The organism is Microbacterium testaceum, from assembly GCF_006539145.1.
Classification (GTDB): Bacteria; Actinomycetota; Actinomycetes; order Actinomycetales; family Microbacteriaceae; genus Microbacterium; species Microbacterium testaceum.
In genome coordinates this window covers 676,920-732,163 of record NZ_BJML01000001.1, presented here as the reverse complement: position 1 = coordinate 732,163, position 55,244 = coordinate 676,920, and the positions used below count along the sequence as shown (strand labels likewise).

Genomic DNA, 55,244 nt, shown 5'->3' with positions numbered 1-55,244 from the left:
AAGTGGGACCTCACGGCCCTCGAGGCGGCCCGCAACGTGCACACCCACCCGACGCTGTCGGAGGGTCTGCAGGAGGCCTTCCACGGCCTGACGGGACACATGATCAACCTCTGATCGCGTGACGTACAAAGGCCCGCCCGGTTCGACCGGGCGGGCCTTCGTCGTCTCCGCGGGCATGAACGCGAGAGGGCGCCTGCTCGACGTCTCGGTTGCGCGGGACAACCGTGTCGTCGGGCAGACGCCCCGGGTACGCGTGGCGCGAAGGGGTCAGTGTCCCAGAGCGCGCGCGAGCTTGGATCCGGATGCCGCGGGGCGGCCGCCCGCAGCGAACACCGCCGCATCGACCGCCGCGAAGAACGCCTCGCGGCCCTCGTCGTCGGTGGGAGCTGCAGGACCGAGCTCGACCTCCCATTCCCGCCACGCGGACTCCACACCGCGTCGCTCGTCGCGCGCGCGGACGCGATCGTCGACGAACTCGGCGACCTCGTTCCCGTCGGCGTCGAGCAGGGCGTAGGCCGTGCGGTGATTTCGCACGCGGGCGAGGGGCGTGAACGGCGGCGTCGCGACCGCGGCGACGGCATGCTGAATCGCTTCGGGCACCACCGGATCGGTGTCGGAATCGGTGGCGTCCTCGAGCGGCCACTGCGTCTCGCTGCGCCCGGCGCCTTCGACGGGACCCTTCACGTGCCATCCGGCGTCGGGGCCACCCGTGCGTCGGCGGACCGCGATCCCCGCCCGCGCCAGGTCGGCGTCGGCGGTGTCGAGGTAGCGTGCGTCCAGATCGCGTGGCTCGGGGCTGCCGACCCGCGTCACGCCCGGAAGGGCCGCCCAGTCGGGAAGGGGCGTCTCATCGTCGACGTCGTACTTCGACTCGATCTCGACGTTCGACGACCCGCTCGGGGCTCCGCTCAATCGTCGCGTCCGTCGGCGTCGGGGTTGATGTCTTCGGTCTCTTCCGCGTAGACGAAGACGGCCTCGGTGGGTCCATCGGACTCGCCCTCGTTCGCGAGGCCGCCGTCGCGTCGGTACACCAGCTGGCCCTCGCTGTAGGGCATGATCAGCGTGTCGTCGGACTCGTTCTCGAGAGGGAGCACCTGCCCGTCGAGCGGGCCTCCGGTCAGTCGTGCAATAGCCATGACGCCAGCGTAGACCGCGGCACCGACACCGCCCGGCGCCTTGACAGCGCTGACCTACAATCGCTGGAGTGACCTCGACCGACCTACCCGGCGACCGCCCTTTCGTGCTGCTGGCGACGCGCGCCGAGAACCAGCCGGCCGACGAGGAGTACGCCCTCTTCCTGCGGTTCACGGGTCTGCCGCCCGAGCGACTGCTCCGCGTGCGGCTCGAGCGTGATCCGATGCCCGAGTTCGACCTCGACGAGGTGTCGGGAATCCTGGTCGGTGGAAGCCCCTTCAACGCCTCCGATCCGATCGAGCGGAAATCCGCCGTTCAGCAGCGCGTCGAAGCCGAGATGGCCGCCCTCGTCGACGAGGTCGTCGCCCGAGACCTCCCCTTCCTGGGCGCCTGTTACGGGGTCGGCACCCTGGGGACGCACCTCGCCGCGCCCATCGACGGCACGTTTGCCGAGCCGATCAGCGTGGTCGATGTGTCGCTGACCCCGGCCGGCCGCGCCGATCCGCTCGCCGAAGGCCTCCCCGCGACCTTCCCCGCATTCGTCGGACACAAAGAGGCGATCCGCTCTCTTCCGCCCGCGGCGACCCTTCTCGCGTCGTCGCCGACGTGCCCCGTCCAGATGTTCCGGGTCAAGCAGAACGTCTACGCGACCCAGTTCCACCCCGAGCTCGACCTCGACGGCATCGTCACGCGCATCCATGCCTACGCCTCTTACGGCTACTTCGCGGCGGACGAACTCGGCCTGACGCTGGCCGCCGTTCGCCGAGCGCCCGTGACCTCTCCCTCGCGCATGCTGCGGACGTTCGTCGAGCGCTACGCCCGCTGAGGCGTCGTCGTCACCGGCGTTGCGGCGCAGTGACCCGCACGACCTCGACCGAGGCGGTGACGGCGGGATGCGCGAGTTGAAGGTACGGACCAAGCCCCAGGTCGACCAGATGCACGCGTCCCGATAGCTCCGGACCCCGTCCACGGACCAGGCCCGACTTGAGGGCACCGAACGTGACCGTGACGTCGGCGGCGAGCACGGCGGCATCCGCTGTCCCATCGTCGGGATCGAGACCGCTGGGCAGGTCGACCGCGACGACGAGCGGCTGCTTCTCGAGGCCGAGGACACACTCCACGAGGGCTCGCGCTCCCCCGCGCAGGCGCCGGTCCGCCAGACGACCGATGCCGAGGATGCCGTCGAGCACGAGCACGTACTCGGCCAGCTCACCGCGGACCTCCGATGCCGAACGCACGCGCGCTCCCGCGGCCACCGCGGCATCGAGCGCCGCTCGGTGCACGCGATCGCGCACGAGCACGACATCGACTCGCTCGGCGACGCCACAGAGGTCGGCCGCGGCGTACAGGGCGTCTCCTCCGTTGTCGCCCGCGCCCACGAGGACGAGAACTCTTCCGGGGCGCGCGGCGAGCTGCTGCGCGACGATGTCGGCCAGGGCCGTGGCGGCCCAGCGCATGAGCGGCAGGCCCTCCTCCAGCAGAGGCTTCTCAGCGGCACGGACGGCGTCGGCGCTGTACGCGGCGACGCGCTCCCCCGAGGCCAGCAGCCCGCTCGCGGACTCACTCATCGGGGGACCCCGCGCGAGCCTCGGCGCGGTCCTCGCGAGCGGCCGCGGCAGGGTCGTTCTTCGCGAGGTTCTCACGCTCCTTCGCCTCTGCGGCGCGGGCGGCGTCGAGCTCGCCGGTCGCAGCCCGCACCGCCTTCTCGGCCCGGCGGACGCGGAACTGGATCATGGTCGACGCGCCGTACTTCGCGCGGACGCGGTCGTGGTCCTCTTCGGTGGCGACGGTGATGTACGCGCCCGCGATGAGGATCACCTGGCTGGAGAGGTTCAGCCACAGCAGCAGAGCGATGAGCGAGGCGAACGTCGCGAGCAGCGGGTTGTTCCCCGCCCCGCCGACGAACAGCCCCGACAACTGCTGCAGGACGACCAGTCCCACACCGCCGAGAAGGGCACCCCGTAGGAGCGTGGGTCGGCGCGTCTTGACGCCCGAGAGGGCGGCGAAGGCCACGGCCACGGCGGCCGTGTCGAGAACCAGGACGACGACCGTCGAGACCAGCCAGGTCAATACCGCGGAGATCCAGGAGTCGGCGGAGATGCCCAGCAGCTCCCGCACGAACGTGAGCCCCGCGGTGGCGAGGAAGGTCACGACGGCCGCGCCGACGAGAGCGACGCCGATGCCGATCGCGACCGCGAGGTTGCGCACGATGACGAGGATGGGGAGCGTGTCGTCGGTGGCGACGCCGGCGATCTGCCGCAGCGCCGAGCGCAACGAGCCCACGGCACCGATCGCGGCGCCGAGCAGACCGATGGTTCCGATGACCCCCGCGACGGTGAACTCCGGCGGGGCTTTGATATCGCTGACCTGTAGCAGTCCGTCTTGCCCGACGAGGCCTGGAACGACGCTATTCACCGAACGTTCGAGAGCTTGAAGACCCTCCGGGTTGCCCGAGAGCCAGATCGCCGCGAACGAGAACCCGATGAGCACCGCAGCGAACAGGCTGAACAGGGTGCGATAGGTCACACTGTCGGCCAGCATGGGGCCGCGCGCCCCCGAATAGACGAGGAACGCGCGCACAAGACGGAGCCGCAGCGCCCACGCCGTGACACGACGGATGAGGTCAGCCATGTGGTCAGGGTATCGGCGCGAGGGGGCGAGCCCCTCGGGCTTGACCGCCGGGGTCGGGAGCGACAGGTCAGCTCGACGGTGTCGGCTCTCCGGGGCCGCTCAGCAGGCGCAGCCACGCGCCCAGCAACAGCCAGGGGCCGTAGGCGATCTGCACGCGCCGACCGCCGGCGAGCAGCACGCCCGCTGCGGCGACCCCGCCGAGAAGAAGAGCGATGAGCAGACCGGATGCCACGGCCTCGGGCCCGTACCATCCGAGCGGCGCGCCGACGAGGGCGGCGAGCTTGACGTCTCCGCCTCCGAACGCCCCGGGGCGGCCGAGGTGCAGCGCGAGGGCGACGGCGAATGTCGCTCCCGCACCCCCGACGACGCCGACCGCGCGCGGTGTGTCGCCCACGCGAAGGGCTTCGGCTGTCAGGAGCCCCGCGACCACGACGAGCGCCGACAGCACGACGGCATCGGGCAAGCGGTGGGTGCGCACGTCGACCACGACCAGTCCGACGCTGGCCACGGCGAACACGGCGGTGGCGAGCGCGACCAACACCGGCACCGCTCAGGCGTCGAGCACGAAGAGATCGACCCGCACGACCGACCCGGGGTCGATCGCCTCGGCGTCGCGCACCGCGCGTTTGAGAGGGAGGACGTAGACGCCCCCGGCCTGCGGGAAGATCGAGGTGCGGAAGGTCGTGCGGCCGATCGTGGCGTCGACCCGCACCCCGCCGAAGCCGCGGCGGTACGTCTGCGTCTCGCGGATCTCCGCGCTCGGCTCGGGTGGCAGCGCGACGAAGTACCAGTCGCTGTCGCTGCGTGCTGCCCAGCGGAAGACGTCTCCCTCGAACCGCACTCTCATCGCCGCTCCTCTTCTCTCGCGAGCTGGTCACGATACCGGCGAGGAACGACCGACGGAGGACGTCATCCCCTGGGGAGGAGCCTCGATGCTCCCGTGCCGCGCTCCAGCGAACGCCCGACGACGACATCCGCTCCGACGGCGACCACCGCCGCGCAGAGGTAGACGACGAGATCGCGCGCGTCGAACCCCGTCCCGAGCACCAGCGCGATGGGCCGGAACCCTTCCGCCAGTTCGACAGGAATCCCCGTGGCCTGGAACAGCTCGACGGCGACGCTCCACCCTCCGGCGGTCAGGCCGACGAAGAACGGCCGCAGCCGCGGGAGAACCACCACGACCCCGGCATAGATCGCGACCGTGTAGAGCGCGTCCCCCGCGATGTCGGTCGCGGCGCTCGAGGGCAGCACGAGGTGGACGACGAGCCCCGCGGCGACGACCGCGGCCAGGGCGAACAGGGCGATCACGCGGCGTCGGGTGGGCGGCATCCTGCCATCGTGACACCTTCCGCCGCGGCGTGAGACCCGCGTCAGCGGATGACCCCCGCGGCCCGCGCCGGGTCGGCGTACGCGCGAGCGAGAGAGTCGACGGTGTCGTGGGCGTTCAGCCCGCTGGGGTTGGGCAGCACCCAGGTGGGGACGTCCGCGATCGACTCCTCCTGTCGCCCCGCGGTCGCGCGGGGCCGCTGGAACCCCTGACGGTAGGCGGTCAGCCCGACGACCGCGACAGCCTGAGGACGCCACCCGGCGACCCGCTCGACGAGCGACGCCGCACCCGCGCGCAGCTCCTCCCGCGACAGCTCGTCGGCCCGCGCGGTCGCCCGCGCGACGAGGTTGGACACGCCCACCCCGGCGTCGAAGATCATGCGGCGGTCCTCGTCGCCGAGAGGCTTCGAGTACGCGGGCAGACGCGGAAGGATCCCCGCCCTCACCAGCGCCGGCCAGAAGCGATTGCCCGGACGCGCGAACGGGGTGCCGGTCGCCGCTGTCCACAGTCCCGGATTGATGCCGACGAAGAGCAGCCGCACGCCCGACTCCACGAGGTCGGGCCGCGTGGCATCCCGATACGACTCGAGCTCGGCGCGCGTATATCCCATGAGACCACTATGACCACTACCGCGTACGGGCCGGCCCGCTCTGCCAGGATCGGAGGAATGGATGCCGTTCCCGCCCTGACCGAGGTCCCTCCCGCGCAGTTCGTCATCGTCGGCGACAACGTGCGTCTCGCCACCTACTCGTGGGGCGACGTCGAGGCCGACCCCGTGCTCTGCGTCCACGGCTTCGGGTCCAGCACCCGCGACAACTGGGTGAACACCGGATGGGTGCGCGACCTGCTGCGCGCCGGATACCGCGTCATCGCGGTCGACCAGCGCGGCCACGGCGCGAGCGACAAGCCGTACGACGCCGCGTCGTACACGATGCCCACGCTGGTCTCCGACCTCGTCGCCGTGCTCGACACGTACCTGCTCGATCAGGTGCGCTATCTCGGATACTCCCTGGGCGGGCGGGTCGGCTGGCAGCTCGCCGTCGACGCGCCCGAACATGTCGAGCGCGCCGTGCTCGGCGGCATCCCGGACGGTCGTCCACTCGCCCGGTTGCGGGTCGACCAGGCTCGCGCTTTCCTCGACCACGGAGAACCGGTTCAGGATGCCACGACCCTGCGCTACGTCTCGCTCGCTGAACGCGTCCCGGGGAACGACCTGCGTGCGCTCGTCGCGATCGCCGAGGGGATGCGCCTGGGCGAGACCGACCCCGATCCCTCGTCGCCCCCGCAGCAGCCCGTGCTCATCGCTACGGGAACGGAAGACCCCATCCACGACCAGTCGAAGCACTTGGCGGGGCTTCTGCCCCGGGGCGAGTTCGCCGACATCCCCGGCCGCCACCACGTCAACGCTCCCGGCGCGCGGGCGTTCCGCGAGGCCGGCATGGACTTCCTGGGGCGCTGACTCACGCTACGGGCACTGTGCCTGTCACGCCGCCCGCCGACATCTCGCGCCGTGCATCGCGGCGGATCCCGCGCCGCGTGGTGAGTGTCCAAGACACCCGGGGCGTTTTCGAAGTCGTCCGGGTGTTTCGGACACTCGACGTGCTCGGGGCTCGCTCCACGCGGGAATGCCGAATCAGCCGCAGTCGTAGACGGTCGCGGGGGCGGACGCGTCGGTCGCGCAGTGCTGGGTCACCCAGGTGCGGATCTGCGACGACGCGGTGGTCGTGGCCGCGGCCGCCATGGACGTGCCGCCGCCGCGCTGATCGCCGCCGATGACGTACCGCACCTGACCGGAATCGACCATCGCGGTGAACGCCTGCAGGGTCGGCACGTCGTCCGTGCCGTTGAATCCACCGATCGGGAGGAACGACCCGCCGTTCGAAGCGATGATCAACTGCGCTGCGGACTGCGCCCCGAAGGTCGCGGCCAGGTACGTCGACCCCGCGCTGCGGGCCTGCAACCACGACAGGAGTGCGGCATTGTCCTCGCCGCCGCCCGCACCGAAGCCCGCCCCACCGGTCGGTGCCCCACCCGATCCCCCGCGCGTGTGCCCCGAGGTCGAGCCGCCGGGCGCTCCTCCCCGGCCGGATCCCTGCCCGAAGACCTGCCCTGGCGTTCCTGCGCCACCGGGCGCGGCACCCACTCCTTGACTACCGCGCCCGCCAGTCGGCATCCCCCCGGCGAACTCGCCTCCACCGAAACCCCGGCCGCCGAAACCCGAGCTCTCCGAGACCCCTCCCGCGACGGGGTTGATCGAGTTGGGGTGCGCGACGGTGACCGCCGACCAGACGGCCGGGGTCAGCAGCAGACCCACCATCAGTGCGACGGTCGCCACCGGGCGCCCGCGATGACGCGTCGACAGCAGCACGATCGCGATGACCGCCGCAAGCGCCTGGGCGATCGAGACGGGCACGCTGTACCCGCCGGTGGAGAAGCCGATGCCCAGAGCCGTCGCCCCCGCGGCGCCGACGATCGCCATCTGCGGCCAGACCTTCCCCGCGCGATGTGCCGCGGCGAGCGCGGCGCCGACCGCGAGAGCGAGCGGTACCGCGAGTGAGGCCGTGTAGAACTGGTGCATTCCCGCGACGGCCGAGAACATCGCGGCGAACGTCACGAGCCACACGGTCAGCAGCACCGTGAGCGGACGCGAGAAGCGCAGCACCCACAGCACGATGAGGCCGACGACGGCGGCCGGGATGAGCCACGCCACCTGGCCCGCGAGCTGGGCGTTGAACAGGCGCAGCACCCCGGGCTCCCCCGAGAACGGCGGAGTGAACGACTCGTAGGCTCCGCTGTCGGCGGTCGCCGAGAAACGGCCCAGCCCGTTGTAGCCGAACACCATCTCCCACGGGTTGTTCGCGATCGTGCTGCCGATGTACGGCCGGCTTCCGGCGGGGATGAGCGAGACGATCGCGACCCACCACAGCGAGGCCGCGAGGCTCACCAGCCCCGCGAGCGCGAGGTGGCCGATCCGTCGGCCCCAGGACTGCCGGGTGAAAAGGTACGCGGCGGCCAGTGCCGGCCAGACCGCCCAGGCCTCGAGTTCGTAGAACTGGAACGACAGGCCGATGAGGGCTCCCGCGGCGGTGAGCCACCCGAGGCTCCGCGCCTGGACGGCTCGCACCGCCGCCCAGGCCGTCAGCGACAGACCAAGCACGAAGAACGTCTCGGGCTGGTTCGAGCGCGCGACCGCCACCAGGATCGGCGTCACGGCGACCACCGCTCCGGCGATCAGCCCGGCACGTTCTCCCGCGACGCGTCGTGCGGTGACGGCGGTGACGAGGGCCGCGGCCACCGCCGCGAGGGCGTTCGGCAGGATCACCGCCCACGCCGAATACCCGAAGGCCCGCACGAACAGCGCGGGGATCCAGAACGACCCGGGGATCTTGTCGAGCGTCACGGTCCCGGCGGGGTCGACGGCTCCGAAGAAGAAGTTCGACCAGGATCGGCTCATCGACAGAGCGATCGATGCGTAGTACTCGCTCGGCGCCCCCGCCCATATCTGCCACCCCGTGAGGACGAGCGAGACGAGCCCGATGGCCAGGAGACCGACGGTCCACCGGCGGGGGCGGCGCAAGGTCGACGCCAGCGGGAGCGTCGGTGCGGGAAGGTGAGGAGAAGCAGCGGTCACCGGCGCATCGTAGGCAGCGCTTGCCTCACCGCAGCCCTGCGGAGGCTATGTGCGAGCGATGGATGAGGTTCCGCTCATTCCGCGGAGGCGACTCAGGATGCCGAGACGGTGAGCGTCGGAGCGGATGGCGCTCGCGTGGCCGCGGCCTGCAGACCCACCCGCACGGTCTGACCGGGCGCGAGCGCAGCCGCCCAGTCGCGACCGGTGCACGTCACCCGGCCCGCGGCGACGGAGCAGCTCATGCCCCACGCGTTCGACACCGCGGTGGTATCGGGGGCGTCGAACGACACGGACCACTTCTTGACCGGCCCGGTGGCCGTCACCGTGACCTCGGCGACGTATCCCTCGCCCCACGTGCTCTGCGGAACCCACGCGGCGGTGATGCCGGCGGGTGAACTCGCCCCCGGCTGTACGGTGGGCGTGGGCGACGCGCTGGGCGTGGCCGGTTTCGGCGTCGCCGTGGGCTTCGGCGTCGCCGTGGGCTTCGGGGTCGTCGACGCGGAAGCGCTGGGCTTCGGCGTCGGCTGGGGAGTCGCTGTCGGCGCGGGGTTCGGCTGCGGTGCCTGTGCCGCGGCCGGTGTCAGGATCGGCGCGAGAGCCGCGAGCTTCGCTCTCTGCGGCGTACGCCAGTCGTCGCCGACGAGCCCTCCGGTGTCGCCGCTGTTGGGGTTGAAAGACCAGTAGGCGTAGCTGATCTTCGTCTTCGCGAGATACCCCACGAGCGCGTCGAGCCAAGCGCGGTCGCTGGCCGTCTCGAGTTTCGTGCCGAACTCGCCGAGCAGCACGGGAGCGATGTTCTTGCGCACGAGGTAACCCCAGTTGGCATCCCACACCGCTTCGAGGTTGGCGGGATAGCCGGATGCCGAGAACCAGGGCTGCGTGTAGACGCTCGCGGGGTAGTCGTGCGGGGAGTAGACCACCCGGTTCTTCACCGCCAGGGTCACCGGTGCGGCACCCGCATCTTTCAGCCCGCCGCCCCACCACGTGCTCGACCCGTCGTTCTGGCGCTCGACACCCTCGACGATGATCAGCAGGTTCGGGTTCACCGCGAGCACGGCATTGCCGGCGCGGGTGGCCGCCGCGCGCCAGTCGCGTGCCGGGTCGCCGCAGTTCCAGCAGGCGGCGCCGTGGGGCTCGTTGTGCAGGTCGACGCCGATGACCGAGGGCTCGTTCTTGTAGCGGCCCGCCAGCATCTTCCAGTCGTCGATCCACCGCTGCTCGCTGTACTGCGCGGTGTACCAGAGCTCACTCTGCGCGGCGGAATCGGGGCGATGCCGGTCGAGGATCACCGAGAGGCCGTGGGCCTTGGCGCGGGCGACGACGGTGTCCATCAGCTGGAGCGGAGTGAGCGAGACCAATCCCGGGTTGACGGCCGCGTTGATCGAGTTCGACGCCTTCGCGGTGAGGCACTCGTTCGAGAAGGGCAGGCGGATCGCGTTGAATCCCATGCCCGCGATCGCGGCGAGACCGTCGTCGAGCGAGATCGACCACAGTCCGTGCGGAGCGCAGTTCGAGGTCTCCATCCCGAACCACGCGGCGGCCTTGATCGTGAACGGAGCACCGGCCGCCGTCACGATCGTCGACCCGTTGGTCGAGAGCCAGCCCGGTAGCGTCGACGCGGCCGATGCGGGAGAGGCGATCGCGCCCGCGGCGACCAGCGTCGCGCCCGCGACGAAGGCCGCCGCGCGGCGGAGGACGCGACGCGTGGACGACCAGTTCGTGCGCAGTGCGGACATGTGCACCCCCGCGGTCATCGTACTGGGACAACGAGCCCCCTCGAACCGACTCCGCGTGGACCGCGGTTTCCGCTCCATTACGCGGCTGTAAACGTCGGATCCAGCGCTGTAATGCGGATGATTCCGCTGATACCGTCGTCGATCATGAGCCCGCCGATCGAACGCAACACCGCCCTCGACGCCGTCTCGAAAGCCATCGTCGAGCAGCTGCAGGAGGACGGGCGCCGCTCCTACGCCGAGATCGGCAAGGCGGTGGGCTTGAGCGAGACCGCGACGCGCCAGCGCGTGCAGAAACTTCAGGATGCCGGCATACTGCAGATCGTCGCGGTCACCGATCCGATGCAGCTGGGCTTCGCGCGCCAGGCCATGATCGGCGTCCGCGTCTCTGGCGACACCCGGGTCGTGGCCACCGCGATGGCGGACCTTCCCGGAGTCACCTACGTCGTCTCGACCGCGGGTTCGTTCGATCTGCTCGTCGAGGTCGTGTGCGAGAGCGACGACGATCTCATCGATCTGCTCAACGACCGCATCCGAGCCCTGCCCGACGTCGTCTCGACCGAGACGTTCGTCTACCTCAAACTCCACCGTCAGCTCTACAACTGGGGGACGCGATGACCCTTCTCGGCACCGATCAGCAGTCCGATCTCCAGGCCAAGGCCCGGGATCACCTCTGGATGCACTTCGCCCGGCAGTCCGTCATGACGGACGGCCCCGGGGTGCCGATCATCGTCAAAGGCGAGGGACACCACATCTGGGATGCCGCGGGCAAGCGGTACATCGACGGTCTCGCCGGGCTCTTCGTCGTCAACGCGGGCCACGGCCGACGACGCATCGCTCAGGCCGCGGCGAAGCAGGCGGAGGAACTGGCGTTCTTCCCGCTGTGGTCGTACGCCCATCCGGCCGCGATCGAGCTCGCCGAGCGGATCGCCCATCTCGCCCCCGGTGATCTGAACCACGTGTTCTTCTCCACCGGCGGGGGCGAGGCCGTCGAGACGGCGTTCAAGCTCGCGAAGCAGTACTGGAAGACGCAGGGGAAGCCGACCAAGCACAAGGTCATCTCGCGCGCCATCGCGTACCACGGCACCACGCAGGGCGCCCTGGCCATCACGGGCCTTCCCGTCATGAAACACATGTTCGAGCCCGTGACGCCGGGGGGATTCCGCGTCCCGAACACGAACTTCTACCGCGCCGAGGAATCGGGGTTCGGGGGCGGCACCCCCGAAGAGTTCGGCGTGTGGGCCGCCGACCGCATCGAGCAGATGATCCAGTTCGAGGGGCCCGAGACCGTCGCGGCCGTCTTCCTCGAGCCGGTGCAGAACGCGGGCGGCTGCTTCCCCGCCCCGGCCGGCTACTTCCAACGAGTGCGCGAGATCTGCGACCGCTACGACGTCCTGCTCGTCTCCGACGAGGTCATCTGCGCCTTCGGCCGCCTCGGCCACTACTTCGGCGCCACGGCCTACGACTACCAACCCGACATGATCACGTTCGCCAAGGCCGTCACGAGCGGCTACTCGCCTCTGGGCGGCACGATCGTCAGCGACCGGGTGTACGAGCCCTTCGCTCACGGCGATGCGACCTTCCCGCACGGCTACACGTTCGGCGGACACCCCGTGTCGGCCGCGGTCGCGCTGGAGAACCTCGACGTCTTCGAGGAGGAGGGGCTGCTCGAGAACGTCCGCACGAACTCCCCCGTCTTCCGCTCGACGCTCGAGAAGCTGCTGGACCTGCCCATCGTCGGCGACGTGCGCGGCGACGGATACTTCTTCGGCATCGAACTCGTCAAAGACAAGGCGACGAAAGAGACCTTCGACGACGACGAATCCGAGCGCTTGCTGCGCGGCTTCCTCTCGAAGGCCCTGTATGACGCCGGACTCTACTGTCGCGCAGACGATCGGGGCGATCCCGTCATCCAGCTCGCCCCGCCCCTCACGATCGGCCCCGGCGAGTTCACCGAGATCGAACAGATCCTCCGTTCCGTCCTGACCGAGGCCTGGACCCGCCTCTGACCTCGGGATGCCGGCGCCACCCCTGTCGGCATCCCTCCCGCTCCACCGGCGGCGCCCGCCGCTCTCCCGGCACCACCCCCGCCGGTACTCCCGCTCCCACCCGCGAGCGGTGCTCTCGATGCTGTACCCGACACCATCTCCGGTCGCGACGACGTCGCGCCCCGCACCCTCCAGGAGGAGCCACGAACGAGAACCTCGCCGCCTCGGCGGCCCCGTCCCACTCGAGCGCCAAGCTCGCCCGCACGCTCGGGCTCTGGTCCATCGTCGGCCTGGGCCTGGGCTACATGACCCCGACCGTCGTGTTCGACACCTTCGGCCTCGTCGCCGAGAAGACGGACAACGTCGTCCCGGCCGCCTACGCGGTCGCGCTCGTCGTGCTGATCTTCACCGCCATCAGCTACGGGAAGATGGTCCGCGTCATCCCCAGCGCCGGTTCCGCCTACACGTACGCGCGCGAGTCCATCCACCCGGGCGTCGGCTTCGTCGTCGGGTGGACCGCGCTCATCGACTACATGCTGCTGCCGATGGTGAACGCGCTCATCCTGCGCAGCTACATGGAAGCCCTGTTCCCCGACGTCCCGGGCTGGCTCTGGGTCGTCGTCTTCACGGCGGGTGTGACGGGCATCATCTACCTGACGATGCGCGGAACCTCGAACGTCAACATGCTGCTGCTCGTGTTCTCGATCCTCGTGATGACGGTCTTCGTCGTCATGGTCGTCGTGCAGCTCGTCGGCGGCGCGGGAGCCGGCACGCCCGTGTCGATCGCCCCCTTCGCCCACAGCGACGTGCAGTTCGGCGCGGTGCTCGCGGGAGCCACCGTCGTATGCTTCTCGTTCATCGGATTCGACGCGGTGTCGATGTACTCCGAAGAGGCCAAGACCCCGAGAATCATGCCGCGCGCCATCGTGCTGACGCTCGTCGTCGGCGGTCTCATCTTCCTCATCGCCTCGTACGTGACGCAGCTGCGCTTCCCCGACTCGACCGCGTTCCCGCAGGAGGCGATCGAAGACAGCACGCTGCCCGAGATCGGCGTGCAGGTGGGCGGCCCCGTGCTGCAGGCGGTGCTCACCGCGGCCGGTTTCGCGGCGACGCTCGCCTCGTGGCTCGCCTCGCACGCATCGGTGTCGCGCATGCTCATGGTGATGGGGCGCAACAACGTGCTGCCGCGGAGAGTCTTCGGCTTCATCAACCCCAAGACGCACACCCCCACGTTCTCGATCGTCATCGTGGGGCTCGTGAGCCTGCTGGCGATCGAGTTCACGCTCGAGCAGATCGCGGCGTACATCAACTACGGCGCGCTCATCGCCTTCACGTTCGTGAACATCTCGGTGATCGCGTGGTTCGCCGTCCGCAAGGGCCTGCACAAGACCCCCGGCGACATCCTGCGCTACATCGTGATGCCCGGCATCGGCATGCTGCTCACCGGCCTGCTGTGGGTCAACCTCGACATGCACGCCCTCATCGGCGGGCTGATCTGGACCGCGCTCGGCGTCATCTACCTCGTGATCCTCACGCGCGGCTTCCGTCGACCGATCGCTTCGTTCGACGAGAACGAGCCGGTGACCGGGGTGAACAAGACCGTCCCCGGGCCTCATTCCGAGGTCTGATCGCCTCGGCCGCGGCATCCCTTCTGCAGGGGTGTCGCGGCCGCCCCGTGGACGGGCCGTGACGAACCGACGCACCCCAGTTCCTGCGCACCCCACCCTTCGGTCCCCCCTACTTGAGTGCTTCCCGCGTCACAGCAGACTGATACCTCGCGCATACGATCGCCCGCACCGGAAGGTCGATGCTGTGGACCGTGCCGTTCTCCGCCCCCCTCGCGCGCTGGTGGCGCGAACCCTGGTGGGCGCGGATCTCGCTGACGCTGATCGTCGCGGGCTTCGTCGTGCTGACCGGCTGGAATTTGGCTCGCGGCGGTGATTTCTCGTTCTACGAGGCCTCGGCCCGGTCGATGTCGCAGTCCTGGCATGCGCTCTTCTTCGGAGCGTTCGATCCGGATGCCACGGTCACCCTCGACAAGCTCAGCGGTTTCGCCGTGCCCCAGGCGCTCAGCATCCGGCTGTTCGGGATGTCGATCTCGGCCATCGCCCTCCCCCAGGTGATCGAAGGCGTCGTGACCATCGTCGCGTGCGCGGTGCTGGCACTGCGCTGGGGAGGACGCGGCGCCGGGCTGCTCGCCGCCGCCGCAGCGGCCTCGACGCCGATCTTCGTGTCGATGTTCGCCCACCCGATGGAGGACGGACTGCTCACGATGGCCCTCGCCGTCGCCCTCGTGTGGTGGCAGCGCGCGGTGCTCACCGCCAGATGGTGGCCCCTGGCGGTCTGTGCGGTGTTCATCGGCGTGGGCTTCCAGGCGAAGATGATGGCCGCGTGGTTCCTCCTTCCCGCCCTCGTCGCGGGCACGCTCGCCGCGACCCCCGGGTGGCGCCGCGGCCTCGTCCGCGCCGGAGTCGTCACGGGCGCAGCCGTCGTGGCATCCGTCGCCTGGATCACCGTTTTCGCCCTCGTGCCGGCCGATGCGCGCCCCTACGTCGACGGCTCGACGAACGACGACATCTTCGCGATGGTCTTCGGATACAACGGCCTCGACCGCCTCGCCCCGGGAGCGGTGCCGGGGTCGGTGGGCGCCTCGAGTTCGGCGGGCGGGCTGGGCGCGACCCTCGCCGCTCTGGGCCACGCGCTCACCACGCCGGCCCCCTCCGGCTCGGGGGGTTCGCCGACGCTCACCAAACTGGTGGAACTGCCGCTCGTCACACAGATCGGCTGGCTGTACCCGGCGGCTCTCGCGGGTATCGCCCTCGGTTTCTGGCGGTACCTGCCCAGACGCGGCCGCCCCGGCACGCCGGTGTCCGTCGCGCGTTTTCCTCTGGTGGTCGTCGCCGCGACGTGGTTCGCGACCGCAGCGGCGGTCCTCACGGTCACGCGCGTACCGCACACGGCCTACGTCGCATCGCTCGGCGTCCCGACTGTGCTGCTCGTCGCCATCGCGTGGCGGGAGGGTGCGCGCCTCCTGCGCTCGACGCGCCGACACCTCCGCCTCGTGCTGCCCGCCGTCGTGACCGTGCAGGCGGTGTGGTGGGTCGTCCTGATCGGCGGAGCGCGGCTTCCCGCGGTCCTCCTCGTGCCCGCGGTCGCGATCGGCGGGACCGGGCTGGTCGTCGGCGCACTCGCCGCGCTGCCGATGCGGGGGACGCTGTCTCACCTGCGACGGGTCGCCCCCGCCGCGCTCGCCGTGGCCCTGCTCTGCCTGCCCGTGGCGACCAGCCTGCAGGTGCTCGATGACGCGCGCGACGGCAGCGGCGGTGACGCGTACGTCGGTGTCACCGCGCGCGGCGGCCACCCCGATGAGACGTTCACGGTCTCGTCCCCCTCGATCTGGGGCGGAACCCCGCAGATGAGCCCGGCGGTCACGCAGATGGTGGCGGCGGCTCGTCAGCACGGCGGCGGAGAGAACGGCACGCCGCTCTTCGTCACCGACTCGTGGGCCCTGTCGTCGCAAGTGATCGACGCCACCGGGGCGAGCGTGTTGACCGACGGCGGTTACAGCGGACACGTGCCCGTGTTCACGACGGACGACCTCGAGCAGATGGTCCTCAGCGGCCACGCGCGACTGTTCGTCGTGGCATCCGGTGCTCCCGAAGGCGACCCGGTGAGACGCGTGGCGACCGGCCCCGGATGCCACGAGGTGAAGGAGTGGGACTTCAGCCAGTCGAAGGAGGGCGGCGAGGTCAACAAGGTCACCGGCGCCACCCTCTACGAGTGCGCGGGCGAGTGATCGACCCTCCACGGACCGCGCCACGGCGCGCGCCGTGCCGCCGGTAGACTTCAGCCAGTGAGCAGCACCCGAACCGAAGCCGCGTACCTGCGCTCGGTAACGGCGTTCAAGAACCCGACGCTCGACCTGCTGCACGGACGGTTCGCGCCGTTCGTCGTCGCGGTGCTGTCGATCGTCTTCACCCCCGACCGACCCGCCGTCGCGGTCGCCGACGCCCACGTCGAGGTGGCCGAGGCGATCGACGAGCTGCGCGCGGCGGGCATCGACACCGACGATGACCGGCGGATCCCCGCGGGTTCCGCTCGAGAGATCTGCCGCGGGTGGGTGCGCGTGGGGTGGCTCGGTCTGCAGATCGAAGACGACGTCGAGGTGTACCGGCTCTCGGCGCACGCGGTCGGCGCCCTCGAGATCGCCGGTCGCGCCGGCGGCGGGCGCGCGCGCGTCTCGCGCTCTCGCGTGCGGACCCTACTCGATGCCGTCGACCGGCTCGCGCGCGACGCCGAGAGCGACCCCGGTCGTCGCCGCGAGGCGCTGCTCGAAGAGAGAGCGGCCCTTGACGCCGAGATCGCCGCCCTCGACGAGGGCGTCGTCGAACCGCTCGACGACGATCATCTGCTCGAAGAGGCCGAGAACGTCATCCACCTCGCGCGAGAACTCCCCGCCGACTTCTCGCGCGTGGCCGAGTCGATCGCCGCGATGCAGCGCGACGTGGTCGCCGAGTTGCGTCGCGACGTGCGTCCCACCGGCGAGGTGCTGCGCGAGTACCTCGAGCGCGGGCGTCAGGTGATGCAGGCGACCCCCGAGGGTCGGGCGTTCCAGGGCGCGCTGCGCCTGATCGGCGACCCCGAGGACATCGACGACCTCACCGACCAGCTGCACGCCGTGCTCACCCAGCCGTTCTCGCGCCTGATGACCCCCGAGCAGCGCGGAGAGCTCGACGCGATCGCGCGCCGCGTCGAGGCCGGCGTGCAGGAGGTGCTCACCGCCCAGCGGCGGGCCTCGCACGTGATCACCGCGCAGGTGCGCACACACGACCCGATCCGCGACCGACACGTCGACGACCTGCTGCGCTCGGTCATGGCGGGGCTGCACCGCTGGAGCCAGACCCGCTCCCCCGGCCGCGTCGAGCCCGTGCGGACGCTCCCCCTCGCCGACATCGGGCACCTGCGTCGTTCCCTCAGCGACGTGCGTCCTCCCGGGGCGCCGGAGCCGTTGGCATCCGGGGACTCCGACGTCGAGTTCGTGAACGCCGACACGCGCGCGTGGGGCGGCCCGCACTACGCCGAGCTGGAGGCGTACGTGGCCACGCTTCCCGGTGGCTTCGACCTCGCGACGGCCTTCGCGGGAGCGGATGCCGAGACCCGGCGCCCGGTCGACCTCGTCGGTCTGCTCGAGATCGTCCACCGCGAGGGCCTGGTCGAGACCGACGACGTCTCGATCGTCGAGGCCGTGCGCCCCGACGGCACCACCCGGCGCTTCGCCTTCGGCGCGGTCACCGCTGCGCCCGCCCGCGTCTCGGACGCGGAACCCCCGACTGCCACAGAAACGGATGCCGATGACTGACATCGACCCGTCCGCCCCTGACACGGACACCCCCGCCTTCATCGCCCCGGTGGCGATGGAGAACGACCCCGACGCGCTGTTCGCCGGCGATCGCGGCATCCTCGACGCCGACGTGCGGCGCGTGCTCGTGCGCATTCTGCAGCGCCGCTTCCTCGTCGCAGAGAATTCCCCCGCCGAGTGGAAGCTGCTGCTCGAGCATCAGCAGATGATCGAGTCGCGCCTGAACGACCTGTTCGTGCGCCTCGTCGTCGACCACGCCCGCGGGGTCGCGTACAAGGAGCAGGTCCGCAGCGACGACGTCGACGTGCCGATCCTGCTGAAGGACGAGGCGTACTCGCGCGCCGAGACGCTGGTGCTGGTGTACCTGCGGACGGTGTTCCAGCGCGAGACGACCGCGGGCACGGCATCCGCCCGCGTCGACGTCGAAGAGGTGGAGCAGACCGTGCTCACCTACTTCAGCGAAACGGATGGCACGCGCGCGAGCCAGCAACGCGCCGTCCGCACCGCCATCGCCCGTCTCGATCGCGAGGGCATCATCGAGGAGGAGTCCGAGGGGCGCTACCGCATCGGGCCGCTCATCGAGATCGTGCTCAGCGCCGAGGTGCTGCGCGATCTGCAGCGGTGGTTGGAGGAGCAGACACGGGATGCCGACACCCCGACGCCCCTGACCGACGACGCCGACGCCGTGGCATCCGGAATCCTCGAGGAGGAGCGCGCATGACCATGCTCGAGACGCTGTTCGGGCTGATCCCCGCCGCCTCCCGCGGGCAGCAGTGGGTCGCCGAAGACCTGCAGCTGATCAACTGGGGCGGATACGACGGCACGCACCGCGTGCGCTTCGCGCCGACCGCGACGCTGCTGTGCGGCGGATCGGGCTCGGGCAAGTCCACCCTCATGGATGCGTACGTCGCGCTGATGATGCCGCACACGACCCCCTTCAACGGCGCCTCGAACGGTGCCGTCGTGGGTCGGCCGCGCGGGCAGGAGCAGCGCAACATCCTCTCGTACGGCCGCGGCAAGCTCGACGAGTCGCGCACCGACGAGGGCACGAAGGTGCGGGTGCTGCGCGGCGACGGCGTCGACACGTGGACCGCGATCGGCATGACCTGGGCCGACCACGACGGCGCACGGTTCACCGCGGTGCGGGCCTGGTACTTCCCCGCCGCCGCCCGCACGCTCGACGACGCCGTCAAGGTGCGCGCGAGCGTGCACGGCGCGTTCGACCTGCGCCAGCTCGAGCGGGCGGCACAGAGCCACCTCTCCGACTCCGCGGTACGGGCCACGGGCCTCGACACCCTCGCGACCGACCGCGAGTTCTCGGCGCGGCTGCACGCGGTTCTCGGCATCGGGGCGGCGGGAGCGGGGACGAAGGCGATGAGCCTGCTCGCGCGCATCCAGGCCGGTCAGCAGATCACCACCGTCGACGACCTGTACAAGCGCATGGTGCTCGAGGAGCCCGAGACGCTCGCGGTCGCCGACGCCGTCGTCACGCACTTCGACGGCCTCGAATCGACGCGCACGCGCATGCTCGAAGCCCGCCAGCAGGTGCGGGCGCTGCAGCCCATCCGCGGGATGAAGACACGCATCGACGACGCCGCCGAGCGCCTGCGCCTCATCGACGCGCTCGGGCGCCTCGGCGACCCCGACTCGCGCGCCTCGCTCTGGCGCGCCCAGCGCCGGGTCGACCTGCTCGGCGCCGTCGAGGCCGAGCTGCGTGATCGTACGCACGCCACCGATGCGCTCGTGCGCGAACGCCAGGCCCTCGCCGACGCCGCCGAAGCGGAGCGCGAGGGGCTCGGCGACGTGCTGCGCGCGGCCGGCGGCGATCGACTCGACGCCGCCCAGCGCGAGCTGCGGAACCTCGAGCGGCGCCTCGCCGGCATGCAGCGCGACCGCGAGCGGTTCGAAGCGGCGCTCGCGGTGCTGTCGACCGAGGTGTCGTCCGAGAAGCAGTTCGCCGCGCTCGTCGAGGAGGCCCGGCAGACCCTGGGCGACGCGGATGCGAAGGCCGCCGTGCGCGACGCGTTCGTCGCCGCGAGCAGCCGGCACACCGATCTGCGCCAGCAGCTGTCCGCCCTCGAGACAGAACACCGGCGCACGCAGACCCGCGACGACAACATCCCCCCGCGCCTGCACGAGGCCCGTGAGGCGCTGGCCGAGGCCGCCGGGCTGACCGCCGCCGAGCTGCCGTTCGTCGCCGAGCTCGTCGACGTCCGCACCGAGTTCGAGCCCTGGCGCGGGGCGTTCACGCTCGCCCTGGGCGGATTCGCGACGACGCTGCTCGTGGATGCCGCACACCTGGCATCCTTCCGCTCCGCGATCGACGGCGTTCGACTGTCGGAGCGCCTGCGGTTCGAGGGCGTGTCGACCGACCTGCCCGAGCGCACCGGGCTCGACCCCGCGACGCTGCCGGGGCGCCTAGAGTACCGGCGCTCCCCCTTCACCGGGTGGCTGCAGGACCGGCTCGATCAGCAGTTCGCCTTCGTCTGCGTGGATGCCGCGGCCGAATTGTCGCGGCACCGCATGGCGCTGACGATCTCGGGGCAGACGAGCCAGGGCGCGCGCGGTGCTCACGGCGGGTCGATCCGTCACAGCGTTCTCGGGTTCTCCTCCCGCGTGCGGCTGACAGAGCTCGGCGAGCAGATCGTCACGATGCGCCGGGATCTGACCGCCGCCAAGGCCGCGGTCGACGAAGCCGCGGCCGCGCTCGACGCGTTCGACGACCGGCGCGGCGCGTACGAGAAGATCGAGGACCTGACCTGGGACCAGGTCGACGTGGCATCCGTCCAGCGCGAACTCGACCGCTGGAACGAGACGATCGTCGAGATCACCGCCGGAAACCCGCGGATCGCCGAACTGCAGGAACAGATCTCGGGCACCCGTGCCCGCGCCGCGCGTCTGCGCGAAGAGATCGGCGGGGCCAAGACCGAGCAGCAGGCGCTCGCGGCGCGGTGGGCGCAGATCACCGACGACGTGGATGCCGCGCACGTGCGTCTCGAACACGCCGAGGACGCGGGGCTCACGCTCACCGACGACGAAGCGGGCTATCTGGACAGCCTCTTCGTGGCGCCCGGTTCGTCCGACGCCACGCCGTCACAGCAGCTCGCCCGATTCGACGCGGCCCTGGAGTCGGCGTCGAAGCGTCTGCTCGAGGAGCAGCGTGCGGCGCAGGAGACGTGGGCCGACCAGCGCGAGAGCCTCCGCCGCACGATGACCGCGTTCACCGACCGGTGGCCGAGCCCGAACCTGCTCGCCGACCCCGACGAGTCGCTCGGCGACTTCGAGCGGATCCTCGCCGATCTCGAAGCCAGCGGGCTGCACGAGCTCGAGGCGGAGTGGCGCGACTCCTTGCTGCGCCTGTCGGGCAACGACCTCACGAGCCTCGACTCCGCTCTCACCCGGGCCCTGCGCGAGATCCGCGAGCGGATTGCGCCGATCAACGACATCATGCGGGACCTGCCGTTCTACGACGACGAGCACCGGCTGCAGATCGTGCCGCGCGAGAGCCAGTCGGAGGTGCGCAAGCGCTTCCGCCGGGAGCTCCGCGACGTGCGAGCCGCGATCGACGCCGCCTCATCGGATGAGGAGCGCGAAGCCGTGTACGGGCGGATGGCGCGGCTCATCGGCCGCATCCGGCCGACCGCACCCGACTTCGCCGACCTCGTCGACGTGCGCAACCACGTGCGGGTCAGCGCCGAGCGCTTCCGCGCCGACACCGGCGAGCACGTCGCCCTCTATGACCACATCGGCGAGAAGTCGGGAGGCGAGTCGCAGGAGCTCATCGCCTTCATCGTCGGCGCTGCTCTGCGCTACCAACTCGGGGATGCCGGTTCCGAGCGGCCGCGGTACGCCCCGGTGTTCCTCGACGAGGCACTCATCAAAGCCGACGCGCACTTCACCAAGCGCGCGATCGGCGCGTGGCGCGGCCTGGGCTTCCAGCTCGTCATCGGTGCCCCGAACGACAAGTACAGCGCGATCGAGCCGCACGTCGACGTCGAGTACGACATCCTCAAGGACACCCGCGGACGATCGTGGGCGAAGGCGAAGGTGGGGCTGGCGGCGGAGTGAGCGCCGCGAGGGCTCGCGGGGTCCGCGCTCGCGGTATCGCGGGATTCCTGCGCGCCGCCGGTCAGCGCTCGAGAGCGCGAAGAGAGTCGTCCACTCGGCGAAGGACCATGGGGCCCTTCTCGCTCAACTGCGAACGAGCCGCCGGATCGTTGCGGAAGTACCGGACGACGGTCGCCACCTGATTGGGGTCTGAGCCGAGCGCGAGCATCGGTGCCTCGACGCGCGGGCCAGCCCCCGCGGCGATGAGGTGAAGCTTGGCGACCGGACCCGAGCCGACCCCGACCTCGGCGAGCTCATCCCACGACCAGTTCACTCGACCTCTACCCCGGATGCCTGTGAGACCTTCCGGCGTCAGATGCAGACCGGCGGGCTCGCGCGGACGCAGAGCACTCACGACGAGTACGCCGACGCCGAAGAGGCCCAGGGCATAGGGCGCGCGGGTCAGGAGGAACGACGGCATGGTTGCAAGGTTCCCGGCATCCACCACGATCTGGGCGATTGCGGGAAGAAGGAGCAGCGCTCCCCACACGAAGGGCACCGCGGTCGCCGCCGGAGTCGGACGGAACCAGATCCCGGATGCCGACTGGTCGACGCGCAGGAGGCGTTCCTGGATCGTGCGGAAAAGCACATGCAGGCACGCCGCCGCCCCGAGGATGGTGAGGGTCAGCGCTCCCATCATCAGGCGCAGCCCGACCCGGTCGTCGGCGACCGCCATGAGGACGGGGAGGGCGGCGAACAGAACGACGACGGCGACGAGCCAGGTGGGACGCCGACCATTCGGGAAGACGGGGATGCGCGGGTCGGTGGACGGAAGTCGGGGAGACATCGTGCTGATGGCCACGGTCAGTTCGCTCCTTGAGACGGCTGCGATCGGGGGGACGGGGGAACATACCCTTCCAACCTCGGCTGACGCCCGGTGAAGCAGTCGTCGACGGTTTCGCGTGAGTCCAGGGGGACCGCGGCCTCCCACAACCACCTGGCACCGGCTCCAATGGCAAGGCCGCCGATGACCGTTCCGCCGATGACCCACCCGACCGGGTTGCTTCCAAGGGCGGCTGCCGCAGCTCCACCGGCCGCCGCAGCTCCGGCACCGCCGGCCATCCCTCCCGCGATCTCCGCGATGCCGGAGCTGAGCGAACCGCCCTCTGCGACATCAGCGGCGAGGGAGACGACGTCGATCACGTTGCCGGCGAGCTTCTGGACGACGGCAAGTCGCCCGCGCCTATCGGGATCGTCCGCGAGAGGCAGGTAGAGAGCGGGTGGCACGATGACCTCGCGCCGCATCGTGTCTCCGCTGTTTCCGACGAGCGACATCAAAGATCCCCGATCGCCGAACGTCTAGCCAGACTAGTGCGGCCGTAAAGGATCGCCCGTAGGTTGCCCGTGGACACTCCTGCGAACGCATGGGCAAGAAATCGGGAATGTCCACGCACATCTCTACGCTGTGCTCAGGGGCACGGCGGAAGGCGGCAGGCATGCAAGGACTCGAAATCACGGTTCTGCTGGGATTGGCGATGCTCGTGGGCACCGTCCTGGCTCCCCGACTGCGCGTCGCGACACCGCTCGTGCTGCTGGTCATCGGCCTCGCGCTCGGCTTCATCCCCGAGCTCCGTCAGATCGAGCTCCCGCCCGAGACCGTTCTCCTGCTCTTCCTGCCCGTCATGCTGTTCCGCGAGGCGTGGACGACCTCTCTGAGGTCGGTGCGCCGGTCGCTGCGCTACATCATCCCGATGAGCACGCTTCTCGTCGTGGCATCCGCTTTCGCCGTCGCCGGGGTCGCGACCTGGATGGGGGTGCCGTGGGAGGCAGCCCTCGTGCTCGGTGCGGCAGTCGCTCCGCCCGACGCCACGGCCGTCGCAGCGCTCGGACGTCTGTTGCCCGCCAAGACCTTCATGAAACTCAAGGCCGAGAGCCTCACCAACGACGGCACCGCGCTCGTGCTCTACGCGATCGCCGTCGCTCTTCTGCTCGGCGATCAGATCACGCCGCTGCAGATCACCGGCATGGTGCTGCTGTCGTACCTCGGTGGCGCGGCGGCGGGTATCGCGGTGGCGGCGGCCGCCTTCTTCGCCCTGCGCCGCATGCAGTCGACGCTCACGATCAACCTCACGATGGTGCTCGTCCCGTTCGTGTCATTCCTCATCGCCGAACTCGTCGAAGCCTCAGGGGTGCTCGCCGTGGTGTTCGCGGGTCTGATCATGGCGTGGGTGTCGCCGCGCATCACCACCGCGATGTCGCGACGAGCGGCGGATGCCACGTGGCCCTTCGGCGTCTACCTGCTCAACGGTGCGCTCTTCGTGCTGATCGGGCTCGAGGTGCAACTCGTGCTGCACGAGATCTCGGGGTCGGAGATCGGTCTGCTGCTCCTGGTCACCGTTGCGGCGTGGATCGCCCTCTTCGTGGTGCGGTATCTGTTCCAGTGGCTCTTCTCGCCGTTCTCGCGACCCGCCGCCGGGTCATCGCGGTCGCTGAGGCATCGATCACGCGTGGTGAGTACGGTGGCGGGATTCCGCGGCGCCGTATCGCTCGCGATCGCCCTGTCGGTGCCGGTCACCACGGCCGAGGGCGCACCCGTGGCAGGTCGCGACGCCATCGTGTTCGTCACGGCGGGTGTGATCGTGCTCACCCTGCTCGTCCAGGGCCCCCTGCTGCCCGCCGTGATCCGGTGGGCGAAGCTTCCGAACGACGACGCCGCGATCGAGGAGTACGAGCTCGCCGAGCGCGCGATCTCGGGTGCCGCCCTCGCGGCCCTCGACGATCTGGCGACCGAGCACGGCATCAGCGATCGCGTGCGCGACCGTGCGCGACGCGAAGGCTACGAGCGTCTCGAGCTGGCGAACGCCCGCGCCATCGCGCGGCAACGCGCGATCGAAGAGCGTGACCTCGCCGAGCTCGACGCGTCGCTCGGCGATGACCCGTCATCGACGGGACCGGTGCCGCCGGATGGTCCCGAAGCCGAGCGTCGCCGCGCGGGCGCCGACAGCACGGCGGACAGCCCCGACGAGGCAGCGGCCTTCACCGGGCCCCTGCAGATGATCGCCGTGAGCGACGACATCGACGTCACCCAACGTTCTCCTCTGCTACGCCACAAGGAAGCGCAACGACTGCGGCTTGCCGTCCTCGAGCGCAAACGCGAGGTGCTGCTGCGCCTACGCCGCGAGGGAACGATCGACGACCTCGTCGCGCGGAAGATCCTCGCGGGCCTCGACCTCGAGGAGATCCGCACGCGGGGGCTCGAGAAGGCGAGCGAGTAGGGGGATCGGCGGGATGTCCCGCGTCGTAATCAGCCTCCGACGGGACGGAGCACGTCTGCTGCGCGGTTGAGCGCCGCCTCTCCCCCGGTCTCGAGCACACCGCGCTCTTCGGGATGGTCGCGGAAAAAACGGACGATCGCCGCGAGCTGATTGAGATCGGCGCCGAGGTAGCACATCGAACACGTGACCGGCACGTACCCGTCGATCATCGTGAGTGACAGCGTCGCGGGCGGCGGCCCGGTGACCGTGACCTCGCCCACCAGGTCCCACGGCCCGTCGGCGTCGCCGCGCGCGCGGGTGCCCTGCAGGCCGTCGACTGAGCCAGGCGCTCGCACGCGGATGAGACGATTCTCATCCTGTTCGACGGCTTTCCGACCTAACCTCGTCTGTGGATAAGTGACGATTGCCGCGCGTTGTGGAGGAACGTCTGCCGCGTGTGGCCTGGGGTGGGGGCGCAGCGTGTACGGATCACCGGAAGAGACGCTCGCGCGGATCGAAGAAGATACGCGTCGGGCGCAGGAACGCGGCGAGAAGCTGCCCATGCTCCAGGCCGCGATCGCGGATGTACGGGCGAAAGCCGTGGCACGCACCCGGGACATCTCGGTCGAGGTGGACGCGGCGGGGGTCATCCGTGACCTCGAGATCGCGGACTCGGCGCTCGACCGCGGGGGCCGACGCGTCAGCGCCGAGGTGATGGAGCTGGTCGCGAAGGCGACGAAGAACGCCCGCGTTCGCACCCTGGAGGTGACCACCGAGATCATGGGCGAATCCGACCCCATCGTCGGCGTCGTCGCCGCGGAGCTCATTCCCGACCAGGAAGACGACGGAGTGACGCGCCGAGGAGGGCTGCGATGAGCCAGCAGATCCGGATGGATTCGGACATTCTGCTGCAGCACGCCTCGCGCGTGCAGCAGCTGGCCTCGGATGCTGCCGAGGCCGCATCGGCGATTCAAAGCGTCAACCTCGGCGGAGGGGCGTTCGGCGTTCTCTGCGCCTGGATCGTTCCCCCTGTCGGAATGGTGTCGGGGGCGGTCTCTCAGCACATCAGCGGCGCGGAGGGCGTACTCGAACGCACGGGGCAGGAGTTACGCGGAGTCGTCGCCGACTTCGACACGTTCGAAGAGACCGTCATCCAGGTGACGAAGCACCTCGAGGGAGGCCTTGGATGAGCAACTCGCTCGTGGCGGCTCCCGTGGACACGACGTCCGCGTTCTCGGGCGCGTTCCTCATCACCGACGGGCAGGCTCTGGCCGATGCCATCCAGAGTGGTAACTGGGTCGAGGGAGGGATCGCGGGATTCTCGGCCGCGATGGACACCGTCGCCGCCGTGATGGACCCCATCGGCACGCTGATCGCCAACGGCCTGGGGTGGCTGCTCGACCACATCGAGCCGCTCAAGGGGTGGCTGAACGATCTGACCGGAAACGCGGCCGAAGTGCAGGCATTCGCCGCGACCTGGAGCAACGTGGGCGCCCGGATGAGCGAGCTCGGCGTCACCGCGCAGAACCGGCTCGCTGACCTCGACGGACTGTCGGGTGAGACCATCACCGCGTACACGGCGCACGTGCAGGGGCTGTCGCAGCACCTGACGACGTCGGGCCAGTGGGCGGGGGCGATCTCGACGGGACTGTCGATGGCGTCCTCTCTCGTGCAGATGACCCACGATCTCGTGCGAGACGCCATCAGTCAGATCGTCGGCATGGCGATCTCGGCCGCCATCACCGCGGTCGCGACGGTCGGCCTCGCGACACCCGTGATCGCCGCGCAGGTCGGTTCGCGGGTCTCTGCGCTTGTGCCGCGCATCAGCAAGACCATCACCACGGTCGTCAACGCCTTCACGAAGCTGCGCGGGCTCGTCGACGAGCTGAGTGGCATGGCGGGCAAGGCGCTGCAGTTCCTGACGAAGTGGGCCGGGGGCAACAAGGGCTCCAGCACGGTACACGCCGCGGAAACTGCAGCCGAGAGCCTCGTGCGCCATCCGACTCAGTTGAACGTCGACTTCACGTACAACCCGAAGCACAGTCGCCCCGAGTGGGATCGTCAGATCACCAACGCTCAGGACGTCTTGGACAACACGACGTTCGAGACATGGCTGCAGCGAAGGGATGAGTTCACGGGGGACCGCTCGAGCGCAGTGAAGGCCGAACAGGCCGCGGTGAGAGAGGTCGCCCTGAGTGACGCGATCGCCCAGCGCGTGCGGTCTGGCATGCCGTACGACGAGGCGGAGCAAGCTGCCCTTGAGTGGATGAAGTCTCAACATGCCATCCATCGGTTGGATGCTGTGGCTGGCGGGGATCCCCTCGACTTCGACGGAGTCGGGGATGCCGCTGTCAACTCATCAATCGGTTCTCAGTGGCGGTCACGCGTCCCGGATCTCGAGCAAGCGGTTAGAGACATCGCTGCGACTATGACGCCGGAGCAACTCCGGAACACCCTCCTCAACATCAAACTCGGCGGATAGGATTTCGATGATGAGTGTCGAACTGTTTAGAGATTTCGTGCCGGTTGCCCCGGTTCCCGAGGCGGTCATCGACCGATACCGCCCGTCGGTAGAGCCGGCTCTCGTCGAGCTGTGGCAGGCGCAAGGATTCGGCCTGGCTGCCGACGGGTTCCTGCGCGTGGTGAACCCGGATTACTACACCTCGATGATCGGAGAATTTCTTCCCCGGTCGGACATGATTCCGGTCCTCGCCACGGCCATGGGGGACGTGGTGGTCTCGTTCGACGGGAAGTACCGCGTCCTGCAGTTCCGCTATGCCCGGGCCACCGGCGGAGTCGGATCGAGTCTGGACCTCATCGGACTGTTCGCAGCCCAGGAGAGCTGGCTCAACAGATTCATGGACTACGCGCCGTACGCCGAGGCTGCCGTGACGTATGGCTCACTCAACACCCTCGAGGATTTCGATTACATCTATGCGTACAAGCTTCCGTTGCCTGCAGGAGGTCCAGAAGGGGTCGAGTACCTGACCCGTTCCCGCATTTTCGAGCACATCGCGTTCACCACGCAGCTTGCGGGGCCGATTCCGTTTGCGAGTTGATCATCGATCTCTTCGCAACCGCCTCTAGGGAACCCGCACACACCTTCTTTTCACTCTTTCGCCCCGGCGACGCTCAAAAGGTGGACGCGAGAGGACGTGGGCTCCTGCTGCAGGCACTCGCCAATAAAGACCTGCCGAGTAGATACAGCCTCGGCCACTTCTTGCTCGACGAGGGCGCCCCCCTCACGGCTGGTGATGGTGGGGCAACCGCTCTTCACGTCCTCTTCGGTCAGGTCTCCCACGACGTCGGAGAAGACGCGCGCATCGCGCGACGTCTGATCGATGCCGGCGCCGATATCAACGCGCTGGACGAGAACGGACGCGTCCCTTTCCTCGAAGTCCTCAACATGAAGTACAGCGACGAGGACCTGAATCCGATCTACGACCTGTGGTTCGAGCGTGAAGATGCCGATTTCACGTTGGTATCGGTACACGGAGTGTCCCCGATCAGTTTCGCCAAGAAGCTCCCGTTCCGCGGCTCCGTCGTGGACCGGATGGAGAGCTATGTCCGCGCGCATTCGCGATGACGTGACCCCTCAAACGCATGTCGTCTCCGCGGCCGCGTCGCACTGCGTCGGTCGTCGCTAGCGGGCCTGCCCGAGGAGAAACTCATGGACATTTTTCTCACCGCCTACCTGAGGCCCGTCGCGGACTTCCTTGCGACGTACCGAACCGGAGACGCCACCCGGCTTTCCCCTCTGACCGCCGCCACGAAGCTGCCCTATCGGAGCGCGATCCTGGCTCGGATGAACGAGCATCTGCGCGACCATGCCTGATGTCGACCGGACCGAAGAATCCCGGCACGCCCCTTCACGGATCCGCGTGAAAGCCATGCTCGTCGTCCCTCACCCTGGTTCACCGGCCCACCTTGTGAGCGCCCACGCCCCGACCCTCGAGAACCCGCGGGGCTTCCATCGCCTGATCGGCGGCAGCGTCGAATTCGGCGAAACGCATCGCGAGGCGATCGTCCGCGAGGTCGAGGAGGAGCTCGGTGCGCGCATCACGGATCTGACCTACCTCGACACGGTCGAGAGCCTCTTCCGCTCCGACGGCGAGAGGGGTCACGAGATCGTCGCGCTCTACTCCGGTGGACTCGATCCCTCGCCCGGAGAGCACGGCGGCAGCCTCACCGAGTCCGACGGCTCCGTGGTGCCGGTGGTCTGGCGACCGATCGATGCCGAGACCGATGCCGTTCCCCTCTACCCCGCGGCCGCGGAGCGTCTGGTTCGATCCGTCCTCACCCGCAACGCGCGGTGAGCCTCACCCTGCGGCCCCCGTGCGCCGACTCAATCGAGCACGAGCTCGATGTTCCCGTGATCCCGGAACACCCGCACCACCAGCTCGAAGTACGTCTCTCCCACGCCCGCCTCGAGCGCGTCGAGGGCGCGTTGAGCGGTGGCCACGGAATACACCTGCGGCCGAGCGAGCTTCGCGCGGTAGTACTCGCGGGTGGCCTCCACCCCCAACGCTTCTCGAGCGACGTCCGAGCGTTCCCACACCACCCGCACCGGTTCCGCCCCGTCGAGCACCCCGAACCCGCCGTACAGCAGGTCGTCGAGGGCATTCAGGCTCTCCCCCAGCGTCCAGTCCTCGTCGGGCATGAACACGCGGTTCAGTTCGGAGTACAACGACGGGATGCCGTGGACCGCCGCACCGTCGATCTCGATGGTGCGCGGGGTCATGGCATCCCTCGTCCGGAGCCGGCGAAGACCGCCGGAGTGACGCCCAACACCCGGCGGAAGTGACGCGTGAGGTGGGCTTGATCGTGAAAGCCCGTGCGGGCGGCGACCTCGGCAGGCCGGCCGCCGTCGACGAGCATGCGGCGCGCGGCGTCGACCCGACGCGTCACGAGATAGCGGTGCGGGGCGATGCCGTAGGTCTGCGAGAACACGCGCACCAGGTGGCTGGGGTGCGCGTGCAGTTCACGGGCGGCGTCGGCGAGGGTGAACGACTCCCCCCACCGGTCGTCGAGGAACGAGCGCAATCGCCTCGCCAATGGCACATCGGCGAACACCGCCGCCTCCGACCCCGCGTGCGACAGCACGGCCTCGCGAACGGCGATCAGCCAGTGCTCGGCGGCGAGTTCGTCTCCGGGATGCCGGAGCGCCGCGTGGATCCTTTGTGCTGCGGCCACCGCCGAATCGCGGGCGAGGGTCGGCCGTCGCGCGATGCGCGCCGCCGTCGCTTCGGACAACCAGTCGCCTGACAGGTACAGCACGCGCTTGCGGTACCCCTCACCCGCGCGCGCCGGACGCCCGTCGTGCGGGATGCCCGGCGGCAGGAGCGTGACCGCCGCGGGCACCGCCTGATGCGCCGCGCCGTCGAGACCGTACGACACGGCCCCGCGGTCGACGAGCATGACGGCCCAGTCGTCGTGCGTGTGCACGGGATAGGCATGATCGAGATCGGCGTGGTACGTCTCGCGCAGGAACGGCACCTCGGGATGCCAAGCCCGTACGCGATCGACCATGCAAGAAACGTACAAGACGCCTCCGACACCGCGGGCCGAAGCTGGATCCATGACCGATGTGATTGACCCGCCCCGTTTCGACACGAAGGTGGTCGTCTTGCTCGCAGCCGACCTCGCCGCGTGGCAGGAACTCAACGTGACGGCTTTCCTGATGTCGGGGATCGCCACCAGCGCCGACGGCCTCGTCGGAGAGCCCTACCGCGACGCCGACGGCACGACCTACCTGCCGATGCTGCGCCAACCGGTCATCGTGCTCACGGGCGACAGCGACGCCCTGTCCCGAGCACGGGCCAAGGCCGCCGCACGCGACGACGTCGCCCTGGCGATCTACACCCGCGAGCTCTTCGGGACGTCGCACGACGCCGCCAACCGCGCCGCGGTCGCCGCCGTCACGGCATCCGATCTCGATCTGGTCGGCATCGCCGTGCGCGGTCCCCGCAACGTCGTCGACCGGGTGGTCAAGGGGGCGACGTTCCACGAGTGAGCGGACGACGAAGGGCCGGACGCCCACAGCATCCGGCCCTCTCGTGCGAACCCCGCTCGGAGGTTCCGGACGACTAGTTGCCGCCGTTGATCACCGACAGGTACGAGCCGAAGGGGCGCGCGGTGTCGAGATCGGCGAAGTCGTCGGCAAGGCCCTCGTGAGGCGTGTTCTCGTTCTTCATGGATCAAGTGTCCGCGAGAGACCCTCGCCGCGGAGGGCGCTTGACAACCGCCTAATATCTCGCCTAGCTAACTACTCTTCCCTCGAGAGACTGGATGCGCTGCTCGAGGAACGCGATGTAGTCGGCCATGTAGGCGAGCTTCGCCTCGAGCCGGTCGAGCCGCGGACTGATGTGGGCCTGGTTGGAGTGCAACGGGGTCTTGAGGGGCACGTCGGCGTCGATCTTCGCGAGCACGGTACGCAGCGGGTTCGAGCCTTCGGCGGCAGTGGTCATGGCGCCAGCGTAGAGCGCCTCACGCTCCCGCGGGCTGATCCGTCCCTGCCAGCGCAGGCGCGAGCATAATGATCGCCGCGCCCACCAGCGCGACAGCCGAGCCGACGTAGTCCCACACCGTGGGTCGGAACCCGTCGACGACGATCCCCCACGCGAGCGAGCCCGCGATGAACACCCCGCCGTACGCGGCGAGCACGCGCCCGAAGTTCGCCTCGGGCTGCAGAGCGGCGATGAACCCGTAGGCGCCGAGTGCCAGGATGCCGAGCAGCCCGAGCCACCAGCCGCGGTTCTCGCGAACGGCCTGCCAGACGAGCCACGCGCCACCGATCTCGGCGACCGCGGCTAGAGCGAACAGGATCACGATGCGCGCGGTGGTCATCGCGACATTATCGGGGGTGTCGCTGCGGCTCCCCTCGTGACCGACCGGGTTACGCCGGAAAACCGGCAGATGACGGGTGCGAAACATTTGAGACGTGTGCGATTCACGGGCGCTACGGTTCCCCTCAGGAGGCATCCATGACTCGACCCCGCACGGTGACCCACACCTACACGCTGGCGGGCGGCTGGCAGAAGACGCACCACGCACCCTTGACGGCGGAACTCGCCGAGAACCTGCGCCGCTCCGGCGTCACCATGGTCCGCGCACGCCGAGGGATGTTCGACAGCCGCGAGATCTCGCTTCGCGACTACCCACCGCGGCGAGCGGAGGCGCCCGTCGTCCCGCGCTGAGAATCGTGAGGGAGCGGGGCGGAGACGGCCGACCGCCGAGGCCTCCCTCCCGAGCTTCGACGTGAGGACCACCCGTTCCGGCGAGGGAGTGCGCGCATGATCCGCACATGAGACCCCGGGTCAGTGCGCCTCGCTGCGGACGCGCGGCTGCTCCCCCTCGAATCTCGCTCGAGAGATGGAGTCCGGGTCCCAAGAACCCCCCTCGAATCGACACTCGGAGAACGTCGCCGCACCGAAATCCGACTGCGTGACGACCGTGTGCCGGAACCGGCAGTCGACGAATGCTGCCTGTCGCCACTGCTGTCCCGTGAATCGGGCACCTTCGAAGTCGCACCCGCGGAACACCACACCGCGACCCCCGCTCGTCGTGGTCGCCCGCAGGCTGCCCTCGAAATGCGCACCCGCGAAGGTGCAGTGGTCGAACACGGCTCTGTCCATGAGGACATGGCGGATCTTCGTCTCGACGAACAACGTGTCGATCACCCGCGTCCCCAGCATGGTGGCGCGCTCGATCGTGGAGCGGGTGAAGTCGCACGCCGAAATGGTGGCGTCGTTGAACGTGCTCCCGAGACGCGCGAAACGGAAGTCGACGCGTTCGAGATGGGAACCGCGCATCCACGCGCTCCACAATTCGGGAGCCGCGGTGATGTTCAGGGCGACGCCGGCGAGATCAGTGCCGCGCAACTCCACCGGGGTCGCTGTGTCCAGGAGCGTGTCGATGAGGTCCTGGCGATCGATCCGGTAGTTCTCCCGTTTCCAGCGCCGACGGAGCTCACCGATCTCTTTCGTCGTGATCGCCACCACCCGATCATACGAGCGAGAACAGTCAGCGACCGGGACGGAGCAGCCCGCTCTCGTACGCCGCGATCACAAGTTGCGCGCGATCGTGAGCCCCGAGCTTGAGCATCGTGTTCTTGACATGCGATTTCGCCGTGTGCGGCGAGATGAACAGCTCCCCGGCGATCTCGTCGTTCGAGCGTCCGCGGGCGACGAGCAGCAGCACCTGGCGCTCGCGATCGGTCAACGCCTCGAGCGACGCAGGCGCGCCCACCTGCGCGGGCGCCGCGCGCACCCAGGTCTCGATCAACGCGCGCGTCGCCGCCGGCGAGAGGAGGGCTCCGCCCTCGTGCACCGCCAGCACGGCGCGGACGATGTCGTCGGGCTCGGCACCCTTGCCGATGAATCCGCTGGCCCCGGCCCGCAGGGCCGAGACGACGTACTCATCCTCTTCGAAGGTGGTCAGGATGAGCACGCGGGTGTCGGTGAGGGCCGGGTCGGCGCAGATCACCGCGGTGGCGTCGATGCCGTCCATCCGCGGCATCCGGATGTCGCACACGACCACATCGGGTCGGAGGCTCCGGGCGAGCGCGACAGCCGCTTCGCCGTCGGCGGCCTCGCCCACGACCATGATCCCTTCGGCCGCGTCGAGCAGGTCGCGGACGGCGGAGCGGATGAGCGACTGGTCGTCGACGACGAGGACGGTGGTCACGGGGCGGTCTCCGAACGAACGGGGGCGGGGAGGGGAAGACGCGCCGCCAGCCGGAAGCCGCCGGGGGCGACACCGGCGGCGAGCTCTCCGCGCACGGCGTCGACGCGCTCGCGCAGGCCGAGGAGCCCGAACCCCGATGTCGGCGGCGCGTCCTCGGGGTCGGAGACGCGATCGAGCGGGTTAGTCACCACGATCTCGAGCGCACCTCCATCGCGACGCATCAGGACGTGCGCGCGGCGCGCGGCGCCGTGCTTCACCGCGTTCGTGAGGCCCTCTTGCACGACGCGGTAGGCCACGATGCCGATTCCGATCGGGATGCCGGAGGCCTCGGCATCCGTTCCGATCTCGTCGCGCACCACGACGTCCCACCCCGCCACGCGCACCGACTCGACCACCTCGGGAACGCGCGCGAGCCCGGGTTGCTCGAGCGCCGCGGCCTCGTCGGGAGCGCGGAGCACGCTGAGCATGGCCCCGATCTCGCCGAGCACGTCGCGCGAGGTGGTGCGGATGGTGGCGAGCGCCTCGCGTGCCTTCTCGGGCCGCGTCTCGAGCGACGACGATGCGACGCCGGCGTTGAGGCTGATCACCGAGATGCGGTGCGCGACCGCGTCGTGCAGGTCGCGAGCGATGCGCAGGCGTTCCTCGGTCACGCGGCGGCGGGCCTCGGCCTCGCGGGTCTCTTCGGCCCGTCGTGCCCGTTCCTCCACCGCCTCGACGTACGCGCGTCGCGATCGGGATGCGTCGCCGACCGCGCCAGCGAGCGCGAGAGCGAGGGCCACCTGCAGAAAACGCGTGTCCGTGCCGGTGACGAGCGTGATCGCGATGCTCACCCCCGCCACGATCGCCACGGCCACGAGACCGGCCGGGACCGACACCCGGCGGGTCGTGCGCTGGGCGACGGCGTACATCGAGACGATCAGCGCGAGGGTCGCACCGGGCGAGAGGGTCCCCAGGCTCAGTGCCCCCAGGTACAGGGCCGCGCACGCGGCGAGCGCGACCCGAGGACGCACGCGTCGCAGCGGCAGCACCGCGGCCGGAAGCAGCACCAGAACGAGGGCGAGGGTGTTGGCGGGGCGCATCTCGGCGACGGGGATCGGGGCGAACGCGGGTCCGACGATGAGGAGGGCGAAGCCGAGGTCGACGAGCCACGGACGCGCCGACCGCATCGCGCGGCCCGCGGGCATGGTCGATCCGGGGGCGCTCACCCGACCAGTCTGTCCCCTCGCTCCCTGTCCGGCGATCGCCCCGGCGGGTCATTCGCAAATACCCCCGTGGGGGGAGGCGTCCTCCCCGGCGGTGGGACGCGGCATCCGGGGTCCGAGCGCGAGGGTGGGGTCATGGCATCCGATCCCGCTCCCCCACTCCTCTCGGTCACCGACCTGCACAAGTCGTACGGCCGAGGTTCCGCCCGCTTCGACGCGCTGCGCGGGGTGACCCTCGACATCCACCGCGGCGAGAGCATCGCCATCCTCGGCAAGAGCGGCTCGGGCAAGTCCACGCTCATGCACCTCTTGGCGCTGATGGACGCTCCCACGCGCGGCACCGTGCGCCTCGACGGAGTGGATGCCACGACCCTGCGCGGACGCGGGCTCAACCGAACGCGCAACAAGACCTTCGGTTTCGTCTTCCAGCAGTTCTTCCTGACGCCGACCGCGTCGGTGTTCGACAACGTCGTGCTGCCGCTGAAGATCGCCGGCGTGGGGCGCGCCGAGCGCAAGCGTCGAGGGCTGGCCGCCCTGGCCGAGCTCGACATGGGCGACAAAGCCCGCAACAAGGCCACGGCCCTGTCGGGCGGACAGAAGCAGCGCGCGGTGATCGCGCGGGCGCTCGTGAACGACCCGCAGGTGATCTTCGCCGACGAACCCACCGGCAACCTCGACTCGGCGACCGGCGCGGTGGTGGAGGACATCCTCTTCCGCCTCAACCGGGAGCACGGCATCACCCTCATCGTCGTGACGCACGACGAAGAGCTCGCGGCCCGGTGCGACCGCCGCGTGCAGATCCGCGACGGACTGATCGTCGCCGAAGAGCGGAGCGCGGCATGAAAACCCTCGACCTCGTCGGCACCGCCGTCGCCAACACCTTCCGCTCGAAGACCCGCACGATCCTGACGGTGCTGGCGATCTTCGTCGGTGCCTTCACCCTCACCATCACCAACGGACTCGGAACCGGCATCAACGCCTTCATCGACAGCACCGTGAGCGCGATGGGCGCCTCGGACGCGCTGACGGTGACGAAGACGAGCACCGACGCCGCGGCATCCACCGCTCCTCAGAAGTACGATCCGGATGCCATCTCGTCGGGGCGTCAGGCGGGCCCTCCGGGATCGACGAGCGAGGTGACAGCGCTCACGGATCAGGACATCACGACGCTCGCGGCGGTGCCGGGCATCGCGCGGGTCGTACAGGTGAAGTCCGTGACGATCGACTACGTGCAGGCGCCCGGCGGTGACCCGTATGTCGCGCGGGCCGGGAGCCTCGTGGCGGGACAGACGCCGCAGCTGGGCGCGGGGGCAGCGCCCGACGACGGTTCCGAGACGTTGGAGGTCGCCCTCCCCGACGCCCTGGTGGTGCCGATGGGCTTCGCCGACGCCGAAGCGGCCGTGGGTGCCACCGTGACCATCGCGGTCACCGATCCGGTGCGCACGCAACACACGGTCGAGGCGACGGTGACCGGGGTCACCGAGGAGGCGTTCGGCAGCACCACGACGCTGACGACGAACGCCGCGCTCGAGAACGCCCTGTCGGCCGCGCAGAACACCGGCGTCCCCGCCGACCAGCTCGACCGGTACGCCTCGGCGAGCGCGACGATGACAGCGGACGCGGACGCGACCGAGGTGAAGGCCGCCCTCACCGATGTCGGCTACACGGGCACGACGGTCGCCGATCAGCTGGGCACCTTCGAAGCGGTGATCAACGGGATCGTGCTGGTCTTGAACGCCTTCGCGATCATCGCGCTGCTGGCCGCGAGCTTCGGGATCGTGAACACCCTGCTCATGTCGGTGCAGGAGCGGACCCGCGAGATCGGCCTAATGAAGGCGATGGGTATGGGGAGCGGACGCGTGTTCTCGCTCTTCAGCCTCGAGGCGATCTTCATCGGTCTGCTGGGCAGTGCGCTCGGCGCAGTCGTGGCGATCGGGGTGGGGACGGCGGTCAGCGCCCAACTCGCGACGAGCCTGTTCAGCGACCTCTCCGGCCTGCAGCTCATCGCCTTCGATCCGGTGTCGATCGTCGTGACGACGCTGGCGGTGATGGGGATCGCTTTCCTCGCCGGAACACTGCCGGCGGCGCGTGCCGCGCGCGCCGACCCGGTCGAGTCGCTGCGGTACGAGTGAGTCGAGGGCCGGTGCGCGGGAACATTCTCGGGCGCCGGCCCTGGACGCGTCGACGGCGTAACGTGGACCCGCTACTCGACGCCGAGGGAGAACATGGACGCCGACGTCATCATCATCGGGGCGGGCCTCGCCGGCCTCGTCGCCACCAATGAACTGGTGCGCGCGGGCAAGCGCGTGATCATCGTCGAGCAGGAGAATGCGGCCAACCTCGGCGGGCAGGCCTTCTGGTCGTTCGGTGGGATCTTCCTGGTCGACTCCCCCATGCAACGCCGCCTCGGGGTGAAGGACTCCCTCGATCTCGCCTGGCAGGACTGGCAGGGTTCCGCAGGCTGGGACCGCCTCGACGGCGCACACCCCGAAGACGAGTGGGCGCAGAAGTGGGGGCGGGCGTACGTCGAGTTCGCCGCCGGCGAGAAGCGCTCGTGGCTGCAGCAGCAGGGCGTGAGGTTCACCCCCGTCGTCGGCTGGGCCGAGCGCGGGTCGCTCAGCGCCGGGGGCCACGGCAACTCGGTTCCCCGCTTCCACGTTCCGTGGGGAACGGGCACCGGGATCTCGGAACCCTTCGCCGACAGAGCGAGAGAAACGGATGCCGTCGACCTGCGGTTCCGCCACCGGGTCGACGAACTGGTCTTCACCGACGGCGCCGTGACGGGCGTGCGCGGCGCGGTCCTCGCCCCCGACGATTCCCCGCGCGGGGTGTCGTCGTCACGCGAGGTGGTCGGCGAGTTCGAGCTCTCGGCGCAGGCCGTCGTCATCTCGTCGGGCGGCATCGGCGGCGACCACGAGCGTGTGCGCCGGTGGTGGCCCGAGCGCCTCGGTACTCCCCCGCGCACCATGGTCACCGGCGTGCCCGCCCACGTCGACGGCCGCATGCTCGACATCGCCGCGGACCAGGGCGTGCGCCTGGTGAACCGCGATCGCATGTGGCACTACACCGAGGGGCTGCAGAACTGGAATCCGGTGTGGCCGGGTCATGGCATCCGGATCCTGCCCGGTCCGTCGTCGATGTGGCTCGATGCGCGCGGTCGCCGGTTGCCCCTCCCGGGGCTGCCCGGGTACGACACCCTCGGCACCCTGAAGATCCTGCGATCGACGCCCGATCTGGTCGAGTACGACTACTCGTGGTTCGTGCTCGATCAGACAATCATCAAGAAGGAGTTCGCCCTGTCGGGGTCGGAGCAGAACCCCGACATCACCGACCGCGACCTGGCTCTGCTGCTGCGCACGCGGCTCGGGCGTGCCGCTCCCGGCCCCGTCGAGGACTTCAAGCGGGAGGGAGCCGACTTCGTCGTCGCCGACACCCTGGCCGAACTCGTGCGCGGCATGAACGCCCTCACCGGCGACGACCTTCTCGACGAGGACTCGATCCGCCGGCAGCTCGAGGCGCGTGACCGCGAGGTCGTGAACCCGTACTCGAAAGACGCTCAGACCATCGGCATCCAGAACAGCCGACGCTTCCGCGGAGACCGGCTGTTCCGCACGGTCCCCGCCCACGCGATCCTCGACCCCCGTCACGGCCCGCTCATCGCCGTACGGCTCTGGATCGTCACGCGCAAGACGCTCGGCGGCATCCAGACCGACCTCGACGGCCGCGCCCTGAACGGATCCGGGATGCCGGTCCCCGGCCTCTACGCGGCGGGCGAGGCCGCGGGCTTCGGCGGCGGCGGGGCCCACGGGTACAACGCCCTGGAAGGGACTTTCCTCGGGGGCTGTCTGTTCACCGGGCGGACGGCGGGGAGGGCGTTGGCCGGGGTCGTGTGAGGGGTGGCGGCCGGGGCGCGCGACTCGGTGTAGCACCGCGGCCTCGGGCCCGTGTGGAGCGCCTGATATGGGGGAATGCTCCGCTGCCGCCAGCATGCAATCCGTACACTCGACACGTGACCCCACCGCCCGCCGACGAAGCGTTTCGCGCGCAGGACTCGCGGATGCAAATGCGGCACAGGGTGCTGTTGCTATGGACGCTCGTCGTGGTGTGCGTCGGGGCGAGCGCACTCATCTGGGGTCTGTGGGTCATGCCGGTGTCGCGGTCGGTCGCGGAGGCGCAGACGGTGCCGCTGGGCCAGACGGTCGAGCTGCCCGCTGAGGGCGTCACGGGAGTGTGGGCGTCGGGCGTGGCACCGCTGCTGGGACTCGTCGAGTGCCGGGCCGAGACCGCCGACGGGCGCGCACTCGGCATCTGGTCGGTCCCGTCACCGGGGTGGGACGACACCCTGTGGTGGATGACCCACGGCGACGGCTTCTCACCTGTGCAGAGCATCGCGGATGCGGGCGGCGCCGCCGCATCCGTCACGTGTTCGTCGCGGCTCGACGCGTACGACGGGAAGTTCCGGCTGGCCGGCGACGTGACCGGCGGCGGTAGCGGCGTGGGGCTCGGACGGATGGGAAACGTCGACTATCCCGCCGGCACCCTGCTCGCGCTCGGTGCCGTGGGACTGCCGCTGTTCGCCTTCCTGATGACGATCGTGCTCCTCGTGCAAAGGCTCCGTACCGGCGGCTCGGCCCGATAGCCGCGATCGCCGCGACCCCGTCCGACGATCAACCGGAGGCCGCCCGGTGGCCTACGCTTCCGGGAACAGCGGACCGATCACGGCCCACGCCTCATCCGAGATCACCTCACGCGACACGACATCCAGAATCGCCCGAGGAGCGCAACCGGGGGTTCAGCAACGTGCCCTAGCGCGAGACTTCGAGAAACCGGCGCGTATCCTGGGCGATCTCGCGCGAGAGCGTGTGGTGCAGGTAGTGCTCGCCCGCCATCAGCACCACCTCGCCCCGGTCGACGGATGCCGCCTGGGTGCGGTGCAGGTCGACCCAGCCCTCGACGTCGTCGTCCGCCTCACGCACGAACAGCAGCACCGGGAGGTCGGCGGGGAAGCGTCGACCGCTCGCGTCGGCGACGTTCGTCGATGCGTGGGCCATCTCGTCGAGCACGGTCGGCGCCGCGGAGTTCGCGTTCGTGAGCAGACGCATCTGCTCCCTCTCGTTCGCGCCGTACGGCAGTCCCTCGTACGGGTCGGGGGCGAGCGCTCGAAGGGCGCGGGTGAGGCCGAGGGTGTTCAGGAGGGCGAGGGAGTCGGTCGCGATCGGCTCGTCACCGCCGGGTTGGTCCGGCACGCTGCTGTCGATGCCGACGAAGGCCGTCACCTCGTCGCGATACGCCTCGACGTAGGTCAGCGCGTAAATGCCGGAGATCGAGTGCCCCATGAGCGCGTAGCGGTCGACGCCGAGGTACTCCAGGGCCGTGTGCACCTCGCGCGCGATATTCGCGGCCGTGCGCGGCTCGTCGGTCTGATCGCTCAACCCCGTGCCGAACGGCTCGACGGCGACGACACGATAGGTGTCGTCGAGCTGGTCGATGAGCGGCGCGAAATCGAGGCCGGGCGCCGCGGTGCCCAGGCCCGGCAGCAGCACGATGGTCTCCGCGTGGTCACCGTTGATGACGACGTTCATCGAACGATCCCCCACGGGCACCCGCTCGCCGTACGGGGTGATCTCCGCGGCCTCGGCGCGGGTGGCCACGGCGTTGACGGTGGCCGTGGTGGCCAGCGTCACCGCGAGGACGCCGACGATCGCGACGGGTGGGAGCAGGAGGGCGAGGCGGGTGGATTTCTTCACGGGAAGGTCCTTCGGGTCGAGGTTCCTCCAGTCGACCAGCGGCTGCCCGTGGGCGGGAGAGCCTTCGGTCACCACTCGCGGTGACATTTGTCACCGAAACCACGACAGAGGGCCCCGCGCGATGCGGGGCCCTCTGGGATGGATGGTCGTGCGGGCGTCAGGCCCGCGCGGCCGCCGAGGTCATGGGGCACTCGAACGGGTCGCGGGCGGCGAGTCCCACCTGGTTCAGGTAACGGATGACGATGCCGTACGACTCGAACAACGTCGTCTCGACGTAGGGGACGTTGAGCGTCTGGCTGTGCTCCTTGACGATCGCGCGGGCCTTGCTGAGGTGCGGGCGCGGCATGTTCGGGAACAGGTGGTGCTCGATCTGGTAGTTCAGCCCGCCCATGAGCCACGTGGCCCACCAGCCGCCGGTGATGTTGCGCGAGGTGCGCACCTGCTTGCTGAAGAAGTCGAGCTTCGCATCGGGAGCGATGACGGCCATGCCCTTGTGGTTCGGCGCGAACGAGGCGCCCATGTAGAGACCGAACACCGCGAGCTGCACGCCAACGAAGGCGAAGGCCATGCCGAGCGGCAGGAAGACGAACACCGGAGCCACGAAGACCGCGAAGCGCAGGGCGATCAGGCCGAGCTCCGTCCAGCGACCCTTGACCGGCTCCTTCGAGAGCAGGTGGCGCAGACCGATGAAGTGAAGGTTGGCGCCCTCGAGCGTGAGCAGGGGGAAGAACGCCCACCCCTGGCGCTGGGTGATCCAACGCTGCAGGCCGCGCGCCTTGGCGGCGTCGACCTCGATGAACGAGATCGTGTCGATCTCGATGTCGGGGTCTTTGCCCACACGGTTGGGGTTGGCGTGGTGACGCGTGTGCTTCGAGGTCCACCACGACAGGCTCATGCCCACGACGCCGGCAGCGAGCCACAGCGCGAGACGGTCATTGGCCTTGCCCGAGGCGAAGATCTGCTTGTGCGCGGCCTCGTGGGCGAGGAACGCCACCTGGGTGAGCAGGATGCCGAGCGCTGCGGCGATCAGCAACTGGAACCAGCTGTCGCCGAGCAGGACGAATCCGGTGATCGCCCCGCCGAACCCGAGGGCGAGGACGGTGCCGACCATCGCGTAGAACCGGCGGGCGCGAACGAGCAGGCCTGTCTCTCGGACGACCTGCGACAACTCGGTGTAGGCCTTGGCCATGGGCGGGAACTCCGTCGTTCCCTTGTAGGTCTGACGGATCGGTCCCATCCGGGACTCGATGACGGGTGCAGCCAATGCGTGCTCCTCGGTGGGGGTGACCGAAGTCTTCGACGACGAAAGCGGATGCCGACGACGTGAGGGCCACGCTACGGGGGCGGTATGCGCCACGACGTATACGCCGACGCCGGAATCGGCGGAAATCCGCATATTCGCCGCCCCGCGCGCACATTCTGCTCAGACAATTGCCAGCCTCAGGACACAGAACGTTCTTTTCGATGCGTCCGAGGCGCCGATCAGGTGGCGCGTGTCATCGACGGCCTCGACGGCACGTGCTTTCGAGCCGCCCGCCTGAACGGTTCGGAACCCTCAAGCAAGATGCGACGATAATCAACCCACCCCCCGAAACCGTCTGCCCCCGCAAGACGGGGCGCACACTGGGGAAGATGCGACAGGTCAGCTACGCGGGTGGACGGTTCGTCACCACCGACGAAGTCGCCGACGCGCTCCTTCACCTCGTCGTGGGGATCGCCGCGACCGGCGTTCCTCAGCGGGTTGAGGTGCCCATCGTCGTCGAGGGCGACGGTGGCGGCCAGGGAACCGCGTGGATGACCGTCGGCCCATCGCCCGCGATGCTGAGTGTGCCCCTCGCCTGGGTCGGCGAGGTGCCTGACTTCTCCGATCAGGTCACCATGATGCGGATGCAGGCGTCCTACCCACGAACGGCGATCACCATCGCGCCCTCGTCACCCGAAACCTGGGACCCGGCCCCCGTCACGTCGTGGGACGACGAAGACTACTACGGGCTGTGAATGCGCACCCGACATCATCCGTCGATCGTGGAATCACCGGCTCCCCGCGAAGTGCGGCGCGCTAGTTGGTGAACTATTCGATTTCACAAAATGCCCGTAAAAAGAAAATGACGGGAAAAAAATAATGAGCGTAGAGTCGGCGATATGTGGCGCACTCTCGTAATTCTGCTCGCCGTGTGGGCGGTGCTGACAGTCGTGGGATTCGCCTTCCAGGGGCTGCTCTGGCTCGCAATCATCGGCATCATCCTGTTCGTCGGCACGTTCCTGTTCGGCGTGATCCGATCTCGGACACGTCGGCGCGCCTCCTAGAACCAGCCTTCGTTCGAGCCATTTCGACGGGGGACCCTCGCGTTCAGTTCGCTCTGCGACGCCTGCCGAAAAGTCGAGATCATATGACCAGTTCCCCTTCGCCCGCCTCCGATCGCTCGGATCTGCTCGGTCTCACGACGGTGTTGGCGGGCTCGCTTCCTCGAACCCTGGGCACCCCCGAAACTCCCGACACCTACCAGGTCGACGCGGTGTTCTCTCGCCGCCCCCTCCCGGAAGAGGTGGTGGCGATCCATTCCGCAGCGACGCAGCAGGCGCTGGCCACCGCCGGATACCCGTCCGTGACCGTGCGCGTCTCCGACCGGCGCCTCGAGATCCGCAATACGACCCTCGAACAGCTCGAGACGGGACTGGCAACCGTCCTCGCCGATCAATTCGCATTGATCACCTCGCACATTCGCGAAGAACAAGCCACGGCACGCAAGCTCGTCGAGGACGCAGCCGGCGCGGAGGGCACCCGCATCGATGCCGTCGCAGCGCGCGCAGGACGCATTCGGTTCCAGCGTTCCGGCGACGCCGGCTGATCTCGAAGACCCCGCACGGGTGATCCCCCGATCAAGGGGGAACGGCTTCGAGACCGCGAGTTCTGAGAGAGCATGACGCCACGACAATACGAAAGGCCCCTGCAAACCCGCAGGGGCCTTTCGTGTTCTCGGGCGTGAGGAACGAACTGGTGACAAGTTGACCTGCCCCACGATTTCGGTTCCAGTGTGGGTCGCTAACTTGCGGCGGGGATGTTGTTGATTTCGAGTTTCTCGTATTCGATCGGGGTGCGGTAGCCGAGCGAGGAGTGTCGGCGCTGACGGTTGTGGAAGATCTCGATGTACTCGAAGATCGCGTTGGCGAGTTCGACTCTCGTCTTCCACTTCTTCCGGTTCAGTAACTCGATCTGCATCGATGACCAGAAGCTCTCCATCATCGCGTTGTCCAGTCCGTCGCCGACGGATCCGAACGATGGTAAGAGCCCGGCGGAGCGGATCTTCTCCCCGAAGAGCCATGAGGTGAATTGCGTTCCATGATCCGCGTGAACGATTCCGCCCGGCGCGGGACGACGATTCCGGATAGCCATGTCGAGCGCGTTGATGACGAGCGTCGTGTCCTGCTTGGAGTCGATCGACCAGCCGATGATCCGACGGCTGTAGGCGTCGAGTACCGCCGCGCAGCAGACCCAGCCCTCGCGCGTGCGGTGCTGCGTGATATCCGTCACCCAGAGCTCGTTCGGGCGAGGCCTGGCGAACTTCCGGTTCACGAGATCGTCCGCAGTCACGACTCCGCGGAGCCGCTTGATTCGGGTCGGCCCGGGGAGCCCATAGATCCCGGCTTGGTGCATGAGCTTGAAGACGGTCTTGTCGCTGACGGGGACGCCCATCGCCATGGTCAGCTCGGCGTGGACACGCCTGTATCCGTAGGTGCCGCGTGAGGTGACGTGCACTTCCCGGATCAGCCCGGTCAACCATTGCCTGCGCAGTTCCGACTGGGTGAGGGGTTTGCGTTTGACGCGGTAGTAGTGCTGCCTGGCGACCCCGAGAACGCGGCAGCAACGGTCGATCGGGATCCCGGCGCCGGCGAGGCGGTCGATCACCGGGAAGAGCCTTTTGGGCGGGGACGCTCCTCGTCGAGAAACTTCGCCGCCTGCCGCACGATCAGCAGCTCGGTCTCCAACTCGCGGATACGGCGCTTAGCGGCGCGCAACTCCGCCGACTCCGACGACGGCACACCGGCCCGGCGGCCATTGTCGATGTCATCCTGGCGGATCCAGTTCGAGAGCGTGACAGGGTGGATGCCGAGTTCCACGGCGGTCTGCTTGGCCTGCTTACCGGCACGCACGAGTGCAACGGCGCGCGCACGGAACTCCTGCGGATAGGGACGAGGCATGAGGATGAGCCTTCCGGATCAGGCCACCAGTTAGCCACCGAAACTGGAACCTAATCCGTGGGGCACCCTTCTGCCGGGGCATCGCTGTGGAGTTGTAAAAGCATCCATCAAGTCTGGAACGGTCGCCACGCCTTGGCGATAAGGATGAGTCACGTGCAATGGCTCACGCGCTGGTGAGAGCTATCGTCTCGGGCATGCGACGGTGACACACATCAGTTGCGTGTTGCAAGCGCGAAGATTTGAAGAGCGTCCCGCGCACTCTCCCCGTGGCAGCGTTTACGCGGTGAGCGACCGTGGCACTCCTGCTTCATCGAACTCGATGGAGATCACGTTTTCTTGCCCTACCCAATCTTCGAGTACCGCCACCGCATCGTTGCTGAGCTCTTGCACGAACAGCAGCGCAAGGTTGTGTTTTGCTCGTGAAGCGGAGACGTAGAAGAGGTTGCGTGAGGATGGGAAACTCCCGGCCTGTTTGAGCTCTGGATTGCTCTGCGGCGCGTGGGCGGCGATCATCTTGGCGAAGTCGTACTTATTCCAGCCGCGCCCGACAAGTACGATCACATCGTCGAACTCTGCACCTTTGACGGAGTGTTTGGTTGAGAAAACGGTGCTGTCATCTAAGTAGGAACGGAGTGCGCGCACTTCGGCATACGGCACGTGGCGCAGCTTCCGATGCTCCACCAGCTTTCGCGGCTCTTCCAGTTCCTCCCCCGGGCCTAGAGCCAGTAGTGCCTCTTCTAGCTCGCGTCCTCGCTTAGCTACCCGTGTGGGCACGGAGAAGAGACCCTGAGAGCTCAAGAGATCCAACACATCACCGATGGTGCCAGTATCTCCGGTCAAGATGAGCGAATCGAAGTACTCGGACCAGCGATGCTTATCTTTCGGTGCAGTGAGGGTTGGCTTCTTGCTTCCCAGGAGGCGGAACAGTTGCCCGTATTTGTGCTCGGAGAACGCTCGAATGGCAGGTTCTATGGTGTCGACAAGGTACTCGATCACCGGGTCTTCCTTGTTGGCGAAGGCATCGTTGGATCCGAAGACACCGGGAAGGCTGGGGTATCCCAGTTCATTCGCGATCGTCGCGTGCGTAAGCATCAGGACCTTCAGGTCCTTTGAGTTCTGGATCCATGTGCTGCTTGGGGACGCGTGTTGGAGCCATTCCAGACATGCCTGAGTAGCTTCCTGGGAGATTTGCCCCTTCCAGTGCCTGCCTAGACGGACACCCGGCCAAGTATTGGAGTGATAGACCGTGACTGTTCCCTCAGTGGCATCGGCTCGAGGTGCTTGCGGAAGCTCAGGGCGTAACTTGTTCAGGAAGTCGACGATCGATCGGTCTGATCGGAAGTTGGCGTTCTTGGGGATGGATGTGAGCGAGGAGTGTTCGATTGAGCCGCAGGTTCTGTCGTAGATCTGTTGCCAGTGATCGCCGAAGAAGCCCACGACAGGGTTTGCGCGGTCTCCTCCGTGACCTGATAGAACCGCTTCGGCAAGCCCAGACGGGGTGTCCTGGTACTCGTCGATGAAGACAACGGGGAACCGGTCCGTGATCAGCGAGCGGAATTTCTCATTGCCGAAGAGCTGAATCGCAAACTCGGGGATGTCATTGTGATGAAGCGTGACTCGGTCCTCATGAAGGCCACGAATCCCTAGGTCGTACTCGATCGCCAGCCCGCTGATATCTGGATGCTCGGCGAGACGCTCCTGCCAGCTTTCCGAGGAGCGAACAGCCGCAGTGAGAGCCTTCTGGTAAGGACTGATCATCTCCCAGAGGAACCCATGGAGGGTGTCGGCGAAGATGGCGGGGTCTTCGTCGGTTCTTGCCTTGATTTCGTCGCGGGCGACCTTGGTGTAGGTCAGGCAAGCGACTCGTTGATCGCTGCGGGGAAGGTAGACGGACTTGTTTTCCAGTATGCGTCGTAGCGCTTGGATCAGTGAGTAGGTCTTGCCTGCTCCTGCGCCCGCTTCAAGCTTGAAGTTCCTGCGATCGTCGAGCGCGGCAAAGAGAGCAGCGAGAGCTTTCTCGCTTGCCCTTTCTGCATTCTCAGCAACGGCGCTGTCCAGGATGGTCATCGAACAACCACTCCCGTGTCGCTTGGGGCATCAGTCACGGGTTCATGCGCGGTGGTGTAGTTGAGTAACCAGTCGAGTCCGCGTTGGATGTATCGAGGGGTCCTCCAGCCCGTCTCCTCAACGGCGAATCGCAAAGCGAAGTCGCTCTTCTTCAGGCCATCTACAGCATCGCGGACGCGGACCTCGTCTTCACTGGCATTGCCAGTGAGCGTGAGTTCCTCAGAGGAGGGATTAGCAAGAAGGAAGGCATCTTCAAAGGTGCGGCCGCACGCTTTCCCCTTGCTCTCGGGAACTTGGAACGCAAGGTACCGGTTGCCACGGATGATGGCGTCTGTCTCAGCCGCCTCCAGCAAGGAAGTCGGGTTCTGCGCCGCTGGGTCAGGGAACCAAGCTTTGATGGTTGCGTTGCTTGTTGTTTTGCCTTCGTGAACTGTCGTTGCTCCGTCCCTCTTCTTACCCTCGACCGGGCCTATCGCATCGATGTCGGTGATGATGAGCGTTGGAAGGCCAAGGAAGTCAAGGAGCGGGAAGAAAATGTGGGCGTATGCGCCTCCCACTTCCATGAGCGCAACGTACTGGCTGCTGAGCTCATGTTCGGCGTTCCTAATGGCCGCAGGAACGATCAGTCGTTCGCTTGTGCCCTCTACGAGTATGGCTTTGTCGGCGAAGAAGAGATCAGAGCGAGTGAGGGTCAGATACTGGTGCAGGAACTCCTTGTTGAGGCCCTCAGCGTCGGTGAGGTCGAGGACATTGGCGTGGTGGCCGGGGCCACCATTCGGGTCATTCTCGACACGGAAGTATCGGATCGTTGAGAAGTCCGCACGGTTGGCAACATGAGACGAGTGTGTCGAGACCGCGAACTGAGGCCACCAAGGGTGCTTCTTTTCGTCCAACGTCGGAAAGAGCTCAGCAACCGACGCGAGCTGCTCGATGAACACCTCCTGCATCTGCGGATGAAGATGCGCTTCAGGCTCTTCAATGAAGATCAAGTGCAGTCCAGGCATATTGCCCCTCGTCGCATACTCCCGGTAGTAGCTGAGAAGCGTGAGCAGCATCAAGATGAGGTTGCGAGAACCCAGACCGCTGTATGACTCAGGAAGAGACACCCCGGCTACGCCGTCGTAACGAATACTGGTGTGGTTCCCCAGTACACGTTCAATGTCCAGAGTCGTTTCCGCTTTGAGACCAGGATCAGTGAGACCGGGGTATCCGAAGCTCCGAAGCGCCGGAATGATCCCCTTCACCATCTCACTGACTTTGGTGCCCAGATCCTGCTCGATGTCAGCAACTGCTGCCGTGAGCGCATCAGCGGTTGCTTTCTGTGTGCTTCCGTCGTTCGCTTTGGAGGCAGCGTCAAACAGGTTCTGGAAGATGCTGCCGATCAGATCTTTGGGTCGTTCCTTCTCGTCGTCGAGCCCGCGTTGGGCTTTCAAAAAGTGAACGGTGAGGATGCGCCGCATCGCCTCGAGCGGGATGTCGCGCGTGTTTGAGGCATCCCCCGGGTCGATTGCAGTGATTGACCGCGCGAACAATCCCTGAACGCGGTCTCCGACAATGCCCAGTACGCACTCGACGTCCGCTTCCGCACCCGTGTTCGGGTCGTTCGCTACCCCCTCGAAAAACTCCGACAGGCGTCCACCTTCGAGTGAGTAGCTGAAGCGGATCATCGCTGTTGTGCAATCCGGGTCGAGATCGACGATGGCTGCGGCTAGAGGTCCGTATTCCGGCAGTTCCTTCGAGTACGAAATCTCCACTGTGAGGGAGATCTCGGGAAGAAGACGTCTCGCGGCTTCTTCATCCCCCGCGGAGTATGCCTTCCAGGACTCGAGGAACTCCGGGTAGCTCTCGGCAGAGAAGTCCGCCACGGTGAAGTTCAACGTCGACGGTTGCAGGAAACGCGTAAATGCCTCCGCAAGAGTTGTCTTCCCACTGTTGTTCCGGCCAACCAACACAGTTGTTCGGTTATCAAGCTCAATATCGACGTTCCGCAGCAGGCGGAAATTGTGCACCTTGATGCTCGCGACCCGCATGGGAGCGGGCGGATTCTCCGGCTCGTTGCTGGGATCTGTGGGCGCAGTCTGCTGGGTCATTCGTGGTCCTTTACTGAAGGACCACCGTCGCGGCGCTCCTGCTGAGTCAGATGATCATCGTGCTATCAGCATGCCCGATGCGCTCTTGCGATGTCGAGCAGAACACGCCAGGCATACCTCTCTTGTGCGCTGCCTACGCCGAGAGGACAAAGCCATGCCCGAGATCAACCTTGATGAGTTGGATGAGCGCACTGCAAGGGTGACGCTCGCGATGGTGGCTGAGCCGCGCGACACGACGTCGCACCTCGTACACGATCTCGGCGGAGTCAGGACTGTGTATCTGGCGCTCGGTAGCGAGATCCCGTGGTTCAGTCCGAGTGCGAGCCTCGAGCAGTGGCGGCAGGACATCGCACCGCGACTAGATTTCGACGGCGCTCGGCGCGTCTTGGCCGAGTCGGAGAAGATCGGCGCTCAAGTCCTGATCCCAAGAACCAGCGAGTGGCCGCTCGACCTTCGCACCCTCGGCCCTGATCAGCCGATCGCGCTCGGATCGGCCACGACAACAACATCACCCGCTACACCGTCGACCGCGGCGCACCCGAACGCGAGGCACCGCAGCACGAAGCCCCTGGCCGGGAACAGATGCAGTAGGCGCTCGCGCAGCGTGAAGCAGACATGGAGCCCGAATCACCCGCCGCATCCGCCGCGGGCTCGGCGGAGGGCGAGGCCGTTGCCCGCTGACCCGTGGGGTTTCCATGCCGGGTGCGGCGATTATCCTCACACCTGCACCTGGTCGCCGCACCCACCTCTTTTTGTTCGTTCGCGCTGCAGCAGCGGCGCGTCTTTCGCTCAGGAGTAGACCATGAACAGTGAACAGTCGCCCTCGGCTGCGCCGGGGCCAGATTCCGACGGGGCGGATGCCGGCGACCTCCCACCCAGCGTGGAGGAGAAGACGCGCGAGCTCCCGAAACAGGCCTACGTCAGCGACCTCGCGGCAGCGCTCGGGCAAGTGCCACGCCCGATCAACTGGCGCCCCCTCCCACCCGACGACCTCGAACACGAACTCCTCGAACTCAACGAATGGGTGGACTGGCTCCGCCATACCTACGGCCTCCCCGCGCAGGTGATCCCTCCGATGTGGCACCGCCACCCGGAACTCTTGTGCGAGCTGTCAGAGCTCAGGCAACACTGGCTGTTCTGCTTCGACCAACAAGCCAAAGGCAACCAGGCCCTCGCCTGGCACCACGACTTCGCGATCGCCCGCGAACGCCTCCGCGACTGGGTCACGATCTCCGGCACACGCCTGGACCGTGACCGCCCCACCCGCATCACCTCCTGGCCAGGAGGCGAAGCAGACGGCTGAACCGAACCCTCCACGGCAGAGGCACCGGTAACTGAGCGGACGAAGGATTTACTGGCGTTCGTCGAAGAGCAGGTCAAAACGCGGACTGCGGAACAGGACGCGACGATCCGGGAGATCGTCAACATCGATTGGAGCGAGCAGTCATGACCGAGCAGACCAGCGACGTGCTCGTTTCACCGCTGCGGGACAGCCGGGAGATTGCGGCGTTCCGGCGGGTATCGGAATCGACGCTGTCGAGGTGGCGGGCGGAGAAGAAGGGGCCGCCGTTCATCCGGATCGGCGGTGTGACGAGGTACCGCATCGAACAGGTCGAACAATGGCTCGCGTCCCTCGATACCGATGAGCACGCCTGACCCCACCGCACCACTCCCGGTGCCACCGATCGGGGTGAAAGGCACCACCGATCTCGAACACCGCGCCTCCGAAATCCGCGCCCGTGCCTGCTGGATTGACCCACACACCCGCAAACGCGTCACCCGTGCCCTCGTCGTCCCCGACGAGGAAGCAGCAGACGAATTCTTCCAATACCTGCAAGCCTCCGCCGAACTCGGGATCGACAAACGCATCCTGCTCTCCGACTACGTCGAGATGATCGGAGACCGGTGGCAGCGTGGCCTTGGCCCAACCTCCACCGTCGACGGCTACAGACTCGGCCTCCGCCTCCGCGTGCTCCCCGCGCTGGGGCATTTGCCGTTGTCGCAGATCACCGCCGGGATGATCGACCGCACCATCGACCAGTGGGAAACCCAGCACTCCGCGTCAACGATCAAGAACACCATCGCACCCCTCGTCCGCGTCCTCGATGAATCCGTCCGCGACGACCTCCTGCCCAGCAATCCCGCACGCAACCGATCCCGGCGCTCTCTCGGAAAGTCAGCGCTCAACCTCAAAGAGAACGACCTCTCGCCACGCGTGCACGCACTCAAAGGTCTCGCGACCCTCACCACGTTGGCCGATCGGTGTGGGGAGGTGCATCAGAGCTACTCCGATTTCGTGATGGTCAGCGCTCTCCTCGACGCCCGCGGCTCCGAAATCTCAGGCCTCCAAGTCGGCGACATCGACTGGGATCAACGTGTCGTCACGATCCGCCGCCAAACCTACCCCGGCGCAGGAGGCCTCGTCACTAAACAAACCAGGGGCGGCGACATCCGCCACGTCCCCATCCTGCAAGCCCTCACACCCGTACTGCAACGCCTCACCCACAACCGCGAACCCGACGAGCGGCTCCTGACCGGCCCACGCGGTGGTGTGCTCACCACAGCATCGGTGCGGGATGCGACGAAGTCGGACCAACTCGTCACCGAGCTCGAGCTACCCAGCCTCACCCGGCACGGGCTCCGCCACACCGGAGCGACCTGGCTCGCCGACGCAGGCATCCCGCTCCACGTCCTCCAAGGCATCCTCGGCCACAAATCAATTGAGACGACCCGCGGGTACCTCCACCCCGACACTAGGCACCTCACCGACGCTGCCGCACGCGCCAACGCGTTCCTCGACGGACACGAGAACCCTAACCGCGACAGCCCCGCTACGTCCAGTCGAGCGACGGCACTTGGGCGATGACAAGGCTGCCGATCGCGGCCAAAACGGGCTCCAGGTCCCGGCCAGGTCCCGACTCGTCGCAACGGCCGCAATCGATGCGCCCCGGAGGGCATCAGCACCCGTGGTCGGATGCTTCCATAAACCCCTCCGAAAAGGACAACAGAAACGACAAAGCCCAGGCGAGAAACATATTCTCGCCTGGGCTTTTCTGTCGGGATGACAGGATTTGAACCTGCGACCCCTTGACCCCCAGTCAAGTGCGCTACCAAGCTGCGCCACATCCCGTTACCCGCGAGCGGGCAACTCCCCTATATTAGCCCCTCGCCGACTCCCCCGCGAACCAACGACCACCCCGGGCGTGTGCGCACTCCCTTGTCGATGTCGGAGCCCCTCGCTACGGTCTCGGGCATGACGATCGAGATCCTCCCCGCCACCGGCGACCGCTTCGACGACGCAGAGACGGCGCTCGACAGCGGAGACGGTCCCGGATGCCAGTGCCAGTGGTGGCTGCTCACGAACGCGGAGTTCCAGCAGAGCTCGCGCGACGACCTCACCACGCGCTTTCATGCCGAGATGCACGGTGATCGCTCGCCGGGGCTCATCGCCTACGTCGACGGCGAACCCGCGGGCTGGGTGCGCGTCGGCCCCCGCGTCGACCAGGCCCGCCTCCTCCGCACCCGCGACGTCACGATCGCGACAGAGGAGCCCCTCGACGCCGACGACGTCTGGTCGGTCTCGTGCTTCGTGGTCCGCACGGCGCACCGCGGCACGGGCTTGATGAAGAAGCTCCTGGATGCCGCGGTCTCCACCGCCCGCGCGGCCGACGCCCGCGTCGTCGAGGCGTATCCCCTCGACCCCACCGTCACGAATCGCTCCGCCAACCAGCTGTATCGCGGCACCGTGTCGATGTTCGAGGAGGCGGGCTTCGACATCGTCGATCGCCCCAAGCCCGATCGTGCCCTCGTCTCGTTGAGCCTGCGCGAGTGAGAGCCCGTCTTACGATTGAGGTTCACCGACGAAAGACCCGACATGACGGATGCCATGACCACCGCCCGCGTCGACGCGTGGCTCTGGGCGGTGCGCGTCTACAAGACCCGGTCTGCGGCGACCAGCGCGTGCCGCGCGGGGCACGTTCGGGTCAACGGGGAACGCGCCAAAGCGGCGCAGCCCGTACGTCCGGGCGACGAATTGCGCGTGCGGATCCAGGGCTTCGACCGGATCCTTGTCGTGAAGAAGACGATCGCGAAGCGTGTCGGGGCGGCCCTCGTCGCCGAGTCCGTCGACGACCGCACTCCCCCACCGCCCTCGAAAGAGAGCATGCCGTTCGTGCCGGTACGCGATCGCGGCGCCGGACGCCCCACCAAGCGCGATCGCCGCGACATCGAGAAGCTCCGCGGCCGCGATCCCGACTGACCGCGCGTCACAGCCTCGGCAATCCGCACAACCTCAGCCGACCCCCTCCCCCGCCAACTGACCTCGCGCAAATCTCAGACCCTGTACACGCCCCGCCCCGCACGCCCCGCACAACCTCCACAATCCGCACAACCTCAGCCGACCCCCGGCCCCGCCAACTGACCCTGCGCGAATCGCCGACCCAGCGACACCGCTGACCAAACGACACCGCTGCCCACTCGACGCACACACGACGTCGGACCGGTGACGCCCCGCAGCCGTCAGTCCAGCTGATCCAACAACCAGCGCGCACCGCGCACTCTCGCCCCGAGCTCGACGACGCGCGCCGACAGCTCGCGGTCGCTCGTCACGACGACCACGGGGCGGAACGCCCCCGCGACCTCGCGCACGACCGCGACGATCTCGTCGTCGCCCTCACCCGGCGCGTGCCGCACCTCGACCGGGGGTGCCACCGGCTCGGCAGACCGCGCCTGGCCCTCCAGCACCGCCGTGACCGCCGGGAACCAGCGCGTCGCGGACAGCCCGAGCGCCTCGGCATCCACTCCCCGCTCCGCCAGCCGCGAGACCTTTCTCACCAGGCGGGTCGCGGCGCCGGCGCGATCCTTCCACCACCCGTCGGGAACCGAACCCATGACGTTGGCCACGTCGACGACGATCGCCGGCCGCGCGGTCAGCGCTTGGCGCAGGGCCGGCCACGAGGCGGCGAAGCCGGGGTGCAGCGGCAGGGAATCGACGTCGTCGACGGCGACCCACTCCAGGGCGACGCTCTCGGGATCGCTGATCACGGGCTCGAACGGCGTTGTCACGTCGGCGACCAGGGTCGAGTATGACCAGATGCCGAGGTCGAGCACGCTCTCGAAGCGCGCGCTCACGGCATCCGCCGGCACCCCCGCTTCTTCGCCCGATTCGCGCAGGGCGCCGTCTCGAGCGGATTCGCCCTCGTGCCGCGCGCCTCCCGGCAGGGCCCAGGTATTGCCGAAGTGGCTCCACGAGACGCGATGCTGCAGCAGCACTCCGCGCTCGGGGTCGAGGGCGAGCAGCCCCGCGGCGCCGAAACGACCCCAGTACTTCTCGCCCGTGGGCGCGACGACCCAGGCGTCGCCGGGGTCGCGGGGTCCGTGCGGACGCCGCGGCTCGCCGGGGGCAGGGGGCTCGATCGTCATCGGCTCCAGCCTGGCACACACACGACCGACGGTCCCCGCCCAGCGTCACGAGACGCCATGAGATCGCCCGCGCCGCCGCGCAGTTCGCGCCGAGAATCGCAATATGACGGCCGCTCCTCGCCCGCGGGGAAGTCGGAACCGCCTCGAGTTGCCACAATTGTCGGATGGAGTACGAATTCGACGACGACCCCGAACGGGTCGACCGCGACGCGGTCTGGCAGTGGCTGAGCACCGAGGCGTACTGGGGGCGCTGGCGCACCCGAGCCGACGTCGAGGCTCAGCTCGACAGCGCGTGGCGCATCGTCGCGGCGTACCGCCGCGAAACGGGCGAGCTGGTGGGCTTCGCGCGGGCGATCTCCGACGGCGTCGGATTCGCCTACCTGGCCGACGTGTTCGTGGTCGACGGGCACCGGGGCCACGGCCTCGGCAAGGGCCTGGTCTCGCTCATGATCGATGAGGGCCCCGGCCCCCACTTCCGATGGACGCTCTTCACCAGCGACGCGCACGGCCTCTACCGTCGGTTCGGTTTCGCCGAGCCCGACCAGACGGCTCTCGTCCGCCCCGCGGCGCCCCTCTGAGAAACCGGATGCCGGCTCCCCCCGCCGACGCCGCATCCCGCTGACACGTCGGTCACCGTCCGTCATCCCCCACCGCTGAGGCCCGAGCGCGAGTGGAGCGACGGAGTCACGGCATCCGGAACGACGAGCGCCCCGACCCAGCGGGCCGGG

General features: G+C 68.3%; 57 protein-coding genes, 1 tRNA gene and 2 pseudogenes (1 of these 60 only partly in view). 33 read left to right on the top strand and 27 right to left on the bottom strand.

The annotated features are described in order from the left end of the window. Positions 1-114 carry the 3' end of a dihydrolipoyl dehydrogenase gene (gene lpdA, locus MTE01_RS03545; RefSeq protein ID WP_103210632.1) on the top strand. The gene continues 1,284 nt to the left of window position 1, outside the view, so the window shows 114 of its 1,398 coding nt (coding positions 1,285-1,398); the start codon falls outside the window, past its left edge; the stop codon is at positions 112-114. 153 nt (positions 115-267) lie between these two features. On the opposite strand, the gene MTE01_RS03540 is transcribed toward lpdA, so the two are convergent. Both MTE01_RS03540 and MTE01_RS03535 read right to left on the bottom strand, forming a co-directional pair. Next, positions 268-912 (bottom strand): CYTH domain-containing protein, encoded by a 645-nt coding sequence (locus MTE01_RS03540; RefSeq protein WP_103210630.1) that lies wholly within the window; start codon positions 910-912, stop codon positions 268-270. Next, positions 909-1,136 carry a response regulator gene (locus tag MTE01_RS03535; RefSeq protein WP_103210629.1) on the bottom strand — a complete coding sequence of 76 codons (228 nt, stop codon included), beginning with the start codon at positions 1,134-1,136 and terminating at the stop codon, positions 909-911. The genes MTE01_RS03540 and MTE01_RS03535 overlap by 4 nt, the downstream gene beginning before the upstream one ends. Positions 1,137-1,204: 68 nt before the next feature. On the opposite strand from MTE01_RS03535, the gene MTE01_RS03530 reads away from it, so the two are divergent. Further along, a complete protein-coding gene (locus MTE01_RS03530; RefSeq protein ID WP_103210627.1) occupies positions 1,205-1,960 on the top strand; it encodes a glutamine amidotransferase in 756 nt (251 codons plus the stop codon). Between the two features lie 10 nt (positions 1,961-1,970). On the opposite strand, the gene MTE01_RS03525 is transcribed toward MTE01_RS03530, so the two are convergent. From MTE01_RS03525 to MTE01_RS03500, 6 genes are all read right to left on the bottom strand, one after another. Then, entirely contained in the window at positions 1,971-2,702 is a 732-nt protein-coding gene (locus tag MTE01_RS03525) for an NAD(P)H-hydrate epimerase (protein ID WP_141375720.1), read from the bottom strand. Beyond that, positions 2,695-3,765, bottom strand: coding sequence for a YihY/virulence factor BrkB family protein (locus MTE01_RS03520; RefSeq protein ID WP_141375718.1), 1,071 nt, complete (start codon positions 3,763-3,765; stop codon positions 2,695-2,697). Before MTE01_RS03520 ends, MTE01_RS03525 begins: the two co-directional genes overlap by 8 nt. 67 nt (positions 3,766-3,832) lie before the next feature. Next, on the bottom strand, positions 3,833-4,312 hold the full coding sequence (locus tag MTE01_RS03515; protein WP_141375716.1) for a prepilin peptidase: 480 nt from the start codon (positions 4,310-4,312) through the stop codon (positions 3,833-3,835). Between the two features lie 3 nt (positions 4,313-4,315). Beyond that, positions 4,316-4,612, bottom strand: coding sequence for a DUF1905 domain-containing protein (locus MTE01_RS03510; protein WP_103210621.1), 297 nt, complete (start codon positions 4,610-4,612; stop codon positions 4,316-4,318). A 62-nt stretch (positions 4,613-4,674) separates the two neighbouring features. Then, the gene (locus MTE01_RS03505) at positions 4,675-5,094 is read right to left on the bottom strand and encodes a ribosomal maturation YjgA family protein (protein ID WP_103210619.1); all 420 of its coding nucleotides are present in this window, start codon (positions 5,092-5,094) and stop codon (positions 4,675-4,677) included. A gap of 41 nt (positions 5,095-5,135) precedes the next feature. Then, positions 5,136-5,702 (bottom strand): mismatch-specific DNA-glycosylase, encoded by a 567-nt coding sequence (locus tag MTE01_RS03500; protein WP_103210617.1) that lies wholly within the window; start codon positions 5,700-5,702, stop codon positions 5,136-5,138. Between the two features lie 57 nt (positions 5,703-5,759). On the opposite strand from MTE01_RS03500, the gene MTE01_RS03495 reads away from it, so the two are divergent. Then, positions 5,760-6,551, top strand: coding sequence for an alpha/beta fold hydrolase (locus MTE01_RS03495; RefSeq protein ID WP_141375714.1), 792 nt, complete (start codon positions 5,760-5,762; stop codon positions 6,549-6,551). A 174-nt stretch (positions 6,552-6,725) separates the two neighbouring features. Here the strand turns inward: MTE01_RS03495 and MTE01_RS17415 are convergent, their stop codons facing one another. Then, positions 6,726-8,723 (bottom strand): ArnT family glycosyltransferase, encoded by a 1,998-nt coding sequence (locus tag MTE01_RS17415; RefSeq protein WP_141375712.1) that lies wholly within the window; start codon positions 8,721-8,723, stop codon positions 6,726-6,728. Positions 8,724-8,815: 92 nt separating this feature from the next. Then, positions 8,816-10,459 (bottom strand): cellulase family glycosylhydrolase, encoded by a 1,644-nt coding sequence (locus tag MTE01_RS03485; protein WP_141375710.1) that lies wholly within the window; start codon positions 10,457-10,459, stop codon positions 8,816-8,818. 144 nt (positions 10,460-10,603) lie between these two features. On the opposite strand from MTE01_RS03485, the gene MTE01_RS03480 reads away from it, so the two are divergent. The 7 genes and pseudogenes from MTE01_RS03480 to MTE01_RS03450 all read left to right on the top strand — a co-directional run bounded on the left by MTE01_RS03480 (position 10,604) and on the right by MTE01_RS03450 (position 21,871). Then, a complete protein-coding gene (locus MTE01_RS03480; protein ID WP_141375708.1) occupies positions 10,604-11,074 on the top strand; it encodes an Lrp/AsnC family transcriptional regulator in 471 nt (156 codons plus the stop codon). Further along, positions 11,071-12,465: an aspartate aminotransferase family protein gene (locus tag MTE01_RS03475; RefSeq protein WP_141375706.1), complete on the top strand. Its 1,395-nt coding sequence runs from the start codon at positions 11,071-11,073 to the stop codon at positions 12,463-12,465. The genes MTE01_RS03480 and MTE01_RS03475 overlap by 4 nt, the downstream gene beginning before the upstream one ends. Before the next feature lie 251 nt (positions 12,466-12,716). Beyond that, positions 12,717-14,072, top strand: a pseudogene (locus MTE01_RS03470) (APC family permease); the annotation flags it as partial. Between the two features lie 191 nt (positions 14,073-14,263). After that, entirely contained in the window at positions 14,264-16,240 is a 1,977-nt protein-coding gene (locus MTE01_RS03465; protein ID WP_246077953.1) for an ArnT family glycosyltransferase, read from the top strand. 57 nt (positions 16,241-16,297) lie between these two features. Further along, positions 16,298-17,803 carry a DUF3375 domain-containing protein gene (locus MTE01_RS03460; RefSeq protein ID WP_141375702.1) on the top strand — a complete coding sequence of 502 codons (1,506 nt, stop codon included), beginning with the start codon at positions 16,298-16,300 and terminating at the stop codon, positions 17,801-17,803. Continuing rightward, complete coding sequence (locus MTE01_RS03455; protein ID WP_371861590.1) at positions 17,790-18,524, top strand: DUF4194 domain-containing protein; 735 nt, start codon at positions 17,790-17,792, stop codon at positions 18,522-18,524. The genes MTE01_RS03460 and MTE01_RS03455 overlap by 14 nt, the downstream gene beginning before the upstream one ends. Beyond that, positions 18,521-21,871: an ATP-binding protein gene (locus tag MTE01_RS03450; RefSeq protein ID WP_141375700.1), complete on the top strand. Its 3,351-nt coding sequence runs from the start codon at positions 18,521-18,523 to the stop codon at positions 21,869-21,871. Before MTE01_RS03455 ends, MTE01_RS03450 begins: the two co-directional genes overlap by 4 nt. Before the next feature lie 61 nt (positions 21,872-21,932). Here MTE01_RS03450 and MTE01_RS03445 read toward each other — a convergent pair whose 3' ends face one another. Further along, complete coding sequence (locus MTE01_RS03445; protein ID WP_141375698.1) at positions 21,933-22,712, bottom strand: hypothetical protein; 780 nt, start codon at positions 22,710-22,712, stop codon at positions 21,933-21,935. Between the two features lie 2 nt (positions 22,713-22,714). After that, entirely contained in the window at positions 22,715-23,185 is a 471-nt protein-coding gene (locus MTE01_RS03440) for a hypothetical protein (protein ID WP_141375697.1), read from the bottom strand. Positions 23,186-23,346: 161 nt separating this feature from the next. Here MTE01_RS03440 and MTE01_RS03435 point away from each other — a divergent pair, with 161 nt between their 5' ends. Continuing rightward, positions 23,347-25,125: a Na+/H+ antiporter gene (locus tag MTE01_RS03435; RefSeq protein ID WP_141375695.1), complete on the top strand. Its 1,779-nt coding sequence runs from the start codon at positions 23,347-23,349 to the stop codon at positions 25,123-25,125. A gap of 29 nt (positions 25,126-25,154) precedes the next feature. Here the strand turns inward: MTE01_RS03435 and MTE01_RS03430 are convergent, their stop codons facing one another. Further along, a complete protein-coding gene (locus MTE01_RS03430) occupies positions 25,155-25,460 on the bottom strand; it encodes a hypothetical protein (RefSeq protein ID WP_141375693.1) in 306 nt (101 codons plus the stop codon). A gap of 124 nt (positions 25,461-25,584) precedes the next feature. On the opposite strand from MTE01_RS03430, the gene MTE01_RS03425 reads away from it, so the two are divergent. The 7 genes from MTE01_RS03425 (at position 25,585) to MTE01_RS03400 (ending at position 29,420) form a co-directional block, all read left to right on the top strand. After that, on the top strand, positions 25,585-25,980 hold the full coding sequence (locus tag MTE01_RS03425) for a YbaB/EbfC family nucleoid-associated protein (protein ID WP_141375691.1): 396 nt from the start codon (positions 25,585-25,587) through the stop codon (positions 25,978-25,980). Beyond that, on the top strand, positions 25,977-26,294 hold the full coding sequence (locus MTE01_RS03420) for a hypothetical protein (protein WP_141375689.1): 318 nt from the start codon (positions 25,977-25,979) through the stop codon (positions 26,292-26,294). Before MTE01_RS03425 ends, MTE01_RS03420 begins: the two co-directional genes overlap by 4 nt. Then, a complete protein-coding gene (locus tag MTE01_RS03415) occupies positions 26,291-27,586 on the top strand; it encodes a polymorphic toxin type 15 domain-containing protein (RefSeq protein WP_141375687.1) in 1,296 nt (431 codons plus the stop codon). The genes MTE01_RS03420 and MTE01_RS03415 overlap by 4 nt, the downstream gene beginning before the upstream one ends. Positions 27,587-27,596: 10 nt before the next feature. Continuing rightward, positions 27,597-28,163 (top strand): GAD-like domain-containing protein, encoded by a 567-nt coding sequence (locus MTE01_RS03410; protein ID WP_170210601.1) that lies wholly within the window; start codon positions 27,597-27,599, stop codon positions 28,161-28,163. Further along, complete coding sequence (locus MTE01_RS03405) at positions 28,160-28,690, top strand: ankyrin repeat domain-containing protein (protein ID WP_141375683.1); 531 nt, start codon at positions 28,160-28,162, stop codon at positions 28,688-28,690. Before MTE01_RS03410 ends, MTE01_RS03405 begins: the two co-directional genes overlap by 4 nt. Positions 28,691-28,774: 84 nt before the next feature. Next, the gene (locus MTE01_RS16945; RefSeq protein ID WP_170210600.1) at positions 28,775-28,939 is read left to right on the top strand and encodes a hypothetical protein; all 165 of its coding nucleotides are present in this window, start codon (positions 28,775-28,777) and stop codon (positions 28,937-28,939) included. Between the two features lie 94 nt (positions 28,940-29,033). Further along, positions 29,034-29,420, top strand: a complete 387-nt coding sequence (locus MTE01_RS03400) for an NUDIX domain-containing protein (protein WP_218026315.1) — start codon at positions 29,034-29,036, stop codon at positions 29,418-29,420. A 29-nt stretch (positions 29,421-29,449) separates the two neighbouring features. On the opposite strand, the gene MTE01_RS03395 is transcribed toward MTE01_RS03400, so the two are convergent. Continuing rightward, positions 29,450-29,845, bottom strand: a complete 396-nt coding sequence (locus MTE01_RS03395; protein WP_141375681.1) for a barstar family protein — start codon at positions 29,843-29,845, stop codon at positions 29,450-29,452. Then, positions 29,842-30,633, bottom strand: coding sequence for a helix-turn-helix transcriptional regulator (locus MTE01_RS03390; protein WP_141375679.1), 792 nt, complete (start codon positions 30,631-30,633; stop codon positions 29,842-29,844). The genes MTE01_RS03395 and MTE01_RS03390 overlap by 4 nt, the downstream gene beginning before the upstream one ends. Positions 30,634-30,682: 49 nt before the next feature. On the opposite strand from MTE01_RS03390, the gene MTE01_RS03385 reads away from it, so the two are divergent. Further along, complete coding sequence (locus MTE01_RS03385; protein ID WP_103210573.1) at positions 30,683-31,117, top strand: DUF2000 domain-containing protein; 435 nt, start codon at positions 30,683-30,685, stop codon at positions 31,115-31,117. A gap of 244 nt (positions 31,118-31,361) precedes the next feature. Here the strand turns inward: MTE01_RS03385 and MTE01_RS03380 are convergent, their stop codons facing one another. Both MTE01_RS03380 and MTE01_RS03375 read right to left on the bottom strand, forming a co-directional pair. After that, complete coding sequence (locus tag MTE01_RS03380; RefSeq protein ID WP_103210570.1) at positions 31,362-31,571, bottom strand: hypothetical protein; 210 nt, start codon at positions 31,569-31,571, stop codon at positions 31,362-31,364. 19 nt (positions 31,572-31,590) lie between these two features. Beyond that, positions 31,591-31,950, bottom strand: a complete 360-nt coding sequence (locus tag MTE01_RS03375) for a YnfA family protein (RefSeq protein WP_116238348.1) — start codon at positions 31,948-31,950, stop codon at positions 31,591-31,593. Positions 31,951-32,087: 137 nt separating this feature from the next. On the opposite strand from MTE01_RS03375, the gene MTE01_RS03370 reads away from it, so the two are divergent. Then, on the top strand, positions 32,088-32,300 hold the full coding sequence (locus MTE01_RS03370) for an alternative tryptophan synthase beta-subunit (RefSeq protein WP_103210564.1): 213 nt from the start codon (positions 32,088-32,090) through the stop codon (positions 32,298-32,300). A 120-nt stretch (positions 32,301-32,420) separates the two neighbouring features. Here the strand turns inward: MTE01_RS03370 and MTE01_RS03365 are convergent, their stop codons facing one another. From MTE01_RS03365 to MTE01_RS03355, 3 genes are read right to left on the bottom strand one after another with little or no spacing between them, the layout of a single operon-like run. Then, positions 32,421-33,101 (bottom strand): pentapeptide repeat-containing protein, encoded by a 681-nt coding sequence (locus MTE01_RS03365; protein WP_116238349.1) that lies wholly within the window; start codon positions 33,099-33,101, stop codon positions 32,421-32,423. Positions 33,102-33,126: 25 nt separating this feature from the next. Beyond that, the gene (locus MTE01_RS03360) at positions 33,127-33,789 is read right to left on the bottom strand and encodes a response regulator transcription factor (RefSeq protein ID WP_103210559.1); all 663 of its coding nucleotides are present in this window, start codon (positions 33,787-33,789) and stop codon (positions 33,127-33,129) included. Continuing rightward, complete coding sequence (locus tag MTE01_RS03355; RefSeq protein WP_141375677.1) at positions 33,786-34,994, bottom strand: sensor histidine kinase; 1,209 nt, start codon at positions 34,992-34,994, stop codon at positions 33,786-33,788. The genes MTE01_RS03360 and MTE01_RS03355 overlap by 4 nt, the downstream gene beginning before the upstream one ends. A 132-nt stretch (positions 34,995-35,126) precedes the next feature. On the opposite strand from MTE01_RS03355, the gene MTE01_RS03350 reads away from it, so the two are divergent. The 4 genes from MTE01_RS03350 (at position 35,127) to MTE01_RS03335 (ending at position 39,630) form a co-directional block, all read left to right on the top strand. Further along, positions 35,127-35,834 carry an ABC transporter ATP-binding protein gene (locus MTE01_RS03350; RefSeq protein WP_141375675.1) on the top strand — a complete coding sequence of 236 codons (708 nt, stop codon included), beginning with the start codon at positions 35,127-35,129 and terminating at the stop codon, positions 35,832-35,834. Then, positions 35,831-37,123 (top strand): ABC transporter permease, encoded by a 1,293-nt coding sequence (locus MTE01_RS03345; RefSeq protein ID WP_141375673.1) that lies wholly within the window; start codon positions 35,831-35,833, stop codon positions 37,121-37,123. Before MTE01_RS03350 ends, MTE01_RS03345 begins: the two co-directional genes overlap by 4 nt. A gap of 93 nt (positions 37,124-37,216) precedes the next feature. Further along, a complete protein-coding gene (locus MTE01_RS03340; protein ID WP_141375671.1) occupies positions 37,217-38,884 on the top strand; it encodes an FAD-binding dehydrogenase in 1,668 nt (555 codons plus the stop codon). A 116-nt stretch (positions 38,885-39,000) separates the two neighbouring features. Then, a complete protein-coding gene (locus MTE01_RS03335; protein ID WP_141375669.1) occupies positions 39,001-39,630 on the top strand; it encodes a hypothetical protein in 630 nt (209 codons plus the stop codon). Between the two features lie 166 nt (positions 39,631-39,796). Here MTE01_RS03335 and MTE01_RS03330 read toward each other — a convergent pair whose 3' ends face one another. After that, complete coding sequence (locus MTE01_RS03330) at positions 39,797-40,738, bottom strand: alpha/beta fold hydrolase (RefSeq protein WP_246077951.1); 942 nt, start codon at positions 40,736-40,738, stop codon at positions 39,797-39,799. A gap of 157 nt (positions 40,739-40,895) precedes the next feature. Next, complete coding sequence (locus MTE01_RS03325; protein ID WP_246077971.1) at positions 40,896-41,975, bottom strand: fatty acid desaturase family protein; 1,080 nt, start codon at positions 41,973-41,975, stop codon at positions 40,896-40,898. A 395-nt stretch (positions 41,976-42,370) separates the two neighbouring features. On the opposite strand from MTE01_RS03325, the gene MTE01_RS03320 reads away from it, so the two are divergent. From MTE01_RS03320 to MTE01_RS03315, 3 genes are all read left to right on the top strand, one after another. Next, the gene (locus MTE01_RS03320) at positions 42,371-42,736 is read left to right on the top strand and encodes a hypothetical protein (RefSeq protein ID WP_103210537.1); all 366 of its coding nucleotides are present in this window, start codon (positions 42,371-42,373) and stop codon (positions 42,734-42,736) included. Between the two features lie 144 nt (positions 42,737-42,880). Beyond that, positions 42,881-43,045: a hypothetical protein gene (locus MTE01_RS16940; protein WP_170210598.1), complete on the top strand. Its 165-nt coding sequence runs from the start codon at positions 42,881-42,883 to the stop codon at positions 43,043-43,045. A gap of 83 nt (positions 43,046-43,128) precedes the next feature. Beyond that, positions 43,129-43,587 carry a hypothetical protein gene (locus tag MTE01_RS03315; protein ID WP_103210536.1) on the top strand — a complete coding sequence of 153 codons (459 nt, stop codon included), beginning with the start codon at positions 43,129-43,131 and terminating at the stop codon, positions 43,585-43,587. Positions 43,588-43,781: 194 nt separating this feature from the next. Here MTE01_RS03315 and MTE01_RS03310 read toward each other — a convergent pair. The 3 genes and pseudogenes from MTE01_RS03310 to MTE01_RS03300 form a co-directional block, all read right to left on the bottom strand. Continuing rightward, positions 43,782-44,938: pseudogene (locus tag MTE01_RS03310) on the bottom strand (IS3 family transposase). 276 nt (positions 44,939-45,214) lie between these two features. Then, positions 45,215-47,005, bottom strand: a complete 1,791-nt coding sequence (locus MTE01_RS03305; RefSeq protein ID WP_141375663.1) for a UvrD-helicase domain-containing protein — start codon at positions 47,003-47,005, stop codon at positions 45,215-45,217. Next, positions 47,002-49,095, bottom strand: coding sequence for an ATP-dependent nuclease (locus MTE01_RS03300; protein WP_141375661.1), 2,094 nt, complete (start codon positions 49,093-49,095; stop codon positions 47,002-47,004). The genes MTE01_RS03305 and MTE01_RS03300 overlap by 4 nt, the downstream gene beginning before the upstream one ends. Before the next feature lie 802 nt (positions 49,096-49,897). On the opposite strand from MTE01_RS03300, the gene MTE01_RS03295 reads away from it, so the two are divergent. The 3 genes from MTE01_RS03295 to MTE01_RS03285 all read left to right on the top strand — a co-directional run bounded on the left by MTE01_RS03295 (position 49,898) and on the right by MTE01_RS03285 (position 51,961). Beyond that, positions 49,898-50,398, top strand: coding sequence for a hypothetical protein (locus MTE01_RS03295; RefSeq protein WP_141375659.1), 501 nt, complete (start codon positions 49,898-49,900; stop codon positions 50,396-50,398). Positions 50,399-50,541: 143 nt separating this feature from the next. After that, positions 50,542-50,751 carry a helix-turn-helix transcriptional regulator gene (locus MTE01_RS03290; protein ID WP_141375657.1) on the top strand — a complete coding sequence of 70 codons (210 nt, stop codon included), beginning with the start codon at positions 50,542-50,544 and terminating at the stop codon, positions 50,749-50,751. A gap of 34 nt (positions 50,752-50,785) precedes the next feature. Beyond that, complete coding sequence (locus MTE01_RS03285) at positions 50,786-51,961, top strand: tyrosine-type recombinase/integrase (RefSeq protein WP_246077950.1); 1,176 nt, start codon at positions 50,786-50,788, stop codon at positions 51,959-51,961. Between the two features lie 190 nt (positions 51,962-52,151). On the opposite strand, the gene MTE01_RS03280 is transcribed toward MTE01_RS03285, so the two are convergent. Further along, a tRNA-Pro gene (locus MTE01_RS03280) sits at positions 52,152-52,225 on the bottom strand. Positions 52,226-52,348: 123 nt separating this feature from the next. Here MTE01_RS03280 and MTE01_RS03275 point away from each other — a divergent pair. Then, a complete protein-coding gene (locus tag MTE01_RS03275; protein ID WP_141375653.1) occupies positions 52,349-52,927 on the top strand; it encodes a GNAT family N-acetyltransferase in 579 nt (192 codons plus the stop codon). Positions 52,928-52,969: 42 nt separating this feature from the next. Continuing rightward, positions 52,970-53,353, top strand: a complete 384-nt coding sequence (locus MTE01_RS03270; protein ID WP_141375651.1) for an RNA-binding S4 domain-containing protein — start codon at positions 52,970-52,972, stop codon at positions 53,351-53,353. Between the two features lie 260 nt (positions 53,354-53,613). On the opposite strand, the gene MTE01_RS03265 is transcribed toward MTE01_RS03270, so the two are convergent. Further along, positions 53,614-54,516: an NUDIX hydrolase gene (locus MTE01_RS03265; RefSeq protein ID WP_141375649.1), complete on the bottom strand. Its 903-nt coding sequence runs from the start codon at positions 54,514-54,516 to the stop codon at positions 53,614-53,616. A gap of 164 nt (positions 54,517-54,680) precedes the next feature. Here MTE01_RS03265 and MTE01_RS03260 point away from each other — a divergent pair, with 164 nt between their 5' ends. Beyond that, a complete protein-coding gene (locus MTE01_RS03260; RefSeq protein WP_141375647.1) occupies positions 54,681-55,094 on the top strand; it encodes a GNAT family N-acetyltransferase in 414 nt (137 codons plus the stop codon). Positions 55,095-55,244 lie beyond the last annotated feature (150 nt).

What these genes read in the sequence shown, in the direction of transcription:
- MTE01_RS03535 (WP_103210629.1), bottom strand. Translation starts at nt 1,136, where the DNA reads ATGGCTATTGCACGACTGACCGGAGGCCCGCTCGACGGGCAGGTGCTC.
- MTE01_RS03525 (WP_141375720.1), bottom strand. Translation starts at nt 2,702, where the DNA reads ATGAGTGAGTCCGCGAGCGGGCTGCTGGCCTCGGGGGAGCGCGTCGCC.
- MTE01_RS03520 (WP_141375718.1), bottom strand. Translation starts at nt 3,765, where the DNA reads ATGGCTGACCTCATCCGTCGTGTCACGGCGTGGGCGCTGCGGCTCCGT.
- MTE01_RS03510 (WP_103210621.1), bottom strand. Translation starts at nt 4,612, where the DNA reads ATGAGAGTGCGGTTCGAGGGAGACGTCTTCCGCTGGGCAGCACGCAGC.
- MTE01_RS03505 (WP_103210619.1), bottom strand. Translation starts at nt 5,094, where the DNA reads ATGCCGCCCACCCGACGCCGCGTGATCGCCCTGTTCGCCCTGGCCGCG.
- MTE01_RS03500 (WP_103210617.1), bottom strand. Translation starts at nt 5,702, where the DNA reads ATGGGATATACGCGCGCCGAGCTCGAGTCGTATCGGGATGCCACGCGG.
- MTE01_RS03495 (WP_141375714.1), top strand. Translation starts at nt 5,760, where the DNA reads ATGGATGCCGTTCCCGCCCTGACCGAGGTCCCTCCCGCGCAGTTCGTC.
- MTE01_RS03485 (WP_141375710.1), bottom strand. Translation starts at nt 10,459, where the DNA reads ATGTCCGCACTGCGCACGAACTGGTCGTCCACGCGTCGCGTCCTCCGC.
- MTE01_RS03480 (WP_141375708.1), top strand. Translation starts at nt 10,604, where the DNA reads ATGAGCCCGCCGATCGAACGCAACACCGCCCTCGACGCCGTCTCGAAA.
- MTE01_RS03475 (WP_141375706.1), top strand. Translation starts at nt 11,071, where the DNA reads ATGACCCTTCTCGGCACCGATCAGCAGTCCGATCTCCAGGCCAAGGCC.
- MTE01_RS03455 (WP_371861590.1), top strand. Translation starts at nt 17,790, where the DNA reads ATGCCGATGACTGACATCGACCCGTCCGCCCCTGACACGGACACCCCC.
- MTE01_RS03450 (WP_141375700.1), top strand. Translation starts at nt 18,521, where the DNA reads ATGACCATGCTCGAGACGCTGTTCGGGCTGATCCCCGCCGCCTCCCGC.
- MTE01_RS03440 (WP_141375697.1), bottom strand. Translation starts at nt 23,185, where the DNA reads ATGTCGCTCGTCGGAAACAGCGGAGACACGATGCGGCGCGAGGTCATC.
- MTE01_RS03435 (WP_141375695.1), top strand. Translation starts at nt 23,347, where the DNA reads ATGCAAGGACTCGAAATCACGGTTCTGCTGGGATTGGCGATGCTCGTG.
- MTE01_RS03420 (WP_141375689.1), top strand. Translation starts at nt 25,977, where the DNA reads ATGAGCCAGCAGATCCGGATGGATTCGGACATTCTGCTGCAGCACGCC.
- MTE01_RS03415 (WP_141375687.1), top strand. Translation starts at nt 26,291, where the DNA reads ATGAGCAACTCGCTCGTGGCGGCTCCCGTGGACACGACGTCCGCGTTC.
- MTE01_RS03410 (WP_170210601.1), top strand. Translation starts at nt 27,597, where the DNA reads ATGAGTGTCGAACTGTTTAGAGATTTCGTGCCGGTTGCCCCGGTTCCC.
- MTE01_RS16945 (WP_170210600.1), top strand. Translation starts at nt 28,775, where the DNA reads ATGGACATTTTTCTCACCGCCTACCTGAGGCCCGTCGCGGACTTCCTT.
- MTE01_RS03395 (WP_141375681.1), bottom strand. Translation starts at nt 29,845, where the DNA reads ATGACCCCGCGCACCATCGAGATCGACGGTGCGGCGGTCCACGGCATC.
- MTE01_RS03390 (WP_141375679.1), bottom strand. Translation starts at nt 30,633, where the DNA reads ATGGTCGATCGCGTACGGGCTTGGCATCCCGAGGTGCCGTTCCTGCGC.
- MTE01_RS03385 (WP_103210573.1), top strand. Translation starts at nt 30,683, where the DNA reads ATGACCGATGTGATTGACCCGCCCCGTTTCGACACGAAGGTGGTCGTC.
- MTE01_RS03380 (WP_103210570.1), bottom strand. Translation starts at nt 31,571, where the DNA reads ATGACCACTGCCGCCGAAGGCTCGAACCCGCTGCGTACCGTGCTCGCG.
- MTE01_RS03375 (WP_116238348.1), bottom strand. Translation starts at nt 31,950, where the DNA reads ATGACCACCGCGCGCATCGTGATCCTGTTCGCTCTAGCCGCGGTCGCC.
- MTE01_RS03370 (WP_103210564.1), top strand. Translation starts at nt 32,088, where the DNA reads ATGACTCGACCCCGCACGGTGACCCACACCTACACGCTGGCGGGCGGC.
- MTE01_RS03350 (WP_141375675.1), top strand. Translation starts at nt 35,127, where the DNA reads ATGGCATCCGATCCCGCTCCCCCACTCCTCTCGGTCACCGACCTGCAC.
- MTE01_RS03345 (WP_141375673.1), top strand. Translation starts at nt 35,831, where the DNA reads ATGAAAACCCTCGACCTCGTCGGCACCGCCGTCGCCAACACCTTCCGC.
- MTE01_RS03340 (WP_141375671.1), top strand. Translation starts at nt 37,217, where the DNA reads ATGGACGCCGACGTCATCATCATCGGGGCGGGCCTCGCCGGCCTCGTC.
- MTE01_RS03325 (WP_246077971.1), bottom strand. Translation starts at nt 41,975, where the DNA reads ATGGGACCGATCCGTCAGACCTACAAGGGAACGACGGAGTTCCCGCCC.
- MTE01_RS03320 (WP_103210537.1), top strand. Translation starts at nt 42,371, where the DNA reads ATGCGACAGGTCAGCTACGCGGGTGGACGGTTCGTCACCACCGACGAA.
- MTE01_RS16940 (WP_170210598.1), top strand. Translation starts at nt 42,881, where the DNA reads ATGTGGCGCACTCTCGTAATTCTGCTCGCCGTGTGGGCGGTGCTGACA.
- MTE01_RS03315 (WP_103210536.1), top strand. Translation starts at nt 43,129, where the DNA reads ATGACCAGTTCCCCTTCGCCCGCCTCCGATCGCTCGGATCTGCTCGGT.
- MTE01_RS03305 (WP_141375663.1), bottom strand. Translation starts at nt 47,005, where the DNA reads ATGACCATCCTGGACAGCGCCGTTGCTGAGAATGCAGAAAGGGCAAGC.
- MTE01_RS03300 (WP_141375661.1), bottom strand. Translation starts at nt 49,095, where the DNA reads ATGACCCAGCAGACTGCGCCCACAGATCCCAGCAACGAGCCGGAGAAT.
- MTE01_RS03295 (WP_141375659.1), top strand. Translation starts at nt 49,898, where the DNA reads ATGAACAGTGAACAGTCGCCCTCGGCTGCGCCGGGGCCAGATTCCGAC.
- MTE01_RS03290 (WP_141375657.1), top strand. Translation starts at nt 50,542, where the DNA reads ATGACCGAGCAGACCAGCGACGTGCTCGTTTCACCGCTGCGGGACAGC.
- MTE01_RS03275 (WP_141375653.1), top strand. Translation starts at nt 52,349, where the DNA reads ATGACGATCGAGATCCTCCCCGCCACCGGCGACCGCTTCGACGACGCA.
- MTE01_RS03270 (WP_141375651.1), top strand. Translation starts at nt 52,970, where the DNA reads ATGACGGATGCCATGACCACCGCCCGCGTCGACGCGTGGCTCTGGGCG.
- MTE01_RS03265 (WP_141375649.1), bottom strand. Translation starts at nt 54,516, where the DNA reads ATGACGATCGAGCCCCCTGCCCCCGGCGAGCCGCGGCGTCCGCACGGA.
- MTE01_RS03260 (WP_141375647.1), top strand. Translation starts at nt 54,681, where the DNA reads ATGGAGTACGAATTCGACGACGACCCCGAACGGGTCGACCGCGACGCG.